Source organism: Streptococcus sp. HMSC078H03, assembly GCF_001808655.1.
Taxonomy (GTDB): Bacteria; Bacillota; Bacilli; order Lactobacillales; family Streptococcaceae; genus Streptococcus; species Streptococcus salivarius_G.
In genome coordinates this window covers 1-49325 of sequence record NZ_KV794085.1, presented here as the reverse complement: position 1 = coordinate 49325, position 49325 = coordinate 1, and the positions used below count along the sequence as shown (strand labels likewise).

Here is a 49325-nt window from a genome sequence, read left to right as displayed (position 1 = left end):
GTCACCCACTACAGTTGACAAAGAGCCATTATTTAAGAGTAACTGAAGCTCCAGCTTCTTCAAGTTTAGCTTTGATTTCTTCAGCTTCAGCTGCAGCAACACCTTCTTTAATAACTGATGGTGCACCGTCAACGATAGCTTTAGCTTCTTTAAGACCTTCGCCTGTGATTTCACGTACAACTTTGATAACGCCAACTTTTTTGTCGCCTGCAGATGTCAATTCAACGTCGAATGAATCTTTAGCAGCACCAGCGTCAGCAGCACCAGCTGCAGCAGCAGCTACAGGAGCAGCAGCAGTTACGCCAAACTCTTCTTCGATAGCTTTTACAAGGTCGTTCAATTCAAGGATTGAAGCTTCTTTAATTTCAGCAATAATGTTTTCAATGTTCAATGCCATTGTGATTTCCTCCAAATGTGTTTTTTAATATAGTGTTTTAAACGTAGCTTAGGCTACGAGTTGTGAAGATGGGCTTACGCAGCACCGTCTTCTTTGCTTTCTGCAACCGCTTTGACAGCGTATGCAACGTTGCGCACTGGCGCTTGAAGTACAGAAAGGAGCATAGAAAGCATACCTTCTTTGTTTGGAAGTGATGCAAGAGCGTTGATTTCTTCGACTGAAGTGAACGCACCGTCAACAACACCACCTTTGATTTCAAGAGCTTCTGCGTCTTTAGCAAATTCGCTAATAACTTTTGCTGGTGCGATAACATCTTCGTTTGAGAATGCTACTGCAGATGGACCAACGAAGAGTCCTTTAAGGTCTTCAAGACCTGCTTCTTCAGCTGCACGAGTCAAGATTGAGTTTTTGATAACTTTAAATTCAACGCCTGATTCACGAAGATTACGACGAAGAACTGTATCTTGGTCAACTGTAAGTCCACGAGAGTCAACAACAACGATAGATGCTGCAGCTTTCATTTTCTCAGCGACAATCGCAACCTGTTCAGCTTTCTTAGCAATAATAGCTTCACTCATTAGTAGTTTTACCTCCGTTTTTATTTTTGGGCTAGGCACAAAAAAATCGTACCTAAACCTAGACACGAAAGTACAATACGTTACAAAAAAATAGTTACGTTTTGTGCCTCGGTTGGATGTTTATGAGTTTAACTCCCCAACTGTCTTAGGTCAGTTTTTTCAAACCTCATTTATAATATCATGACCTAAATCAGACGTCAAGAAAAAAATGTAATTTTTTTTTATTTTTTTCGCTATCTTTTTTTGAAAAGCATAAAACCTCTCAAAATCAAAAGATTTCAAGAGGTGATGTCTAATCATATCTAAGTGCTTCGATAGGATCGAGTTTCGAAGCTTTATTAGCTGGTAGGAGACCAAAGATAATCCCCACTGCTGCTGAGAAAGCAATGCTTCCCATGGCTACGCCAAGAGAGACCGTCGCTTTAAGATCCATGGCATTCCCAATTGGTCCAACGACTAGGGCCGCAAAGCCTAGCCCGATCAAACCTCCCAGGATGGTCAAAACCATGGACTCAATAAGAAACTGAGTCAAGATTTTACGACGTGTGGCACCTAAAGCCTTACGAAGACCAATCTCTCGTGTCCGCTCAGTTACCGAAACCAACATGATGTTCATAACACCGATTCCGCCAACTAAGAGTGAAATGCCAGCAATAGCTCCGACAACGGTGGTAATGGTTCCAAAGATTGTGTTGACCTGATCTAAGGCCGAACTCATATCAGCTGCCTTGTACTCCCCGTTATCATCTTGGGCCAACTGGGTCAAGCGTTTAGCAGCATCCTTAGCAATACTGCTACTATTTTTCACATCGGTCACATGGAAAAAAATCTGACCAATAGCATCAGTGTTATTTTCTGCTGCTAACTGGGTATTGGCCACAAGAGCTGTTCCAATTTCACCATAGGCACCGATTGCTGTGTCTTTATTCTTATAAACACCAATCACACGATAATCATTTTTCCCAATAGTAACCACTTGGTTAAGGGCATCCTCATTCGTCTCAAAGAGTTTTTTAGCCACCATCTGATCAATGACAATAACTCGCGAAAAGTTTTTGTAGTCATTGTCTTGCAAGGAACGTCCTGTCAACATCTCTAACTTTTTAGCTTTAAAGTAGCCCTGGCTGGCACCTGTGATATTAACATTCTTCACAGTCTTTTTCTGGAGGGAGATAGTGGAGGTAAGGTTGTTGGTCACAAAATAACTATCGATACCAGGCGTCTGCTTTGCTACTTGCTCCAACCAAACTTCTTTAACCCGTTTGGTCGGTTGTGACAAGTCCGCATAGGCAGGATCTAGCTCCTCACCCTTGGCTTCATAGTAGACTTGGACCGTATCCTTGTCACCTGTCACACTATCGGTAACACTCTGACGCATCCCATTTCCTAGACCCATAATGAGTACGACAGCAGCAACACCAATGATAATCCCCAACATAGTCAGGAAGGACCGCATCTTGTGAGAACGAATAGAACTAAGAGCAAATTTCCAATTTTCCATTCTTACCTCCTAGTCTATCCGAACGCTGTCCGTTGTGTCTTGGGTGATTTCCCCATCACGGATGACAATCTTACGTCGGGCATAATCCGCAATCTCGGGTTCATGGGTAACCATGACAATGGTCTTCCCTTCTCGGTTTAGCTGAGTTAAGAGATCCATAATCTGGGTTCCTGTCTTGGTATCAAGCGCACCCGTAGGTTCATCCGCCAAAATGATTGCCGGATCGTTAGACAATGCACGCGCAATAGCCACCCTCTGCTTCTGTCCACCAGACAGCTCTGACGGCAAATGATGGCTACGTTCTGACAAGCCGACTTTTACCAAGAATTGTTGTGCCCTTTGCTTACGTTCACGTGGCGATTTCCCCGCATAAATCAAGGGAAGCTCTACGTTCTTTTGGGCACTTAACTTTGGCAAGAGAAAAAACTGCTGAAAGATAAAGCCAATCTGGTCATTTCTTACCTTGGCCAGGCGGTTTTCAGAGAGATCAGCCACATCCTCCCCCTCGAGTTGATAGGAACCTGTAGTTGGTTGATCAAGAAGTCCAATAATATTCATGAGAGTTGATTTACCTGAACCAGAAGGGCCCATGATTGCCACGAAGTCACCTTCATCAACTGATAAGTCAATCCCCTTAAGGACCTGCAAGGACTCTTGGCCATTTTTGAAAGACTTGGTGATCCCCTTTAAAACCATAAGAGCTGGCTTAGTCACTAGACTTCACCTCTTCTCCACTAGTGTCTTTTGATTTTTTGCTATCGGCATCCGTCACATCCTTCAGGGTCTCGCCATCCTTAAAGGATTTTTCAGCCTTAGTAATAACCTTTTGACCTTCTTTAAGTCCTGAGGCAATTTCTTGTTGCTTAGCATCTGCATTACCAAGTTTGACCTTGACTTGCTTGATTTTTTGACTCTCGTCATCGTAAACCCAGACGTAGTTGTCAGAGCCTTTCTTGGTCACAGCAGTTACTGGAACTAACAGGGAATCATCATCTTTGGTTACTTCAAGAGATACATTGAAACCTTGTTTGAGCTTGCCGATTGGACTGGTCAGTTGAACCTTGTATTCATACTGGGAACCTGTCTGTCCTGAATTGCTAGATGTACCTGCTGACTGACTGGCATTTTGCTTAGGATAATTGGAAACGTAGCTGACTTTCCCCGTCCAAGTTTTATCTGGGTATACTTTGGAAGTAATTTTGACCTTTTGACCTACTGAAATATTTGGAATGTCATATTCTGTTAAGGTTCCTTGAATTTCGAATTGTCCCTCACTTGTCACATGAACTAGGGTCTGGCTCTCTTTGGAAGCAGGGTCCACAGAGTCAGCAACTTCTACAACTGTCCCATTAACGTCTGAAACAATGACCGTTTGGTTGAGGACGTCTTGTGCCTTTTCTAACTCTGAGGCTGCGTTAGCAACGGCATCATTATAATCTTGCAAGGTTTGGTAATTACTTGCCTCGGTTTGCTGACGCTGTTGAGGGCTAACGGTAGTCGTCGAATCATCCTCATCCGAATCACTACTTGTTTGTGCCGAAGCCGCAGGAGCCGTCCCATACTGTTGGAAATAATTACGGTCACGAACTGCCTTATTATAGGCACGGCTAGCCGTATCATAGGCTGCTTGGGCAGAGGTACTGTCGTATTGGACCAGTTGCTGACCAACGCTAACTTCCTCACCAACAGAAACTGTCACAGCGGCATTTCGTCCAATGGTATTGTCAAAATAAACGTACTGTTCCGACTGAGCCTTCACCATGCCAGTCAGAAGGGTGGACGAGGCCAGTTGCCCCTTGGTTACCTTACTTGCTGTGGGGGACTCGGAGGCCTTATCATCTTTGCCACCACCTGCAAAAAGGTTAAAACCTAGGACCAAAAGGACAAGGAAGCCAATTCCTCCAATGATCCAAACTCTTTTTTTATTTTTAAATAACTTTGGACTGATTTTCTTTCGCATAAGTCTCTCTTTTCTTTTGTATCATATGGATAAAACAATTGTAATACTTTTAACTTTCAGTGTCAATGGCCTTCGCTGACATCCATGACACCATAATGCAGCTTTTGATTGGGTCGAACCTGGCGTTCAAACCCAAGTTCTTCAAAAACGGTATCTCGAAAATGTGCCTTGATGATAATTTTTCCCCGCGCAACACGTTTAGCTTCTTTTAGCCATTCTTCTGTCAGACGGCTACCATTGGCCAGAGGCTTGATAGCCTCTAGATTTTCCGATTCCTTGATAATCTCTGAAAACATAGGATCGGCATAGATGATATCAAAGGTATTGTCAGCTTGAGCCTTCAAAAAAGACAAGCTATCGCTCTTAATAGCTTTAATAGAACGCATGGCCTTTTCAAGCTGCTTATCATCTGTCTGATAAGAGGCAAGACCACGAGAAACCACCTGAAAAATCACATCTTGACTCTCAAGGGCAGTCACCTGATTTCCTGCTGCTACCATCACTAGGCTATCAGAAGCCAGACCCATGGTCGTGTCAAGAATAGTCTTGGGAGACTTACCTAAAAGACTGACTAAAGCGTCATGGGGAGCCTTAATCCTGAGAGCAGCCGTATCTGGATGGAAGGTCAACTCACTAGCATCCGAATTGATAAAAGACAGTCTGTCTTTATATAGGAGATAGAAAGGTCCAAAGCGCTCTAAACATTTTGCCAAGGACAACTTGCGACGAGGCTGGTAGTCAGCTCCTAACTCGTGAGCTAGTTCTTGGGCACGCGCAATCAAGGTCTCGTTTTCCCGTAAAGATGTCGTAATAATCATGTTTCTAGTATAGCAAAATCTTAGGAAACAAAACCATCGTCTTAGCTTTCATTTTTAACTTTCTAGCTTACATTAGTGTAAGAAAAATCCTCAGCAAGGCTGAGATTCAGAGCATAATTAAACTATTTTTAAATATGAAATAGATTTTGCGAACCTAGTCAGCTTAGACCGAGACCTTTGGCAGTGATGAAAACGCCTGAAGCAATTAGTCTCAGGCGTTCGGAAGTTTTGAGACGTTCGGCTCAAAACTTAATCATGGAACTACGAAGAAGATCGCTGACGTCCATCATCACTCAAGAAAAGTCTCAAAAGAAAACTGTGTCTTCAATAAAAAAAGTCCCAGCAAGGCTGAGACTCTGTTTTAAAATTAGATAGCTTCTGTTGTAAAGCTACGGCTTTCAAGCACACGCACCATGGCATCTGCTGTATCAAGCGCTGTGAAAAGTGGGATTCCCGCTTCAATAGCAGAGCTACGAATTGCTGCTCCATCTTCGTCATAAGTACGTTTGTTACCAACCGTATTGATAATAGCTTGCGCTTTACCTGTACGAACAAGGGCTGGAATGTCGTTGTCGTCATTTTCACCTAATTTGTTAACAAGCGTTGCGTGAACTCCATGTTCATTCAAGAACTTAGCTGTTCCTTCAGTGGCGTAGATACCGTAACCGATAGCATCGAAACGACGAGCCAAATCAAGGGCTTCTTCTTTCGTATCATCATGAATAGTAAAGATGACATTACCAAAGGTTGGCAAATGGAGATAAGAAGCTTCAAAGGCTTTATAGAGCGCTTTTTCAAGAGTCGCATCTGTACCCATAACTTCACCAGTTGATTTCATTTCAGGTCCAAGGAGGCTATCTACCTTAGCCAATTTTGTGAATGAGAAGACTGGTGCTTTGACATGGACATGGTTGCTTTCTGGGTAAAGACCATCTTTGTAACCTTGCTCAGCCAATGATTTACCAAGAATCAAGTTTGTAGCAACTTGTGCCATTGGGATATCAGTCACTTTAGACAAGAATGGTACCGTACGGCTGGCACGTGGGTTAACCTCGATAACATAGACAGTTTCGTCCTTAATAACGAACTGAATGTTCATCATACCAATACAGTTAAGACCGATAGCCAAGCGTTTAGTATAATCAGCGATAGTCTCTTGGATTTTCTTAGAGAGAGTTTGTGGTGGGTAAACCGCCATTGAGTCCCCTGAGTGAACCCCTGCACGTTCGATGTGTTCCATAATACCTGGAATCAAGACATCCTTACCATCAGAGATGGCATCCACTTCACACTCACGTCCAATGATATAGCTATCAACAAGGACTGGGTGGTCTGGACTTGCCTTAACGGCTGTACGCATGTAAGAACGAAGGTCATCTTCATTTTCAACGATTTCCATGGCACGTCCACCCAAAACGTATGACGGACGAACAAGAACTGGGAAGCCAATCTTACGAGCTGCTTCAACCGCTTCTTCTTCATTTGTCGCTGTTTGTCCTGGTGGTTGTGGAATGTCCAAATCTTTAAGGGCTTGTTCAAAGAGGTCACGGTCTTCGGCACGGTCAAGGTCAGCAACCTGTGTACCCAAGATTTTCACACCAGCTTTAGACAATGGCTCTGCCAAGTTGATGGCTGTTTGGCCACCAAACTGAACCACAACACCCTTAGGTTGTTCCAATTCGATAACGTTCATCACGTCTTCGAAGGTCAATGGTTCGAAGTAAAGTTTATCTGAAACTGAGAAGTCTGTTGAAACCGTCTCAGGGTTAGAGTTCATGATGATGGCTTCGTAACCTGCAGCCTGGATAGCTTTCACAGAGTGAACTGTCGCATAGTCGAACTCAACCCCTTGTCCGATACGGATAGGTCCTGAACCAAGAACGATGACAGATTCTTTATCAGATTTGATTGATTCATTTTCCCACTCGTAAGTTGAGTAGAAATATGGTGTTGATGACTCGAACTCAGCCGCACAGGTATCAACCATCTTGTAAACAGGAACAATATTATTTTCCAAACGTGTCGCACGAACTTGGTCAGCTGTTTGATTCCAAAGATCAGCAATCTTACGGTCAGAGAAACCGTTACGTTTAGCTTCTTTCAAAACTTCAACATCGCCTACGTGAGTAGCCAATTCTTGTTCCAATTCGAAGATGTGGAGCAATTTATCAAGGAAGAAGATATCAATCTTAGTCAACTCTGACAATTCTTCAATAGTGTATCCACGACGGATGGCTTCAGAAAGGTAGAAGAGACGGTCGTCTTGAGCTTTGACAATCTTTTCAACCAAGGCGTCGTCTGTGACGTCCGCAAGCTCAGACATTTCATTGTGGTAAACACCGATTTCAAGTGAACGGCAGGCTTTAAGAAGTGACTCTTCGATGTTACGACCGATAGCCATAACTTCACCTGTTGCTTTCATCTGAGTACCAAGACGACGTTCACCGTGTTCAAATTTATCAAATGGGAAACGTGGAATCTTAGCAACCACATAGTCAAGAGCTGGTTCAAACATGGCATAAGTTGTACCAGTGACTGGGTTAATCATTTCATCAAGTGTCAAACCAACAGCGATCTTGGCTGCCAATTTGGCGATTGGGTAACCAGTTGCTTTTGAGGCAAGGGCTGATGAACGTGATACACGAGGGTTTACTTCGATAACATAGTACTTGAAGCTATTAGGGTCAAGAGCCAACTGTACGTTACAGCCACCCTCAATTTTAAGGGCACGAATAATCTTCAAGCTGGCATCACGAAGCATTTGGTTTTCAATATCTGACAAGGTTTGCGTTGGGGCAAATACAATTGAGTCCCCTGTGTGGATACCAACTGGGTCAAAGTTTTCCATGTTACATACCACAAGAGCATTGTCTGCGGCATCACGCATAACTTCGTATTCGATTTCCTTGAAACCAGCGATAGAACGCTCAATCAAACATTGTGTTACTGGTGACAATTTCAAGCCATTTTCAGCGATTTCACGAAGTTCTTCTTCGTTGGCACACATACCACCACCAGTACCACCAAGGGTAAAGGCAGGACGCACGATAACTGGGTAGCCAATTTCTGTCGCAAAAGCAACTGCTTCTTCAACCGTATTAACGATCTCTGATTCTGGAATTGGTTGTTCCAAATCTTCCATCAATTGTTTGAAGAGGTCACGGTCTTCGGCTTGGTCAATCGCAGACAATTTTGTTCCCAAAAGCTCTACTCCAAGCTCATCAAGAATGCCAGCTTTTGACAATTCCATTGCCATGTTCAAACCAGTTTGTCCACCAAGTGTTGGCAAGAGGGCATCAGGACGCTCTTTACGAAGAATACGTGTGACAAACTCAAGCGTAATTGGTTCAATGTAAACCTTGTCTGCGATTTCTTTATCAGTCATGATAGTCGCAGGGTTAGAGTTAACAAGAACAACACTGTAGCCTTCTTCTTTCAAGGCCAAGCAGGCTTGCGTACCAGCGTAGTCAAACTCAGCAGCCTGACCAATGATGATAGGACCAGACCCGATAACCATAATTTTTTTAATATCAGAACGTTTAGGCATAATTTATGATACAAAGCCCGTTAAGGACCCAGTGAAAATAGGAAACGTGACAACGACGCCTAAGCGTCTAGTCACCGTTTATCTTTTTCACACAGTCCTTAGGGCGTGTTCACTTCCGTGAACCTGTATCTTCTCCTTTCTATTTGACAACTCTCTGGTTGTCATTAAATAAGGTAGTAGACTGGGGCGAACAAGAGTCACACCCCACTATAGTCACTAGACAGTTGCAATTAACGACGTGCTTTTTCAGCTTGGAAAGCATCAATCAATTCCAAGAACTCATCGAAGAGATAGCTAGCATCGTGTGGACCAGGTGCTGCATCTGGGTGGAATTGCACTGAGAATGCAGGGAAGTCACGGTGACGAACACCTTCAACTGACTTATCGTTAATTTCTTCGTGTGTTACCATAAGGCAATCTGGAAGTGTCTCACGGTCAATGGCATAACCATGGTTTTGGCTGGTGAAGTCAACACGACCAGTCGCAATTTCACGAACCGCATGGTTAAATCCACGGTGACCAAACTTCATCTTGTAGGCCTTGGCACCATTAGCCAAACTAAACAACTGGTGACCCATACAAATACCAAAAATTGGAATTTTGCCTTGAATGCCACGAATCATATCAAGTGCATACGGTACATCTTCAGGGTTCCCTGGACCGTTTGACAACATCACACCATCTGGATTAAGATGGAGAATTTCTTCAGCAGTGATATCATGTGGCACAACAGTCACGTTACAGTCACGTTTTGAAAACTCACGCAAGATAGAGTGCTTGAGACCAAAGTCAACCAAAACGATATTTTTACCAACACCTGGTGCTGGGTAGGCTGTCTTAGTTGATACCTGCTCAATATTGTTGGTTGGCAAAACAGTCGCACGCAATTGATCTTGCAAGTGCTCGATACTGTCACCAGGATTAGCCAAAGTCGCTTTCATGGTACCGTGTTGACGGATAATCTTAGTCAAGGCACGTGTATCAATACCAGAGATACCGGGGATGTTTTTTGCTTTCAAAAACTCATCCAAGGTCATTTGGTTACGCCAGTTGCTAGCACGACGGCTAGCCTCTGACACAACAACACCCTTGGTCGTTGGCTTAATTGACTCATAGTCGTCACGGTTAACGCCGTAGTTACCAACAAGTGGATAAGTAAAAGTCAAAATTTGACCATTGTAAGATTGGTCTGTGATAGATTCTTGATAACCTGTCATACCAGTATTAAAGACGATTTCACCCGTCACATCCACATCAGCACCGAAGGCCTGACCTTCAAAAATAGTGCCGTCTTCCAAAATAAGTAAACGTTTTGCCATTATAGTAAATTGTTCCTTTCACTAAGATACAAAGGGCGTTAAACATCTGAATGAAAATCAAATCTAACAAAGAAGCTCTAACCTCTAGGAAGATTTGTCTCTTTTCAAAGATTTAGCCCATGTTCTTTTTCGTCTGATTCTCTCAGGAATCGGTTAACGTAGTTTACGCTTTGCCATTTAAAATAGCTTCAATAATTGCCATACGGACAAAGACCCCGTTTTGCATCTGAGCAACGATACGAGCCTTAGGCGCCTCAACCAGGCTATCAGCAATCTCCACATCACGATTAACCGGAGCAGGATGCATGATAATCGCCTGATCAGCTAACTTGGCATAACGTTCTTCAGTCAAACCATAGAGAGCATGGTAGTCTTCTTTTGAAAACCCTTTATCGTCCCCATGACGTTCGTGCTGAACACGAAGCAACATGAGCACATCCAAGTCCTCAATGACGTCGTCAATAGCCACATGCTGACCATAAACATCGAACTCATTCGAGTACCACTCTGCAGGACCAGCAAAATAAAGCTGAGCACCCAAACGCTTGAGAATCTGCATATTGGACTTAGCGACACGCGAATGCGTAATATCACCTGCAATACAAATCTTAAGATTTTCAAAGGTTCCGAACTCTTCGTAAATGGTCATCAAGTCAAGCAAACACTGACTTGGGTGTTGCCCTGAACCATCACCACCATTGACAATAGAGGTCTGAATAGTTCTACTATCAATCAACTGCTTGTAATAATCGACTTCCGAGTGGCGGACCACACAGATGTCAACGCCCAAAGCAGACATGGTTAAGATCGTATCATAGAGGGTCTCACCCTTGTTCACCGAGCTAGTTCCAGCATCGAACTCAATCACATCCAGGCCAAGTTTTTTCTCAGCCACTTCGAAGGACTTGTGTGTTCGTGTTGAATTTTCAAAAAAGAGATTGGCAGCGAAATACTGTCGATCCAGCTGGAAATCAGCTCTGCCATTTTTAAAATCTCCACCTCGACGAATCAGGCCCAAGACCTCTTCATTCGTGAGGGTTTCCATTGTCACCAAATGTTTCAGTGACACTTTCCCATCTGCAATCGCCATAGTTTTTCCTTTTAAATTGATTGACTAATCTTTGCTACCTTTTTTAGGATCTGGCAAGATTTGATAGAGCAGAATACCAAGAATGGTTGAACTTGCCACACCCGTGATTTGAAGACCACCAAGGTCAATCATCAAACCACCGATACCAGATACCAAGATAACACTAGCAATCAAGAGATTCTTTTTATTATCAAAATCAATCTTATGTTCAACTAAAATTTTCAAACCGCTAGCAGCGATAACCCCAAAGAGGGCAATAGACAAACCTCCCAATACAGGAGTTGGAATAGAATGCAAGAGTGCTGATAGCTTCCCAATAAAGCTCATCAAGACCGCAATCACTGCTGCGCCCGCAATAACGTAAACTGAGTAGACCTTACTGAGGGCCATAACCCCAATATTTTCACCATAAGAAGTTACCGGAGGAGCTCCAAAGAATCCAGCGATAATCTGTGCCAAACCATCACCAGTAAGGGTGCGGTCAAGTCCTGGATCTTTGAAGTAATCACGCTCAGTCAAACTGTTTAGAACCATGACGTGACCAAAGTGTTCAGTCATCGTCACAAAGGCAATCGGAGCCATGGTCAAAATCGCACTTGGGTAGAGCTTAAAGCTATAATCCACAAATGGAATGTCAAAGTTTGGAACTTGAATCCAATGTGCCGCAGCTACCTCTGAGAAATTGATAAAACTATGTCCTGTCAGCAAACCAAGAACCGCTGAGAAAATATAGCCCACAACTAAACCAAGCAAAATAGGGATGACACCGATAATCTTCTTGCCATACATGTTAAAGAGGATAACCGCAAAGAGGGTCACCATCGAAATCAAGAGAGCATAGATACTATAGCTTTTATTTAAAGTTGTTGCATCATTGACTGCATTAGCCGCAAGGTTCAAACCAATCACCATGATAATAGGGCCAACCACAATTGGTGGAAGGACCTTATCAATCCAGTCTTTACCCGCATACTTAACAATCAGAGCCACAAGCAAGTAAACCAAACCACCTGCCATGGCACCTTGAGCCACTGCCGCAATGCCATCAGTCTTCATAAGTGTCTGCATAGCCGCAATATAGGCAAAACTAGACCCCATGTAAGCTGGAATTTTGTACTTGGTCACCGTCAAGTGGGCTAAAGTTCCCAAACCAGATGAGAAAAGAGCAATAGCGGGATCAATCCCAACCAAAATCGGCACAAGCACCGTCGCACCAAACATAGCAAACAAGTGCTGGAATGACAAACCAACCAATAAACCAGGTTTTGGCATATCATTCACATCATATTTTACGTTATTCACGATATCAAAGGACTCCTTAAAATTAAGATACAAAGGGCGTATAAAGAGCAAAGTAAAATTAGGAAATCTGACGCCGAAGCTTTAGCTTCTAGGAAGATTTATCTATTTCACACAGCTCTTAGCCCGTGTTCAATTAATAAGATACAAAGGGACGTTTTGGCTTAGCCAAACATTTCTGTAGAAAAATAGGAAGTCGACAACGCACTCCAAAGAGTGCTAGGAGACTTATCTTTTTTCCTAAGAAATGAGTCCCGTGTTCGATTAAGTAAGATACAAAAGGCGTTTCACCCTATCCGTCAGTCAAATCAGCTTGGATCAATAATGTTGACGCTATCTTTACCATCAACTTCTGCGACCAAAACTTCGATTTCTTCTGACTCACTAGTTGGGATATTTTTACCAACATAGTCCGCACGGATTGGCAATTCTCGGTGACCACGGTCAACCAAAACAGCCAAACCAACACGTGCCGGACGCCCATGGCTAACGATATTATCAATAGCTGCACGAATCGTACGACCTGTGTAGAGCACATCATCCACAAGGATAACATCTGTACCATCAATTTCAATAGGGAAAACAGATGTATCTTGCTCAGCCTTAACATCATCACGGAAAGCCTTAGTGTCAAGCTCAATCAATGGCACATCAAGGTTTTCCAACTGTTTCAAGCGCTCTTGGATGCGCTGGGCAATATAGACACCACGTGTCTTAATACCAGCCAAGACAATCTTGTCGAGATTTTTGTTACGTTCAATAATCTCATAAGTGATACGTGTAATGGCACGTTTCATGGTTACGTCATCGACGATCTCTTTTTTCTTCATAAAAAGAACCTTTCTAAATACAAAAAAATCCCCTCGAAAACAAGGAGATACACAAAAATATGAGTACAGTTCACCCGTACACTTCTCATGGCTCCTTGCCTGCCTCTCTGGACAGTGATTAAAGGACTTATTTAATTAGGTAAATTATAGCAAATTTCAGACTCTTTTACAAGAAAAAAACGGACGCCCCTCCCAAGAAAGACTATCCGTTTAATAACTGTTACGCTTCTCTCAACTTCTCCAAGGTTTCCTTGAAAATAGCAGGTTCTTCCGCTGTAAATTCGACCAATTCTCCAGTCGTAGGATGTGTGAAACCAAGGGTCTTAGCATGTAGAAATTGTCCGTGGCCCTTGAGGGTCTTGCGTGGCCCATAAAGAGGGTCTCCTGCCACCGGATGACCTATATAAGCCATGTGCACACGAATCTGGTGCGTGCGACCTGTTTCCAGCTGCAACTCTACCAAGGTATAGTTGCCAAAACGTTCAAGAACAGTAAATCGTGTTACTGCAGGTTTCCCTTTCGCTGTAACTGCCTGCTTCTTGCGGTCCTTGTCCGAACGCCCAATCGGAGCCTCAATCACACCTCGATCGTTAGGCAAATTGCCATGCACAATAGCCACATACTTGCGAAGGGACTTCTTATCCTTAAGCTCAGCCGCCAAAGCATTGTGAGCCTTATCATTCTTAGCAATCATAAGGAGACCAGACGTGTCCTTGTCGATACGGTGGACAATCCCTGGACGAACCACACCATTGATAGACGAAAGGTCCTTGACATGATACATTAGGGCATTGACCAAGGTACCAGATGTGTGACCAGCTGATGGATGGACAACCATGCCTTGAGGTTTGTTGACCACTGCCACATCCGCATCTTCATAGATAATATCCAAAGGAATATCTTCGGCCTTGTACTCCAAGACCTCTTCTTCTGGCAATTCATAGGTGATGACATCACCCTCTTTAACCGCATACTTGGCCTTTGCCGACTTACCATTAACCAAGACCGTTCCAGCCTTAATCGCTTCATTGGCCTGACTACGTGACAATTCTGTCAAATCTGCCAAAGCCTTGTCCAGACGGTTTCCCGCCTCTTTAATGATGACTTCCATTTTCCTCTTTCCATAAGATTAAAATCAAGAGCAGTACGCCCACCGTTAGATAGGAGTCTGCCACATTAAATATTGCAAAATCAATAAAATCAAGCTGAACCATATCAACCACGTAACCCAAGTGCAGACGGTCGATGAAGTTGCCAATACCACCTGAGATAATCAAAACCAAAGATAGTACCAGCCAAAGACTCTTCTGGTAATTCTTAACCAGATAAACCATAGCCGCACCAATCACTAGAACTGTCAAAATCACAAAGAAATATTTCTGATTCTGTAAAATCGAAAAGGCAGCACCACGGTTTTGCAGATAGGTCAAGCTGAAAAGTCCAGGAATCGCCTTGATAACTTGGTTAAGGGCAATATTTGCCACAACCCAATGCTTAACCCACTGATCCAAACCAATCAAAGCCAGAATAGCCAAAGGAATCGCAACCTTACGCATAAATCCTCCTATGGTTTGTAAGTATCAAAGTAGTCAAACATAACATTGACAAACTTGAGAGCACAAGATGACAAGTTAATCCCTTTACGACGGACATAAACCATCTTGTTATCCAAATTATCCTCAAGCGGAATCACCGTAATCCCGTTCACACTTTGTGCATCCAAGAAACCAGATCCCGTCGCATAGGCATCCGTACGTTCCAAGATACCGTTCAAGGTCGCACGGTCTGTCACGTTAAACATCAGAGACGAATCTGACGTATCCACAAAGTTTTCAGAATAGTAAAGATACTCGTCCTTCTCCTGAGTGAAACGCACTGTAGGCAAGGCCGCCAAGTCCTCCATGACAAGACTTTCTTTTTTAGCCAGAGGATGGCCCTTACGGAGATAAATATGCGTTTTAAACGGAATCAAATCAATAGCCTCAAGCCCAAGCTTGTCCATATTTTGATGGATTCCCTTGCTATTTTGACGATTCAAATAGATAATCCCAATCTCACTGTGCCCCTTGGCTACCTCATCCAAAATCTGAATGGTCGTAGACTCAAAGATACGGAAATCCTTGTAATCAGGGTAACGCTCTGAAAAAGTCGTGATCAAAGGTGGCAAAAAGTCATAGTGCTGACTGGCAATTGAAAACTGATTGCCCTTTTCAGAAGCATTGAGATAGCGATTTTCAAAACTATCAAAACTGCGTACCACCTCAAGCGCACGCTCGTAAAAAGTCATGCCCTGACTGGTCAAGACAGCCCCCGTCGTTGTACGAGTGAAAATTTGGAAATTCAGCTCCTGCTCCAAATCCTTGATAGCCACCGAAAGGCTAGGCTGACTCACAAAGAGCTTGCTGGCTGCCTCACGGAAGGTTCCGCTGTTGGCAATGGCTACGACATAACGTAGTTGTTGTATGTTCATGTGTGACACTTCTTTCTTGAAAAATCAATCACTCCTATTATACCAGATTTTATCCTCTTTTGTTGATACTAAAAAGCCCAGGCAACCCTGAGCTTGAATTAATTAAAAAGTAGTCTTATTCGTCTGATTTGTCTGTCAAGAAGTACTCGTTTTCACGTTTATCATAGTCAAAGGTCAAACGAACAGCATCTACCTTACCACTTTCTGGATTATAATCACGGTAGCTAAGACTCACTGACTGAGTGAGATCGCCTTGTTCAGTTTGTGTCATTTCATGATAAGTGAAGCTAGCCTCTGGGTGTTTTTCAACAACCTCAGAAAGTCGTGTCCCCTTGAGCAAATCAGCTTGTGTACCTACAGACAACTTTTCATAGTCATCTTTTGTCCAGTTGCTATGATAGTCATCGACTTCTTTGACCTTATCATAGTCGAAGGTTGCTGAGGCAGATTTCAAAACATAGACACCGTCTTTTTGCTCGAAAGTCAAACGAACATAGTTGTTTCCATCTGTGTTTTCTTTTCTATAGGTAAGATCTAACAAATCTGGTTTATCTTCCTCGTAAGCATCACTATACTCGGCATCAGTCGCCTTACCGTGAGCATCCAAGACCTCGTCCAATGTCAAAGTACCAACCTTCAACTCCTTAAACTGATCCTCAGTCCAGTCAAACTTATAATTCTCATCGATGTACAGATAAGCTCTATCGTGACCGTCACTTTGGAACTGCTCAGCATGGTTCATGACAAATTTCACTGCTTGATAGCCTGCTCCAGCAAGCGAAGTCATGAAGAAGATGATTGACATGACTAGGGCAATAATAGAAAGTGCCTTGCGTGTCGACTTCAGACTCAAAACCAAAGTCACAATAGCTAGAATGATAAGGAAGAAAGCAAGGAAAGTAAAGATAAAACCAATAGGAAGCGTCCAAGACAAAACGACAAATAGAATCCCCAAAACTAGGATAATAATTGGTAAAGCAATATTAACAAAAGCATTGTTCTTGGTTACTTTTGGTTTGTAATAAGGGTTTTCCAAAGGTATCTGACTTGTCTTTGGTGCTTCTTTTTCTTGCTCTTTCTCCATATTCAACTCAGGCATTGGCTTAGGAGCTTCCTCCTCTAATGCCACCTGAGCCTCGTCTGGTTGCGTATCTGCCACTGAGTCAGCTGTCACCTCTTCAGTAGCTTCAGAGTTATCCACCTGCTGAGCCTCAACCTGCTCAGACACTTGGACACTTGGTTCCTCCGAAGCAATGACAAAGCCCTCTTTCTTAGCTTCCATAAACTCCTCAGGACTTGGTTTACGTCCATTGACGTCCTCAAAGTGACGCACCCATTCTTCTCTAGTTGCCATAGCTGACTCCTTTATCTCTTTTTCTTTATTTTATCATACTTTAATCTCGTCTTATGAAAATAAGGTCGGATATAAGAGAGAATTTTTTGAGACTGCCTGAGGTGCTTAAGTGACAAGCCATCTCATGAAAATGGATGGAAGAAGAAAAGAAACTGCACCCAAAAGTTAGATTTTCTCTATCACACTTTTTGGGGGCAGTTCACATTATGGTTTATTTATTACTCATCAGAAAACATCAATTCATCTATCTTTTCTCTATCTTCAGCAATACCCTTATATGACTCGATTGTATTACTAAGGAATTCCATACTTACCTCGTAATCTCCTTCATATAAATATATTTGAGCACCTAATGTTTCAAGACTTTCTAGGAGGGTCCTCATTTTTATCAATTCCTCTAAATCTAGATAATTACATTCTAATAAAACTTCTCCCTTTTGAATCCTATTTTTTATCTCACTAATTGGTATAGTCATAAAGTTTCTTACCAATTTACAAGCTTCAAAAATATTATTTGACATTTTTACTTTTGAGTAGATTACTGACATAACTTCATCCTTTAGAAATCTTGCACATATATACAGTCTAGTATTAGTAAGACTAGTTTTTTATATTTAAATGTATAGCTATGTATCTAGTCTTTTTTAATCTCCAAACTAAGCTTATAAAAACTATAAAGGCTATAAGCAATTGCAATGATTCCCAAGAAACCAAAGTATACATTATCCTTTAAACTCTTCAGATAAATGCCAATTATTATAAAGAGAAAGGTATTGATCAAAATGACTAATCTTTTATTTTCTATCTTGCCTATTTTAAGTACCAATAGTCTAATGATAAGTATCGATGGAGAGAATAAAACGGCAATGATTGTAAGTAAAATATTTTTTCTGCTAATTAAATTAGCTTTAATGCCTTTTTGAGATTCTTTTTCAATATTCATCTCTTTAAATAATAGTTCCAGTGAAACATTATCAGGTTCACTTTTTCCTAATTCCCATTTAGAAATCGTCTGACGAGTAACAAATACTTTATCTGCAAGTTCTTGCTGAGTCATACCTGTTTTAGTTCTATATTCTTTAATCAACGTAGCAATGTCCATTTTAATACCCCTAGCTTATTTCTATTCTTCGATAAAAGGCTCTATCAACAAAATTGCTATTAATATTATATAGAGAGGAAGTTTATAAATAAAGTAAGTAGCAACGAGTAATAGAAACAATAACATTCTCGTAACCCACGGATATTTGTTTGATAAACTGACCAATAAATTAACTAAAGGTTTCAGTATCAACCCCATTAATCCAAAAGCAAGCACCCATATAAAATTAGTTTTGTTTTTCTTAATAAATTGTAACATTAAGAATACCTCCTCAGATTTGTTACTTTAAATTTATCAAGACCCATGACTAAAAGCACGCAACGAATAGTAAAATATGCGCAACTCCTTTAAAAACTAGGGTGCAACGCCCCATTTCATTATGCAACGAGGAGAATATTACCTCTTAAAAGTGCGAAATGGCAGTACATTAGAATCTAAAGACAGTGGTGTGATGATAGAGAAGAAATAAATAACAATTGAAGTAATAAACAAGCCAATAAATCGTTTCCAGCTCCCTTTTTGATTGAACTTGTCTACGGTCTCCTTAGTAACAAGAGACTGGCTTTGCTCGAATGTATAATTTAAGAATTTCAATAGTTTTCTCCTTTTATCAAGAAAAAACAGGAAGGTTTCCCCTCCTGTTCCCTAATTAATCCTCATCTGGACCTGATTTATAAGTAAGGTAGAATGTATCACCATCTTCTTTGGTTTCAAATGACAAGTAAACACTCTTAAGTTTGCCATCTTCAGCCTTATAATCACTATAAGAAATAGTCATTTTTTTTGTGAATTCACCTTGACGAGATGTTGAAATCGTGTATTCTGCACTTGAAGCTTTAGGGTGATCCTTAACGACATCTTCAAGTTTCGTACCATTTGATGGATCAGCGTAATCTCCCTTATTGAGAGCATCAAACTGTTCTTTTGTCCAGTCAGATTTATAAGACTTATCAACTTCTACCTTATCTTGAGGGAATCTACCTGAAGCATATGACAAAATAAATGTACCGTCATATTGTTTCTTAAAAGTTAGGTAAACACTTTCGCCATAGTCTTTACCAGAGTAATTCAACTGCAACTCATCACCTGACATTTGTGCATCAGAAGCCTTGCCGTATGTTTTAACGATTGATTTAACAGTGTCTTTACCTGCTTTCAACTTCTTGAACTTAGATTCATTCCAGTCAAATTTAGCATTTTTGTCAATGTAATCGTTGACGTCAGTGCTATCACCTTTTGAATCAGATTTAGAGTCAGATTTTGAATCGCTGTCATCATTTTTCTTGTCAGCATCATCGTCTTTATCAGCAACTTTTGATGTCTTGCTTGAGCTTGTGTTATCACTAGCGTTTTGAGAGATTTGGAAAATCAAACCACCAATAGACACAAAGAGCATGAGACCAGCAACACCTGTTGCAATGATTGAAAGCAATTTCTTGCTTGATTTAAGGCTAAAGACAAGCGAAACAACTGCTACCGCAACTGCGAGGACTGTCAAGATGATGAAGAGCCAAGCAGGACCTACAAACCATGCCAAAACTGCAAAGATTACTGAAAGTGCAATCGCAACGATTGGCAAGATAAGATTGAAAAGAGGTTTATCTGCTGAGCCAGCTGCTGCTGGATTAGGAACTGTTCCAAATCCTTGAGCTGAAGAGATAGGTGCCTTTTCAAACATGCTTGAATCAAATTGTGGTGTTGGTTGTTGAACAGGTGCTTCTGAGAAAGCTTCTGCACCAAATGGTGATTCACTGCTTGCTTGTTCTGCGACGGCATCTTCAGCTGTTTCAGCCACATCTGCGATGTCATCTTGTTCTGTGACTTCTTCAGTAGCAACTGGTTCTGGAGCTACTTCTTCAGCGACAGGTTCATTAGCTAGTGCTTCAACAGATGCTGCTTGAGCAGCCAAAGCACTTGTATCAAAGTCAGCTGCTTTAGCATCCAAAAATTCTTGGGGGCTAGGCTTACGCCCGTGTACCGACTCAAAGAGTTCAGCCCATTCTGCTTTAGTTGACATAAAAATCTCCTTTTTTCAAGAAATCCAAACAAGAGGTCCCTTCAGCTTAGCGAAGTTTTCTATAGTTAGGATTTAGACACCTATCTCTGATAAGAGCAAGTAGCATGCGTCCTTTCAAAAGTCAGCTCTCACTTTTTAGCCTGAGGCAACCTTTTTCCTATATCTAGTCCCATTGTTCATTTTCTTGTTGATAATCCCATTCTACCATAATTAAAGACCTCTGTTAACCGTTTCCCAAAAGGTTTTTTTCTGCTACAATAGTAGGTATAATGCACCAAAGGAGTTATATATGAAAAACATTAAAAAGTACATTCCATTAATTATTGTACTTGTTATCGCAGGACTAGGTTTTGCCTTTCGTGAGAACATCGCACGCGCTGTTCGTGGAGATGCTTATGTTGATAATAAGATATTCACTAAACAATTAGAAAAAGCCCAAAAATCTGGAAAAGATGCCTTTCCACAGTTGTCAGACAAGGTTGGTAAGGACGAAGCTGAAGTTATCCTCCACACTTCAAAGGGTAATATCACAGTCAAGCTCTTCCCTACACTTGCTCCTAAGGCTTCTGAAAACTTCTTGAAGCATGCTAAGGACAAATACTATGATGGGCTTACCTTCCACCGTGTCATCAAGGACTTCATGATTCAAAGTGGTGACCCTAAGGGTGACGGTACTGGTGGAGAATCTATCTGGAAGAAAGGTTTCGCTGTTGAGCCTACACCATTCCTCTACAACATCCGTGGCGCACTTGCCATGGCCAATACTGGTGCTAAGAATTCAAACGGCAGCCAATTCTACATTGTTCAAAACAAGGACGATCAAAGCAAGCAACTAGGAAATGCCGGCTATCCAAAACCTATCATTGACGCCTACAAAAAAGGCGGTTACCCAGCTGGTGATACCAAATATACTGTCTTTGGACAAGTCATCAAAGGCATGGATGTTGTTGATACCATCGCTAACCTTGAAGTCGATGACAACAGCAAACCAAAAGAAAATGTAACGGTTAATTCCGTTGAAGTCGTTAAAGACTACAAATTCAAATAAACAAAAATCCGAGAAGTTGATTCTCGGATTTCTTTTTTATTTAACAGCTGTGAGGAGATAGTCACCGGTGTTAACACGAGCTTCTTTAGTCGTTAAGACATCATTAAAGTCAGCTGTATTGGTCACAATAACTGGCGTGATGACTGGTAATTTTGCCTCTCGGATAGTTGCTAGGTCAAATTCGATAAGTTTTTGTCCTGCTTCTACAACTTCACCTGCTTCCACATAGGTCTTGAATCCTTTACCAGCAAGAGAAACAGTGTCCATACCAATATGAATGAGAAGCTCTGCACCATTTTCAGTTGTCAAACCAATCGCATGACCAGTAGGGAAGACTAAATTAACGGTTGCCTTAGCTGGTGCGACAACTACCCCATCAGTAGGGTCAATAGCGATACCTTTACCCATAGCTCCTGAGGCAAAGACTTGGTCAGGAACTTGGTCAAGTGGGACAACATTCCCGATAAGTGGGCTCGCAATAATTTCTTGTTGAATTTCTTTAGGAGCAGGTGCAGCTTCTTCAGCTTTTTCCTCAACCTTAGCTGCTCCACCACCGTATAGATTTGGCACTCGTACAAAGAGTTGGATGAGGAAGGCAAGAACACCACCCACAATGGCAATAATAATGGCAAAGATAACTTTAGAAAGGTTACCGTCAGGCCCAATAAGGCTTGGGAAGACAAATACACCCAGACCACCTATTGAATACGTCTTAATATCTAGGGCCATCATGGCAGCCCCCATAAGTCCTGAAACACCACATGAAATGTAGAATGGCGTTTTCATTGGAAGGGTTACCCCATAGATAGCAGGTTCTGTAACCCCAAAAATAGATGAAATGAAGGCTGGCATAGAGATGGTACGGACTTTTTCTTCTTTTGTCTTAAGCATGATAGCCCCCAATACACCTGTTTGCGTGAAACATGGAAGGATAGCTGCCGAAAGAATAGTAGAACTTCCGTTTGTTGCCACATCTAAGATAGCAAGGGGAACAAGTGCCCAGTGCATTCCGAACATAACCAAGACTTGCCACGAGATACCAAGTACAAGACCAAAGACAATCGGACTAAAGTTCATGATTGCTTGGAAAAGACTTGTCAATCCATCAGAGAAAGTGTTGGCAATTGGTCCCACCACCAAGAATGTTAATGGAACAGTAATGAGCAATGTAAAGAAAGGTACTACAAAGACTTTAATGACATCAGGAGTAATCTTGGTAAAGAATTTTTGAATGTATGAAGCCACCCAAATTGCCAAGATAGAAGGCATTACAGTTGAGAGGTAACCCCCTGCAGGAAGCGTAAACGGAATAACCCCTAGAACATGACCTTGACCAGCCTTTTGAAGAGCTGTCACTAGCGTAGCAATATCAGGATAAACAAGTGCTCCTGCAATCGCAATAGCTGTAAACTCATTAACCTTGAAACGACGAGCAGAAGTCAAGGCAATCAAGATTGGCAAGAACTGGAAGAAACCATCCCCCGCCGCATTAAGGATGACATACATAGGGCTTGTTGCAGCTGACAGGCCACATGCTGCCATGACAGCGACTATTCCTTTGATAATCCCGGCTGCAGCCAAAGGCCCAAGGAAAGGTTGGAAAATACTTGAGACTAGGGATACAAAGCGGTCAAAAAGATTACCTTTAGGCGCATCCCCTTCATCAATATCAAGACTACCACCTGCTGAAAGACCGCCAACTTGGAGAACCTCCGCATAAACATCAGGGACATGGTTACCGATAACCACCTGATATTGACCACCTGCCTTAACAACAGTAACAACACCGTCACGGTTCTTAAGGTAGTCATCATCTGCTTTAGACTCATCTTTCAAATCAAAACGCAAACGTGTCACACAGTGTTTTAAGCTATTGACATTTTCCTTACCACCAACGTGTTTGAGAATGTCCTCAGCTAATTCAGTATATTTAGCCATAAGGGCTCCTTTCTTGTCTAGGATTCTAGTTTTCTTTGAGGCTTTTTCAACGAAAAAAACCTAAATAAATACCAAGAACCAATTGGGATAAGCATACACTACTCCCATTAGTTTTTCGTATTTATCTAGGTTTTGCCTGCTGACCAGTAACAATCCTTTTGCTATGGTTCTATCTTATCAGAGTCCAAACACTTTTGCAAGCCCTTACAAAAATATTTTTTTGTTTTTGAAAGTAAAATCTTGACCAAGATTATAAGTCATGATAAACTATTGTTAGTTTATAAACTAACAGAAAGAGAGTTACACGATGAAAACAAGAGCAATTATTGAATTTAAAGACACATACGCTAGCATGGAATGCCACGAGCTTGGTTACCAAACCAAGGAAACTGCCTTGGCTATTATTTCACCTACTGGACACATTCTATCAAGTACACCGCTTTTCAGGAAGGCTTACGGTTCAAACACTGCTCACATCGACCAGCTTCCTTTCAATATAGATGATCTCAATATCACCGCAAGAGGTCTCAGTAAAAAAGCTAAAGCCAACTTGGAAGATTGGATTGCCCATACTATCATTCTTCCAATGGACTATGATAAGTACTTTACTAAGCATCAAGAACTTTTGCATCTCTTAGCAGAGTCACCAATCGTCGAGTCTGTCCAAGCTTTAACTTATAAGACAGTGAAGATTCATTTTTCCGAAGCCCTCAATGATGAGCATATTCGCCAACTACAAGGTTTTATTCTTGCTCAGGCAGGAATCTATAGCTATATTGGGACATCTACAGTTTCAGACCGAAACGCCTACCAGGCTCTTGAATGGGCCAAACTTGATGTTAATGGTCGTTCACACAACGATCATAAGCCTGCTATTTTCCATCGTAGCAAGGGCCTCTTAGGTGGTTTCTTTCACCACGGAAACCAAGAAAGTATTGCATAACTAATAACTGGGACACCTTGTGTCCTTTTTTTGCAATAAAAAACTCACCATAAAGGTGAGCTAAATTGATTTATTTGCTGTGTTTCCAGTTACTATAGATACTAAATACCACAATCCAGATGGCTGCCCCAATAGCTCCGACAACTGTTGACTTTTGCAAGAAGAGACAAACAAAGACAAAGATGAAGAAAAGGATAGTCAATGGATTAAGAATCTTATAGGCTGGCATAAGGAATCCATCTTCCATGAACTCTAGAGATTTACGGTACTTGAGATGAGCAAGCATGGTCAAGATATAGATGGCAATGTAGACCCCTGATGATGATGCGGTAATCAAAGCAAAGGCATCAGATACACCAGGCAAGACATTGATGAAGGCTGAAACACATACTACAATGGCTGAAACGATGATGGCACGTGAAGGAATACCATTACGTGACAAAGTATCTAGCTTCAAAGCTTTCATGACTTTACTATTTGGTGTTTCCTTAGCAATTTGGAAAAGGTGACGACCTGTTGAGTAAAGCGTTGAGTTCAATGATGAAGCCGCTGCTGTCAAGACAACAAAGTTAATGAAGGCTGCTGCCCACTTGATACCAGCCATTTGGAAGACCGTTACGAATGGTGATTCATTAACTGGAAGTTTTTGCCATGGGAAGATAGCCATGAGGGCAATGAGGGCACCCACATAGAAGATGACAATACGAATCGGAATCTCCTTGATTGCCTTTGGTAAGACCTTACGTGGATTTGCTGTCTCGGAAGTTGTAATCCCTACAAATTCGATGGCTTGATAAGCAAAGAAGACCATTTGGAAGGTCATAACAAAGCTTACCCAACCTTTAGGGAACATCTGGAAGCCGTGTGTAATATTGGCAAGGCTAGCATGTCCAGCAGGGGTTTCAAAGTTGGTTGCTACCATAAAGATGCCTGTTGCGATAAGAGCAAGAATGGTGATAATCTTGATCATCCCAAACCAAAACTCAACTTCCCCGAAAATCTTAACCGCAATCAGGTTAACCGAACTCAAGATAATCAGGAAGATAATCTGAATCTGCCAAGCAGGCCAACTTGGGAACCAATATTGCACATAGGTCGAGACGGCCGTAATTTCTGCCATTCCAAGGAAAATCAGTGATACCCAGTAAGACCAACCCGAGAAGAATCCCCAGCCCTTACCAAGGTATTTGGTAATAAAGTTGATAAAGGTGTGCTGGTCAGGATCCATATAGAGCATCTCACCGATCGCTCGCATCATAAGATACATGAAGATACCAGTTAGTATATATACTAAGATGATTGAAGGTCCTGTTAGGGAAAGGGAACGCCCCGCCCCAAGGAAGAGACCTGTACCGATCGTACCAGCGATGGCAATCAGCTGGACGTGACGGTTTTGAAGACCACGCACCATCCCATTCTCAGTCTGGTTGTCGTCGTCTTTATGATGTTGCTTTTGCGACATTTTTTTCACTCCAATTCTATTAAGCAAGACTCATTGAGTCCTACCATTTTTAACATAACTTATATTTTACCATTTTTTGCATAATCGGTCAAAAATTTATACAGAATATTCAGAATTTTACACTTCAAAACAAGGGCTTGGAAAGCTCCAAACCCTTGTTAATGGTTATTATGATTCCGGATCATCGAGGCTACGGCCATGCAAACCTTTTTCACGTTGTACTTGACGTAGTTTTTCAGGTGTCACATCGTTACCTTCTTCGTCAACCACTTTAATTCCTTCGATATGGTGACGAACTGAGCGACGGTAACCTTCAATGTATTCTTCACGAAGTTTTGCTTGCTCCACTTCTTCTTCTGGGGTCAAACCTTCGGTTTTTTTCTTTTTAGCAAGCTCATTGATACGAGCGATTTTTTCAGGTGTCATAATAAAACCTACTTTCTACCTGTTACTAGGTCATTATTTTGTGTTCAATTGGTTGAAGGCTGCAACAGCGTTGGCTTTAGCTACAAGACCTGCAAGAAGGGCCAAACGGTTGTTTTTAACTGCCTCATCTTCTGCCATAACCATAGTATTGTCAAAGAAAGCATCAATGACTGGGCTAAGAGCAAAGAGTTGAGCCAATTTGTCGCTAGCTGAACCAGTCAATTCTAGCTCTTCAATCGCTTTAGCAAGAGCTTTTTCTTGATCATTTTCAAAGAGACTGGCATCGACTGCTACTGAAGCATCTGCTTTTTCTGCCAAATTGAAGGCACGAGAGAGTGATTCAACAGCTGCTTTGTAACCATCAGCCTTAGCAGCTTCTGAGAGGGCGTCAGCTGCTTCAAGCATATCAGCCACGACAAAGTTTGAACCAGCAAGAACGGCTTCTTTGATATCTTTTGAAGTGCGTCCCATCATCTTGTCCACACGCGCTTTGATGAAGTTGATGACTTCTGCTTGATTGTCATATGAAAGGCTATCAAATGAAAGTCCGTAGAGGCTGTCAATCAACTCATCCATAGGGATGTGCCAACCAAAGGCATCCAAGATACGAACAATCCCTTGTGTTGCACGACGAAGCGCATAAGGGTCATTTGAACCTGATGGAATCAAGCCAACTGAGAAGAATGAAAGGAGGGTATCCAATTTATCTGCAAGCGCAAGGATAGCACCAACCTTAGTCTCTGGAAGGGCACCATCTGCTGAATCAGGAAGGTAGTGCTCACGGATAGCTGTCGCTACCGCAGCATCTTCACCAGCGAGAAGGGCGTATTTTTCACCCATGATTCCTTGCAATTCATCGAACTCTCCGACCATACCAGTCAAGAGGTCAAATTTGTAGATTTCAGCTGCACGAGCTACTGCTGCCGTTTCTTCTGCAGTCAAACCAGCTTGCTCAGCTAGTGACGCTGCAATGACACCAGCGCGCGCCATGTGTTCTGAAAGAGAACCAATTTTTTCATGGAAGGTTACGTTCGCCAATTTAGCAACGAGGTCTTCAATCTTAAGTTTTTGGTCTTCACGCCAGAAGAATTCACCATCTTCAAGACGTGCAACCAATACTTTTTCATTTCCTCGGATAACATTTTCCAAGTGCTCAGCGTTACCATTACGGACTGAGATGAAGTTTGGTTTAAGTTTACCATCAAGGTCACGTACAACAAAGTAACGTTGGTGCGTTTCCATTGAGGTCACCAAGACTTCTTCTGGAACATCCAAATACTTAGTATCAAAACTTCCCATGAAGGCAGTTGGGTATTCGACCAAGTTCAAGACTTCATTCAAAAGTCCTTCTTCGATTTGAACTTGAACACCTTGTTCTGCTTCGATGGCTTTGATTTGCTCACGAATCATGTTTTCACGTTCTTTGCTATCCGCAATCACGTAAACGGTACGAAGGTCTTCTTCATAAGAATCCGCATTAGTAATTTCCACTTCATGTCCAAGGAAACGGTGTCCACGACTCACACGACCTGACTTGATATCCAAGAAATCAAGGTCGAGCGCTTCGTCACCCAAAAGAACTGTCAAGGTATGAACTGGGCGAATGTATTCAAATGTATTGTTAGCCCAGTGCATGCTGACAGGGAAGGTCAATGAAGCAAGCACTTCTGGAACGCCAGCCAAAACTTCTTTAGCTGGTTTTCCAGCTTCGTGTTTAGTGACATAAACGTACTCTTCACCTTTGACTTCACGGAATTCGATATCATCAACAGTCAAACCTTTCCCACGGACGAATCCTTGAGCTGCTTTTGAGAAGTTTCCATCTGCATCCAAGGCGATTTTCTTAGAAGGTCCTTTAAAATCTTCAGTCAAATCCGATTGTTGGTCAGCTAAACCAATCACACGGACTGCCAAACGACGTGGTGTTGAGAAGGTTTGAATGCTTTCGTATGAAAGACGGTTGTCATCTAAGAAGGCTGCCATTTTCTCACCGAGTTGTTTTTCACTTGGTGTGACAACGTAGGCTGGCAACTCTTCAAGTCCAAGTTCTACTAATAAGTTTTTTGTCATGTTTTTTCCTTTACAAAATTCTTCTTTTTGATAGGCATCTTAGGTACTGGGGACGTTGCTAACTAACTTTGTGAGGCTGTAGGGAAATCTTCTGTCTTCTCCACATCGATTTCCAACAGTCTCATCAAAGTGGATTTAACCAACTGATTCTTGAACCTAACGTTTCAAAAATCCCCATATACCAGTACGGCGATGCCTATCCCTTTAGCAAGTCTTCGACTTGCCTCTGGGTAGCCATGTGGGCTCACTTTGTTTGCCCATTTTCCATTCTTGTAACTCTTTTTTATTCTTCCTCTTCTGCTAGGAGTTTTGCGCGTGTGGCTTCGTCGAGAAGTGGGTAACCAAGTTTCTTACGTTCTGCGACGAAGGTTTTGGCTACGACACGGGCCAAGTTACGGATGCGGGCAATGTAGCCGGCACGTTCTGTAACAGAAACAGCACCACGAGCGTCAAGCAAGTTGAAGGTGTGTGAACATTTCAAAACGTAATCATAGGCAGGGTGAACAAGGCCCAATTCCAAAGCACGTCCTGCTTCTTTTTCAAATTTTTCGAAGTTTTCAAGAAGCATATCTTGGTCAGAAACTTCAAAGCTGTATTTTGAGTGTTCATATTCTGGTTGAAGGAAGATTTCTCCGTATTTAACGCCTGGAGCCCACTCGATGTCATAAACTGAGTCTACCTCTTGGATGTAAGAAGCCAAACGTTCCAATCCGTAAGTGACCTCAGAAGTTACCGGGCCAGTTGCCAATCCACCAACTTGTTGGAAGTAGGTGAACTGAGTGATTTCCATACCGTCGAGCCAAACTTCCCAACCAAGACCAGCTGAACCAGTTGATGGATTTTCCCAGTTATCTTCAACGAAACGAATATCGTGTTCCAAAGGATTGATACCCAATTTTTCCAATGACTCAAGGTAGAGTTCTTGGATGTTTGATGGTGATGGTTTCATAACAACTTGGAATTGGTGGTGTTGGTAAAGACGGTTTGGGTTTTCCCCGTAACGACCATCCGCTGGACGACGAGATGGCTCTACATAAGCCGCATTCCATGGCTCAGGACCAATGGCACGAAGGAAAGTGTAAGGACTCATGGTTCCCGCACCTTTTTCATTATCATAAGCCTGCATGAGCATACAACCCTGGTCATTCCAGTATTGTTGCAAAGTAAGGATAATTTCCTGGAAAGTCAATTTTTTGGACATGTTTTACTCCTTTTTCTATAATTTCTTGCGACACGAGTCTACCTCGTCGATCGTACGAGGCAAGACGAGTTAGTACTGCGTCTAGCTCAGGCACCCTAGTGCTGAGCGTGGGGCAGTCCGACTATAAGGAGGTATCTGCCACTGACGCAGTGAAAGGTTAATTTCTTAGGCATTGATACTCCTTAATTTAATATTAAATCCGTGACTTAGAATACAAAAAGAACCGTGTCTCTGCTCCTAAGTCAAACGACCTAGGGGCGTCAGAAACGCGGTTCCACCCTAATTTATTACTTCATTTTATCTGTTTGTCTTCAGCTATTTGCTGAGAGAAAGCGCCACTTGCCTACTTTGCTCTACTTGGCTTCCACTGTCCCAAGCTCGCTAGAAAAACGCCATAAGCCCTTCTTTCTTGTCAGTATTATAGCAGAAATAGAGAAACTTGTAAAATAAAATTCTAATCCTTCTTACTAATCCCCATTTCCTGACGAACATGTACATGGGAGTCTTCATGGAGAATATCATTATCAAGAATTGAGGCTTCTCGAAGTTCTTCAGCCTTTTTCTTGTCCCGATGGGTCAAGTCTTGATTGGGATCATAAGCCTTCTCAACGATAGACAAGAGATGATTTCGAATTTCCTTTTCCTTACGAATCTTAGCTTTTTTGCGGTAGCTAGCCACAACTAGCACTACCAACATCAGCATTCCCAAATAACCGATAATAGGATACATAACCGCTACCAGTTGACGGAAGCCTATGAAGGAAATAGCAAAACCAGCAAGAGCAAATGCAGCCACGAAGAACTTGAAGCGTTTCTCACTACCTGCTGAAAAGCGTTTACCAAGGGCATAGTAGAGACTAAAGACGGTATTAAAAATCAAGCCAAAAATTACTAAAGCGTAAAGCGTTGCAAAGATAGGATTCACTTCCTTAGCGATAGCCAACATAGGAACATCCGAGCTAGCAATTTCATCACTGTTAGCAAAGAGGATTAAGGTTGTGACAAAGAAAATCACACCAACCATAAATCCTCCCCAGGCTCCGCTCTTTTCAGCTTCATTGATTTTGAGAATAGAGCCACCCATGACAAAGGCCATGGCTATGGCTGACATGACACAAACGGCAAAATAATTAACCACAGACAGCCAAATACTTGGGAAGGGAGATTGAATGGTTTGCGACACCTTATCCATCTCAGCAAAATCCCAGTGACGCCCTAAAACATTGGTCACGAATATCATGGCAATCATAACCAAAATCATAGGGGTAAAAACTCCAATAACACCAATGATTTTTTTGAAATCTAGGAAACTCACAAAGATTGTCAGAGCTGTACACAGGAAGGCACCTACCCAAATCGGAAAGCCGAACTGTTGGTTTAGGTTAGCCCCTGCCCCCGCTGTCATAACAAAGCCAAACAGGAAACAAGTGATAATCAAAGCGATATCCAAAATACGGTAGATAACAGGGTGACTGATTTCTGCCAGGACTACTGAGTGATCGTCTGAGCGGTAATAACTTCCCAGAGCAATCATGAGTCGCCCAAAGCCAACATGCAAAACTCCTAGAACTATGACACCTATCAGTCCCCAGGCTCCAAAACTAACAAAATACTGTAAGAGGTCCTGTCCTGAAGATACCCCTGCACCAATCATTACACCGACATAGGCCAGGGCAATGCTCCAAATACGTTTTGACATATTCCCTCCTGTAAAATACAAAGTATTTCTATTTTACACTACACTAACACCTTTGTAAAAATCAATAAAAAACAGCACCTTCATAAGAAAGTGCTACTCATACTCTTATTTTTCCCAACCTTTTCGTCCATCAACAAAGGTTGCTTGTAATTCCAAGGAGTCATCTAATACAATAAAATCAGCTGGTAAACCTGCTTTTAGGCTTCCGCAAGTATTTTCAAGTCCAACCGATTTAGCTGGAACACTAGTTGCCATTTGTAAGGCTTGAGCAACTGTCACAAGTCCCCAATCAACCACATGTTTGACACCGTCTTTAAGTTGTAAGATAGATCCAGCTAGATTACCACCTTCTTTGAGGCGGGCGGTACCATTTTCAACAATAACAGGAAGTTCGCCTAACATATAGTCGCCGTCCGGACAGCCCCCCGCTGACATACAGTCTGTAATTAGGGCAACTCCTTGAGGTGTCTTTTGCTTGATAAGAACCTTACAAGCTGCAGGGACCACGTGATGACCATCTGCAATCAGTTCACCAATCGTTTCTGGACTATCGAAGGCTGCCCCAACCATACCTGGCTCACGGTGGGTAAAACCACGCATCCCGTTGTAGACGTGAACCCAAACGGACGCCCCAGCTTCCACTGCTGCCATGGCTTCTTCATATGTGGCATTGGAATGACCTAGAGCAATCGTTACGCCTTGCTTGGTTGCTTCTTGGATAAATTCAGCTACTCCCTCACGTTCAGGAGCAAGAGCCAATTTAATCAGTTTTCCTTGAGCTGCCTCCTGCCATTCCTTCAGTTGTTCCACACTTGGATTGCCCATGTATTTAGGATTTTGAGCTCCCTTGTAGGTTTCAGTGAAATAAGGTCCTTCAAAGAAGAGCCCTTGAATTTTAGCACCTGTCTCCTTACCAACCGTACTAGCTGTTGTTTGGCAAATAGCCTTCAACTCTTCAAATGGCGCTGTTAAAGCTGTCGGTAAGAAGGAGGTCACACCTGCTGAAAGCAAGGCTTGACTCATGCCTATAAGACTTTCCTCAGAATTATCCATGACATCATAACCCGCAAATCCATGAATGTGAGTATCTACAAGACCCGGAGAAATCTGATAATCACTGTAATCTAGCACCTCTGCACCTTCTGGTACATTTTCCGTCCAGTCACCAAAACGGCTATCCTCAACCGCTAGGTAGCCACCTTCCTTAATTTTATGTTCAAAATAAAAACGCTTGGCTGAAATATAATAGGTCATAGGACCACCTCTCATCATTTTTCTATGTTTTTAATACGCTTTCATTATAACAAAAAAGCCGAGAAATTTTCTCGACTTGCTCTATTAAATCACACCTTCTGTAACCTTTTCAACAAGGTTAATCGCATGGTCTGCGATACGTGTGTAATGTGAGAGGTAATCAACATAGTTGATACCTGCTTGCGCAGTACACTCACCATTGTTAAGACGTTTGGTATGTATTTTACGCAATTGTTTTTCAAGTTTTTCCAACTCTTCATGGCGAAGGATGACTTGACCTGCAAGTACCTTATCGTCATCTACAACAACACGAATACTATCAAGGGCGATACGGTGAGTACGGTTGTAAACATCCGCAAGCTCAGCCTTGGCAGTATCAGAAAATTCAATTCCCTTATTATGAATGTGTTGTGAAAGGTTTGCACTTGCAACTGCAAGGTCACCAATACGCTCCAAGTCACGAACAGAGTCAAGCACACTTGCCAACACTTCATTTTCAGAAACGCTTAGAGATTCGTTAGAGATGTCAATCAAATAAGTTGTCAACTCTTCGTCAATACTATTAACTGCTGTTTCATACTTCTCAACCTTATCGAAGTATTTTTCATCTCCCTTAGCAAAGAAAGCATAGGAAGCTTCCAAAGACTGGATGGCGTACGATGCCAAGTGCACCAATTCTTTCTTAGCATTACCAAGGGCGATAGCTGGTGCTTGTGTGATAAGCAAACGGTCCAAGTAGAGTGCTTCGTACTTGTTAATCTCATCTTCACCAGGAATAATCTTAGTCACAAGGTAAGCCAAGAGTCCGATGAATGGGAATTGAACAATAGTATTTGCGATGTTAAAAGTACCGTGAGCAAAGGCGATAGTCATCTCAGGTGTCAAACCAAGCACAGACTTAAACCATTGAATCAAGGCTGTGAATGGTACCAAGAGAATCAAACACAAGACCGTCCCGATGACGTTGAACAGTACGTGAGCCCCTGCCACACGTTTAGCTGCAATGTTTGAACCAAGAGCAGCTAGAACCGCTGTGATAGTCGTCCCGATATTATCCCCAAAGAGGATTGGAAGGGCACCTTGCAGATCAAGCAAACCACCTGAGTAGAGACTCTGAAGAATACCGATGGTCGCTGCTGACGACTGAATCAACATGGTCAAGCCAGCACCGATGATAACCCCCATGACTGGGCGATCACCCAAGGTTGCCAAGTAGTCCTTAAAGGCTGTAACTGACTTCAAAGGCTCAACCGCATCTCCCATAAGGTTAAGGGCAAAGAAAATTCCCCCTACACCAAACAAGATACGTCCTAGGTTATTGAGCTTCTTATTGCTTGTAAAGAAGAGAAGCGCAGCCCCCAGGAAAATCACTGGAAGGGCATAATCACCTAGCTTGAAACCAATCATGAAGGAAGTTACGGTTGTACCGATATTTGCCCCCATGACAATACCAATAGCCTGACGAAGACTTAAAAGCCCTGCCGAAACCAGACCGACGACAATAACGGTAACCCCTGAACTCGACTGAATCAAGGCCGTCATGACAATACCAATCAAAACCCCTAAAAACGGGTTGCTGGTATACTTATCGATGTAAAAACGCAACTTATCTCCGGCTGCTTGTTGAAGACCATCTCCCATGTACTTGATACTAAAGAGGAAAAGCCCCAAACCACCGAGGAAAGAAAACGCAATATCTTGCCAATTTACTGACACATTTTTGTCCTCATTATTTAAATTTTTTCGGTAAAACCGACCTTTCTATTGTATCGATTTATCAGAGAATAGACAAGACTTTTTCCACAAAATAATAGAAAGATCAGAAGAAAATCTGACCTTTCTAGATATCTCAATTAATCCACTTGAACATAACGGCGAACACCACTATAACTGATGTAAGAAATCCAACTATGACCATCTTGAGTAACCTTCATATCAAAGTTAATCTGATCACCTGCTTCTAAGTAAAATTCAACTGGAGCCGTATCACTAGGAGTATTCTTGACAGCCGTACGTTTGGTAAGCTTGTAGCTGCCAGATTCTGCAATACCACTATCAATTGGAAGTTGATTGTCAGTAACTGTCACGTCTTTAGGTAGCGTCATATTATCTGATTCTTTTAAGTAGACCTTTGTTCCTCCAGTACTGGTTACTTGAATGGTATCTTGTTCGTAGCTTGGACCAGAAATAGCTGCTTTTTTAGAGACAAAGCTAATATCTCCAACGATACCAGAGGTGTCCCCCCTATCTCTTGAGAGGGTGGCATCATACTTACCTGAGCCCTCTTGATAATTATCTTTCGGGTGCACATAATTGTGAACTGTCGCTTGGCCTTGTGCAGTTATATCTCCTACTAGGCTAGTATTGTTAAAGACCAGACGACTGCCATCACTAGACTTCCAAGTTCCGGCAATACTATCAAACCGACCACGCGCTACCGCACTCACATCCATATCCACAGTGGTCACTTGCGTATCCGTTTTAGCTTGAGCTTGACTGCTTGAAGTTTGACTATCACTTGAGCTCTTCGGAGCTTGAGATTGACTCGCTGAAGACTTAGGAGCCTGGGACTGGCTGCTTGAGGAAGCTGATGAACTCTTTGAAGATGACGACTGAGCCTGACTGCTACTCGAACTTGGGGCAGAAGCCTTTTGACTACTTTGCGCGCTTGAAGATTCCGTCTTTGAACCCGAAGATTCCTTGACCTTAGCACTAGACTTGCTAGTCTTACCGCTATCTTTACTAGATGATTTAGCCTTACTTGATGAGGTCACCTGGCTGCTCTTAGGCGTCTTATCTGCTGAACTGGATTCCTTATGGCTGGAACAGGCCGTCAGCAAAGCCATTGAGGAAAGGGTAACCATTGAAAGCACGATTGCTTGGGAAAATTTGTTTTTCATAATCATTTCCTCATTTCTAGTCTATCACATAAAGTAAAGATAGGACCTATGTCACAAGGAAACACAGGGTTCTCTCTACTTTTAAGGGAACAATCTTATCTACACTTTTATTATATCATTTTCTAATGTAAACGCTAACATATTAGCGCTGTAAATCCTAAAAAAGAGATGAAAATATCTTGAATCCTTGTGATATAATGGAGACAAAATTTGAAAGTTATACCATGACAATCTATCTTCTAGCACAAGTATTCTCAGCCATAGGTGCCCTATGTGTCGCCATATCCTCTTTTGCAAAATCAAAAAATAACATGCTCGTCTGGCAAATTACCGACTATATTTTTACTGCTATTGCCAACCTACTTCTAGGGGGCTATACGGGTGCTTTAACCATTAGTATTTCCATCATTCGTAATAGCTTGATGGTCAAAAAGAAGATGACCAAAACTATCTTGACCATCCTCATCATTATTCAAATCATCGTCGGAACCTATCTCAATCAACTGGGGATTATTGGTTATTTACCTATAATTTCCTCCGTCTCCTATAGCCTAGCGATTGCTACCACACCAAACCTTCAGTGGCTTCGCTGGGTCATTATTGAAAATATGTTACTCTGGCTCATTTACGATTTGACCATTCAGGCTTACCCAGCTGCCGTCACTGACGTCACTATCACACTTACTACTCTCATTGCCATTATCAGAAATCGAAAAACCTTTAGCAAACAATAAAGCTAAAGGTCTTTTTCTTATAGAGCCCAAGTACGAATGGCGTGTGCCACACCTGCCTCGTCATTTGTCAAAGTCACATACTTACACAAAGCCTTAATGTCGTCACTCGCATTACCCATGGCAACGCTTTGACCGACGAATTGAAGCATTTCAAGGTCATTAGCAGCATCACCTAGAGCCATGATTTGATCTGGGTTAATGTCAAGTTTTTCCGCCAAATGCTTAAGTCCACTGGCCTTAGTTGCCCCTTGCGGCATAATTTCAAAGATATAGTCTTGACTACGAACTGTGCTATAGCTCTGATCAAGTCGATCTTGCACAGTATTTTGGAAGGCGTCCAAAGGTTCAGAATCTGCCATATACATGGCTTGGAAAATCACTTGCCCTTCCGCAAAGATACCTTCCAAACTCCTAGCTTTCGCTTCTGTGAAGACAGTGCCAGCATCATATGCTACAAGCTCAGGTACCTCATCGCCCACAACATAGTAAGTCTTTTCTCCAGTCAAGGTTAGGGCCACCTCTGGGAAGTCTTCGCAAGCCTGCAAGAGTTCTTCCATTTCAGGGCGAGATAAACTTTCAGATTGCAGCAAGGTCCAATTTTTAGTTTCATAAGTAGAGCAACCATTGTTCATGATAATGTACTCTTCTTCACTAAGCCCCAATTTCTCAAAATGAGGAAGAATCCCCGAACGTGGGCGACCTGTACAAAGGACAATTTTGATACCTGCCGCAGCTGCTTCTTGAATAGCCTTAATATTCTCTTCAGGAATCTCTTTTTGGCTATTTAAGAGTGTCCCGTCCATATCAATTGCTATGAGTTTCACTTGGTTCTGATTCATTTTACTCTCCTTTAGCTCTAATAAGTGTCATAAATGGTTAACTGGTATTGTTCAATGATGCTGTTTAATTTTTCTCCATAAGTTGTATCCGTAGCGTAGACCCCTGTTAGGGCAGCTGTGGCATCCTTATAATTCTTAGTCTTGGAACGGTGTACCCCTACATAGTAGCTGCCCTCAAGGAAATCCACATAGTCCTGTAAAGAATTTTCCACAGAACCATAAGAACGAAAAGCTGCATCAATATAGTAAGGATTGCCCTTACCATCATCCTCCCAGGTTGGTAGGGTTACACTTTGACCATTGTAGTCCCCCTTAATCCCAAAGAAGTTATAGGACGGCTTCTGACTCAAAGTAGATTGTCCAGAGTCAGATTCCAAGATGGCCTGAGCAATCATGACAGATGCATAAAGATCGTTTCTAGCCGCCAAATAGCGGGACGTCTCGCCAATCTCTGCAATAAAAGCAACCGTCGTCTCATCCGTAGATGTCATGTTCTTTTCCATGGTCAACCTTGGAAAATTCAAACTAGCAAGGAGTCCCAACAAGGCAAATAGGCCAATAAAAATCAGACTCCACTTCTGGAAAAATTTAGGAAAGAGCAAGAAAGACTTCTTTTTCTTTTTAGTTTTCTTAGGTCTAGCTTTCGACTTGCTTTTCTTTTTTCCTTTTGCCAATTGGTCACCCCCTCAATCATACTAACTTCTCTAAGTATATCAAAATTCACTAAAAAAGACCCAAACCAACCGGTTTAAGCCTTCATTATATTAAATGGCGTCTCCACCACGTTCACCAGTACGAATACGGATAACATCATCAATAGGAACGATAAAAATCTTCCCATCACCAACTTCTCCTGTCGCTACGGCACTACGAATAGCATCAACAACTTCGTCAACTGCCATATCTTTGACTACAATTTCAACCTTAACCTTAGCTAATAAGGTAGGAACAATGCGCTGTCCACGAACAAACTCTGCAAAGCCACGTTGATTACCATAACCTAGGACTTGACTTACAGTCATTCCCTTGGCCAGACCACTACCAGTCAAGGCATTTTTCAAATCTTCTAATTTATCCGAACGAATAATCGCTTCTACTTTTTTCATCTGTATTCTCCTACGAATCTAAGCCCATAAAGGTTGGATAGGCTGTTTCCTTGTGTTCACAGTCATCAAGACCAATAGCTTCATCACGGTCACTAACACGTAAAGGCATATAATGAGCAATTACTTTAATAATACCATAGGTCACAAGAGCAGACCAAATAGCTGTAAAGATAATAGCCAAAAATGTCACAATAAACAGATTCGCCTTTCCATAGATCAAGCCAATATTAGTCTTATCTAGGGCTAAATCTGGTGTCGTAAAAATCGCAGTGGCAAAACCACCAAAGATACCTCCAACACCATGGCAACCAAAAGCATCCAAAGCATCATCATAGGCAAAACGTTTCTTCAAGACTGAAATAGCATAGAAACAAATCGGACTAACCATAAGACCAATTAGAATAGCACTCCAAATTGAAACAAAACCAGCTCCAGGTGTGATTGCAACTAGACCTGCTACCAAACCGGTTGAACCACCAACCAAGGATGGATGTCCTGTGACATGTTTTTCAATTGCCAACCATGAAAACATGGCTGCAGCAGCTGACACATGAGTGGTTACTAGAGCGTGAACTGCCAAACCATTAGCAGCCAAGGCCGATCCTGCATTAAAGCCAAACCAACCAAACCATAAGAGACCCGCTCCCAATAGGACAAATGGAACATTATGAGGACGGTGTTCAAAAATACCAAAATCACGCCGTTTTCCAACCACGATTGCCAAAACTAAGGCCGATACACCCGAAGTAATATGAACCACATCACCACCTGCAAAGTCAATCGTCCCCCATTTTGCAAGGAGCCCTTCATCCCAAACCATATGTGCAAATGGATAATAGACAAAAAGTAACCAAAAAATAACAAAAATGGCTAAAGGTGTAAAGCGCATCCGTCCTACCACTGAACCCGTCAATATCGCCACACAGATAATCGAAAACATCATCTGAAAAGCAGCAAACAGCATATCAGAAATGGTTAAACCACGGCTTGAGGCCGTTTCAGACACACCATTTAAAAAAAGGTGACTGAAATTACCAAAGAAATTCCCATGACCGCCAAAAGAAAGCGAGTAGCCAGCAACAATCCACAAGAGAGAAGCTATAGCTAAGGGAAGAACAGACATCATCATGGTATTGATAACATTCTTACGACGTCCAAGCCCACCATAGAAGAAGGCCAAGGCCGGTGTCATCAAACAAACCATGGCAGAACAAATCAATATAAAGGCACTGCTACCTGTATCCATGAAACCACTCCAATGCGTAAATTATTTTATGTCAGATAATATAACACAAAATCATGAGGCATACAAGTTTATTTACGGAATTTTTCGATAATTCTTTCTTTTCTAACATCTTGTGTTGCCACAAAAAAAGAGCCTCTTAAACCCCATGAAAAAGGTTATAAAGCTCTTGTCTATTCATTTTTCGCTCTTTAGCAACGGTTTTTATAGCCTGATTAGGTTTCATTCCAGAGGCAATTAAAGCTTCTACAGCCTCTACCGGGGTAACATTTGATGTTAGATTTTCTTCCTTATCATTTTCAGAAGCTCCAGCCACAATCAGTAAACATTCACCCTTGAGAGGATTACTAGCAATATAATCTAAAACTTCTGAAATAGATCCTCGTTGGTACTCTTCATAAAGCTTGGTCAATTCTCGAACTAAAGTTACTTGACGGTTGCCATAGACCTCATGCATATTTTCAAGAGTATCCGCCACACGGTAAGGTGACTCGTAAAAAATCTGTGTCTCAGGATAAGACAGTTTTTCCTTGAAGAAATCAATCTGCTGTCCTTTTTTACGGGGTAGGAAGCCATAAAAAATATGAGGTTGGGGTGCTAAACCACTGGCAATCAAGGCTGTAATACCAGCCGATGCTCCCGGTAAGGCCACCACTGGAATATCCTCAGCAATGGCAGCTTTGACCAAATCCTGCCCAGGATCCGAAATAGAAGGCATCCCCGCATCAGAAACCTGAGCCAAAGAAAGACCTGACTTCAAGCGCTCCAGTAAATCTGGAATTTTCTCATAAGCATTGTGCTCATGAAAAGAATACTGCTTCGTTTCAATCTCAAAATGCTTGAGCAAGAGACCCGTATTGCGCGTGTCCTCCGCACAAATAAGATCCACCTCTTTCAGGATTTGCACACTACGAAAAGTCATATCCTGCAAATTCCCAATAGGTGTGGGAACCAGATAGAGGGTACCGTAGCTAGATTGCCCCTTAAAACTCTTTTGAACCTGCATGTTTAGTCTCCGTACAACAATTCTGCACAGAAGCCACAAGCTTCATTATTATCACGACGTTGGCCATAAAAATCTGGACAAATATGGAATCCATCATCATAAATAGCCTCGAGGTTCACCTTACCATGAGACATTTTAGTCCCTGTCTCCTCTTGAACCACTTGACTCAAGTGCTCACGCAACTTGTCGTTTTCCAACTTGAGGGCCGTATTTTCATCAAGAATCCCTGAGAAGTTCGCCTTAATTGCTTCCACTTCTGCCAACATCGACATCAAATTTTGTGATAATTCCTCGAATTTATCATACAATTCACGCTTTTCCATTTAGCTGAACTTCCTCCACTCCATAAGTTAGGGGCGCACGCCCTTTTTCAAATACAACCTTAATGGTCCCTGCAATTACATCAATGGCAACGACCTGACCTGTGCCATCCTTGGTTTCAATGTCATCACCCAAGTCAGGATAACTAGCCTTGCTATCTCGGTAAAAGTCATCTTCATAACTGAGACAACACATAAGTCGACCACAGACCCCATTCATCTTACCAGAATTCAAAGATAAACTCTGATTTTTAGCCATCTTAATCGATACTGGTGGGAATTCACCCAAAAAACTAGAACAACAAAGTGCCCGGCCACAAGGTCCTAAGCCACCATAAATCTTTGATTCCTCACGACTTGAAATTTGGCGCAACTCAATACGTGTCTTAAAGTAAGAAGCCAGATCTTTGAGCAATTGACGAAAATCTACCCGTTTTTCAGCAACAAAACTGATTAGTACATAAGAGCAATTTAGCGGAAAGACAATATCAACGACCTTCATTTCTAGCTGATTTTGAGCAATTAAATCAGCTACTACTCCCATACTCTTTTCAGCCTTCAAAAGATTTTCATCATATCTAGCAAAATCTTTCTCTCCTGCCAATCCTTCAACCCGATTCAAATCCGCAGGCAAACTAACCTCAGGAAAATCAGTGTTTTCCATGACAACCTGGGCTAGGCGCTTATCTTTTTTCTCCAAAACGACTACAAAGTCATCTTTGGCATAATTTTTATCAGGAACAACATATTCTACTGCTCCAGTTTCCTCAAATTTTATTCCAATGACTTCTGTCATGATAATACCATATACTCCATCGCATTTTGAAAGCTGACATTAGCTAGCCACATTTTTCGTGCCTCATAAACTAAGTCTAACCATCGTCTTGCTTGTGGATTTTGTATATCCTTCCCCAATTGATAAGTTAAAAAAGCCCAGACCATCTCTTGTTCCGACTTTTCACTACACTGGACAGCCAGTTTTGCAACATCCAAATAAAGCAGGTCCTGATTAGATAGCAGGGACTGTGTGAAACGCTCTACTGTATTAATCAGATCAAGAATCCTATTATCTTTAGCTAAATCTAAAGCCTGAACATCATCTTTCGCAAAGTCCGCCAACACTTTGGCTTGTGTCAGCAACAAACCTTCCTTCTGCAACAATTCTTCCAGATAAGCCCGATTCTTAGGAAAATAAAAGAGTTGAGCTCGACTTTTAATCGTCGGTAACATCCGACTATCATCAGCTGTCAAAAGAAAAATATAAATCTGACTTTGAGGTTCTTCAATAAACTTTAATAGACTATTGGCAGCATTGACATGCATCTTATCTGCATCACGAATGATAAACACCTGAGCCTGCCCCTCAAAACTCGATTGACTAAACTCTCTGGTCAACTGACGAATCGTGTCCGTCTTAATAATCTGTCCTTGTGGCTCTACTAATTTAACATCAGAAAAGTCCCCCTGTGCAATCAAGCGACAAGGACGACAATGACCACAAGGTAGACCATTCTCAGGAGTCACACAAAATCGACTCTGTGCTAGCCAAATAGCCATGTCGAGACTTCCAAAATCACCCGAAAACAAATAAGCATGACTCAAACGATTTTCCCTGATAATTTGTGAAAACTCTTCAAATAGTTTGCTTTGACTTTCAGCTAACTTCATCTTGCTCCTTATAAATAGCCTTTAATTACTTTCCAAGCGTCCTCTACAACATCTTCAAAAGCCTGTGAGGCATCGATTAGCTTGATACGTTCTGGTTCAGCCTGTGCCAAATCTAAATAACCTTGACGTACACGCTGATGCAAGTCAAGCTTCTCTAAATCCAACCGATTGACTTCACGTTCACCGCTGGCTGCAATGCGGGCCAAACCAGTCTCAGAATCCACATCAAACAATAGGGTCACATCAGGTTTATAACCATCAGTCGCATAGGCATTTAACCAGGCAATCTCATCCTGATTCAAGCCACGGCCAGTACCTTGATAAGCAACTGATGAATCAATAAAACGATCCATGATGACCATATTGCCTTTTTCAAGCTCTGGCAAAACCTTCTCAACCAGATGTTGACGGCGAGCCGCAATATAGAGCAAGAGCTCTGTCTTAGCATCCATAGCCGTATTATCTACATCCAGAATAACCTCACGGATTTGCTCTGCAATAGCTACTCCGCCTGGTTCACGTGTCGTCACGACTTTAGCTGGATAGGCTTCTCTAAGACGTGGCAAAAGCACCTCCAAAACTGTAGTCTTTCCAGCACCGTCTGGCCCTTCAATTGAGATTAATAACCCTTTTGACATGATACTTCCTTCTGATTTTTTTCATCTTCTATTTTATCAAATTTTAGCTTAAATGAACAATCTAGGACAAAAGAAAACAGAGGTTTCTAAAAACCCCTTTTTCTATCTGAATACTTCTGACCATGCCGATTGCAGGTTTCGAACCTGTGACCTACGCGTTACGAGTGCGTTGCTCTACCAACTGAGCTAAATCGGCTGACACAGTCATTCTAGCACTATGTCCTAAAAAGTCAAGTTCTGTATGAAATTTACAAAAAAGAACTTGGACGAACCAAGCTCTTTCTTTTCTTACAATGATTTGTAAAGTTGACTTGCATTTTCAACAGTGAAACCATATTCTTTAAAGATACGGTCACCAGGTGCTGAGGCACCCCACGTATCAATAGTAAGTGTCTTACCTGCAAGACCAACGTATTTGCCCCAACCAAAGCTAGTTCCAGCTTCGATAGCCAAACGTTTTGTCACAGCTGTTGGAAGGACTTCTTCTTTATATGCAGCTTCTTGTTCATCAAAGAGGTTTTGTGATGGCATTGAAACAACACGAACATGCACACCTTCAGCTTCAAGAGCAGCCTGCGTATCAAGAGCCAATTTTACTTCAGAACCAGTTGCAATGATGATACCATCAAGATCACCTTTTGCTTCTGAGATGATGTAAGCTCCTTTATTGACACCAGTTTCAGCATTTTCAGCAGTACCATCAAGGACTGGCAAGTTTTGACGTGTCAAGACTAGCATTGTTGGACGTTCAGTCTCAGCCAAGGCACGTTTCCATGCAGCATTAGTTTCATTACCATCTGCAGGACGGATAACGTTAAGGTTAGGCATTGAACGCACACTTGCCAATTGTTCGATTGGTTCGTGAGTAGGTCCATCTTCACCAACTGCTACTGAGTCGTGTGTCATAACATAAGTTACTGGCAAGTTTTGAAGAGCTGCCATACGTACTGCTGGAAGCAAGTAGTTTGAGAAGACGAAGAAGGTACCACCATAAACACGAGTACCACCATGAAGAGCAATACCATTCATCGCTGCAGCCATAGCAAACTCACGCACACCAAACCAAATATTACGTCCAGCATAGTTGTCTGCTTGGAAATCAGACTCAGCCTTAACCATAGTATTGTTAGAAGCTGAAAGGTCTGCTGAACCTCCCCAGAATGAAGGAACTTGTTCAGAAATCTGTTGGATAGCTTGTTGACTTGATACACGGCTAGCTACTGCTGAACCCAATTCATGAGCATTCAAGTTAACGTGTACAGGTTCATTTGCAAAGGCAGCCTTGTATTCAGCAGCCAATTCTGGGTAAGCAGTTTCATATTCTGCAAATGTAGTTTGCCAAGCATTTTCAGCAGCTTCACCACGGAATTTAATACCAGCTTCAAAACGACGAGTAACTTCATCTGGAACTGTAAATGCCGGTGCATCATAACCGTAAACACCTTTTGCGTGATCAATGCCATCTTGACCGATTGGAGCACCGTGGACAGCTGATGTTCCTTGTCCTTCAGCTCCATAACCGATAATAGTTTTTACTTCGATGATAGATGGTTTATCTATCTCTGCTTTAGCTTCTTCAATAGCTTTAGCAATAGCTTCCAAATCATTACCATCTTTGACAAGAATGTGTTGCCAACCATAAGCTTCAAACTTAGCCTTAACATCTTCTGTGAAAGCCATTGAAGTTGGTCCATCAAGTGAGATATCATTTGAATCGTAAAGAAGTACCAACTTACCAAGTTTAAGGTGACCAGCAAGACTGGCAGCTTCTTGCGAAACACCTTCCATCAAACAACCATCGCCATGGAGAGCATAAGTATAATGGTCAACAATATCAAAACCAGGTTTGTTAAATTTAGCTGCCAAGTGTGCTTCAGCCATTGCCATACCTACAGCATTAGCAATCCCTTGACCAAGAGGACCTGATGTTGCTTCAACACCATCAGTATGGTTAACTTCAGGGTGACCTGGAGTCTTAGAGCCCCATTGACGGAAATTCTTCAAGTCGTCCATTGTCACATCATAGCCAGAAAGGTGCAATAGACTATAAAGCAAGGCAGAACCATGACCAGCAGAAAGAACAAAACGGTCACGGTTTGTCCAGTTACGGCTAGTCTTTGGATTGACATTCATCACATGGTTCCAAAGCACATAAGCCATTGGCGCTGCACCCATAGGAAGACCTGGGTGCCCAGAATTCGCGGCTTGAATTGCCTCGATCGAAAGCGAACGAATAGTGCTGACCGCCATTTGGTCAATTGCATCAAAAGTCATGATTCTAACTCTCCTTTTTTGGAAAAAAATGCGAAGCATACAGACTATTAGCGTCTGAGCTCTAGTTATACTATTTTAATTATAGCATATTATCTATCTCTTTGGGCAATCCAATTCTATTTGTGAGCCCCTAAACCTATAAAATACAGGACCTAAAGCGTTCGTTTTTACAAACCAATAGCATTTATCTTATCCCAAGCAATTATTAAATCTATTCATCAAAAAAAGCCGAGGGAAACCCCGACTTTATGTAAAATTATTTAACGAAGTCAAGCAATGCCAAGAAGCTTTCAGCTTCAAGTGATGCACCACCTACAAGAGCTCCGTCAACGTCTGGACAAGCCATGTATTCAGCAACGTTTTCAGGTTTAACTGATCCACCGTATTGAACACGTACTTTGTCAGCAACTTCTTGACCAAAGTCAGCAGCTACAACGTCACGAACAACTTTACACATTTTTTGTGCGTCGTCTTGTGAAGCTGATTTACCAGTACCGATAGCCCAGATTGGTTCGTATGCGATTACTGTTGAAGCTACTTGTTCTGCAGTCAATCCAGCAAGAGCAGCTGAAACTTGAGCTCCTACGAATTCTGCTGCTTTACCAGCTTCGTAAGTTTCAAGTGATTCACCACAACAGATGATTGGAAGCATACCGTTAGCAAAGATTGCTTTTGCTTTTTTGTTGATGTCTTCATCAGTTTCGTGGAAGTAGTCACGACGTTCTGAGTGACCGATAACAACGTAGTCAGTACCGATTTCTTTCAAAACTTGTGGGCTAGTTTCACCAGTGAAGGCACCAGCATTTTCAAAGTAAGTGTTTTGTGCAGCAACTTTAAGGTTTGAACCTTTAGCAGCGGCAAGTACAGCTGTCAAGTCAACTGCAGGAGCTGCGATACCAGCTTCAACAAGATCTGATGAAGGAAGTTTTGATGCTACAGCTTCAACGAATGCTTTTGCTTCTTCTGGATTTTTGTTCATTTTCCAGTTACCAGCGATAAATGGTTTACGTGACATTTCACATACCTCTTCTTTTATTTATTTACTCGTTTATTTTATCACAAATCCCTTACTATTACTAGGATTTTAGGAAAATTCCGAAAACTCGACTTCCTTTATGACTTTTTATCACTATCAAAACTTAGCTTAAGCACCTTAAACAGTTTAAAAGTATAGAATCATAAGTATTTTTAAACACCAAAAAGAGCCGAGTAAACTCGACTCTCTCAATTATTGTCTGACGAATAATTGTATTGGGAACTTAATATTAATTAAGCTTCGATTTCAGATACGATACCTGAACCAACAGTACGTCCACCTTCACGGATAGAGAATGTTGTACCTTGTTCAACGGCGATTGGGTGGATCAACTCAACGTCGATAGTCACGTTATCACCAGGCATAACCATTTCAGTACCTGCAGGAAGTTCGATTGAACCTGTTACGTCAGTTGTACGGAAGTAGAACTGTGGACGGTAGTTGTTGAAGAATGGAGTGTGACGTCCACCTTCTTCTTTAGAAAGGATGTAAACTTCACCTTTGAATTTAGTGTGTGGGTTGATTGAACCAGGTGCAGCCAATACTTGACCACGTTCGATTTCATCACGTTGGATACCACGAAGAAGGACACCGACGTTATCTCCGGCAATACCTTCGTCAAGTTGTTTACGGAACATTTCAACACCAGTAACAACTGCTTTTTGGATTTCTTCTTTAAGACCAACGATTTCAACTTCGTCATTGACACGAACAACACCACGGTCGATACGTCCTGAAGCAACAGTACCACGACCAGTGATTGAGAATACGTCTTCGACTGGAAGCAACAATGGTTTGTCAGTGTCACGTTCTGGTTCTGGAATGTATTCGTCAACAGTGTTCATCAAGTCCATGATGATGTCTTCGTATTTAGAATCACCTTCAAGAGCTTTAAGAGCTGAACCTTGGATAACTGGAATGTCATCACCTGGGAAATCGTATTCTGAAAGAAGGTCACGGATTTCCATTTCAACCAATTCAAGCAATTCTTCATCGTCAACCAAGTCAACTTTGTTCATGAAGACGATAAGGTGTTTAACACCAACCTGACGTGAAAGAAGGATGTGCTCACGAGTTTGTGGCATTGGTCCGTCAGTAGATGCTACTACAAGGATAGCACCGTCCATTTGAGCGGCACCAGTGATCATGTTTTTAACGTAGTCCGCGTGTCCTGGCGCGTCGATGTGAGCGTAGTGACGTTTTTCAGTTTCATACTCAACGTGTGCAGTGTTGATTGTGATACCGCGTTCACGTTCTTCTGGAGCAGCGTCGATTGAAGCGTAGTCTTTTGGTGTGTTAACTGCGCTAGGAAGACGACGAGCCAATACAGTTGTGATTGCAGCTGTCAAAGTAGTTTTACCGTGGTCAACGTGTCCGATTGTACCAATGTTAACGTGTGGTTTACTACGATCGTATTTTTCTTTTGCCATTTAGGAAAAGCCTCCAATAAAATATATTTTATAGATAGACAGTAGGCAATACAGTCTAACTTTACTCTACTATTCTATCAAAATGTCATAGAATTGCAAGTATTTTATATAGTTTTCAGTTTTTCTTTAGAGTAATTACAAATATTCCTTTCAATAATTCTATTTCTACTGCTCCTATTAGCTTTCACTATCTTCATACTACCGCCTAACACCATCTAACGAAAAAAGAAGCCGTATTAACGACTTCTTCTTAAAGGTACGATTTTTTCATCTTGATTTTCCAATTCTTGAGTCTGAGATAACTCATCCTCAATCGCTTGAACAATATTATCACGCTTTTCGTTAGCAGCGATGTTCAAGACAAAGGCTATCCCAACTGAAGTCACTAAAAGAGAGTTACCTCCTTGCGAAAGGAAGGGGAAGGTAACCCCTGTTGATGGAATTAGCCCTGAGATTCCTCCGATGTTAACGAAGACCTGCATTAGCATTAAGGCACCTACACCCAATGCCATCATAGAGTTAAAAGGATTTCGTGCCTTGACTCCCACAATCATAATACGAAGAATGAGGAAAAAGAGGAGGGCCAGAATCAAGCCAGCTCCGATAAGACCTAACTCTTCAATTGCAATTGAAAACACAAAGTCTGTTGTAGCTTCTGGGAGATAACCAGTTTTTTCAATCGAATTTCCAAGTCCAAGACCGAACCAGCCCCCATTACTCATAGCATAGTATGAATGAGATAGCTGAAGACCAGATCCTGTCAAATCCTTGAACGGATTAAAATATGCTGCGAAACGCTTGGCAACATAACCGAAGATAGGTACCTTAGCCATGGTTTGAACCCCAACTAAGGCAATTAAACCAAGGAAGGCTGACGAAATCCCTACAATGCCTGCAAATAAGGCCGTGAACCAACGGTAGCCAACACCAGAAATTGAAAACATCACTACTGTAGTCAACACAATGATAGCCGCATTCCCCAAGTCAGGTTGGATAGCAACCAAACCGATCATACCAAGCAAATAGACACGCCAGTCATTAAGTTCCTTACCATTCCTAGGAATCCATCTATTCTTCGTCAAGGCTTGGTAGTCATAACGTTCTATAGCAGACTGTTTTTTTGAAAAAGTGTGTGCCAAAAACCAGACAACAATGATCTTAAGGTACTCAGCTGGTTGGAAAGACAAGGGACCAAGCACAATCCAACCATTGGCACCATTGATTTCCCTGGTGAAAAATTTGGCAATGACCAAAAGTAAAATCTCAAAGGCAATAACAACACCCAAAAGCTTATCTTTCCTGAGAAAGTTCAACTTCAGTCGGTAGATGAAAAAAATAGAGAACAAGGATACCAACCAAAAGGCTCCTTGGTTTATAACAGATGCGAAGGGATTGGCTCCCAAGGCTACTAAACGAGCACTTGTTGTTGAATACACTACTATTAAACCAACTATGGATAAGATTAAATAAGGTATCAAGATGGTGTAATCTAAAAGATGCTTCTTTTCAATTTTCATATCTTTAAAAAACTCATACTTTCTATTACGTTACTCTACATTTTCTCTTAAAATATAAAGCTAACAGCTTATATTATAACACTTTGATACCTTAAACTAAAGTAAAAGCTAAATTAACCGTTTTCAGGACTGGAAATCTGATTTTTTATCTTACCTTCAGATAGGTTTTACAATGAGCTTTCTTTGATAACTTTGCTACTTCTCATGTTTTCTTTTACGACAAATAAAAAACGGGACCAAAGTCTCGTTTTTTGGGATCTATAATTTCTGTAGTGGGTAAAACTACTGTAG

The 49325-nt window shown here is 41.8% G+C and carries 44 protein-coding genes, 1 tRNA gene and 1 other annotated feature; of the genes, 3 read left to right on the top strand and 42 right to left on the bottom strand.

Features of this window, described 5'->3' with window-relative positions; translation table 11 throughout:
- Positions 1-28: 28 nt before the first annotated feature.
- The 19 genes from rplL to HMPREF2607_RS02560 form a co-directional block, all read right to left on the bottom strand.
- Complete coding sequence (gene rplL / locus HMPREF2607_RS02650; RefSeq protein ID WP_004183006.1) at positions 29-397, bottom strand: 50S ribosomal protein L7/L12; 369 nt, start codon at positions 395-397, stop codon at positions 29-31.
- Between the two features lie 74 nt (positions 398-471).
- Positions 472-975: a 50S ribosomal protein L10 gene (rplJ, locus tag HMPREF2607_RS02645; protein WP_004183007.1), complete on the bottom strand. Its 504-nt coding sequence runs from the start codon at positions 973-975 to the stop codon at positions 472-474.
- A 31-nt stretch (positions 976-1006) separates the two neighbouring features.
- Positions 1007-1143, bottom strand: a sequence feature (ribosomal protein L10 leader region).
- 124 nt (positions 1144-1267) lie between these two features.
- On the bottom strand, positions 1268-2476 hold the full coding sequence (locus tag HMPREF2607_RS02640) for an ABC transporter permease (RefSeq protein ID WP_070475666.1): 1209 nt from the start codon (positions 2474-2476) through the stop codon (positions 1268-1270).
- A gap of 9 nt (positions 2477-2485) precedes the next feature.
- The gene (locus HMPREF2607_RS02635) at positions 2486-3172 is read right to left on the bottom strand and encodes an ABC transporter ATP-binding protein (protein ID WP_398581689.1); all 687 of its coding nucleotides are present in this window, start codon (positions 3170-3172) and stop codon (positions 2486-2488) included.
- 10 nt (positions 3173-3182) lie between these two features.
- On the bottom strand, positions 3183-4436 hold the full coding sequence (locus HMPREF2607_RS02630) for an efflux RND transporter periplasmic adaptor subunit (RefSeq protein WP_070475661.1): 1254 nt from the start codon (positions 4434-4436) through the stop codon (positions 3183-3185).
- 62 nt (positions 4437-4498) lie between these two features.
- Positions 4499-5254 (bottom strand): class I SAM-dependent methyltransferase, encoded by a 756-nt coding sequence (locus HMPREF2607_RS02625; protein WP_070475658.1) that lies wholly within the window; start codon positions 5252-5254, stop codon positions 4499-4501.
- 367 nt (positions 5255-5621) lie between these two features.
- Positions 5622-8801: a carbamoyl-phosphate synthase large subunit gene (gene carB / locus HMPREF2607_RS02620; protein WP_048790464.1), complete on the bottom strand. Its 3180-nt coding sequence runs from the start codon at positions 8799-8801 to the stop codon at positions 5622-5624.
- A 230-nt stretch (positions 8802-9031) separates the two neighbouring features.
- Positions 9032-10120 carry a carbamoyl phosphate synthase small subunit gene (locus tag HMPREF2607_RS02615; protein WP_002890257.1) on the bottom strand — a complete coding sequence of 363 codons (1089 nt, stop codon included), beginning with the start codon at positions 10118-10120 and terminating at the stop codon, positions 9032-9034.
- 163 nt (positions 10121-10283) lie between these two features.
- Positions 10284-11210 carry an aspartate carbamoyltransferase catalytic subunit gene (locus tag HMPREF2607_RS02610; RefSeq protein WP_002890256.1) on the bottom strand — a complete coding sequence of 309 codons (927 nt, stop codon included), beginning with the start codon at positions 11208-11210 and terminating at the stop codon, positions 10284-10286.
- 24 nt (positions 11211-11234) lie between these two features.
- On the bottom strand, positions 11235-12512 hold the full coding sequence (locus tag HMPREF2607_RS02605; RefSeq protein ID WP_070475653.1) for a uracil-xanthine permease family protein: 1278 nt from the start codon (positions 12510-12512) through the stop codon (positions 11235-11237).
- 305 nt (positions 12513-12817) lie between these two features.
- Complete coding sequence (pyrR, locus tag HMPREF2607_RS02600; RefSeq protein ID WP_002886175.1) at positions 12818-13339, bottom strand: bifunctional pyr operon transcriptional regulator/uracil phosphoribosyltransferase PyrR; 522 nt, start codon at positions 13337-13339, stop codon at positions 12818-12820.
- Between the two features lie 220 nt (positions 13340-13559).
- Complete coding sequence (locus tag HMPREF2607_RS02595; protein ID WP_002886027.1) at positions 13560-14450, bottom strand: RluA family pseudouridine synthase; 891 nt, start codon at positions 14448-14450, stop codon at positions 13560-13562.
- Positions 14434-14895, bottom strand: a complete 462-nt coding sequence (lspA, locus tag HMPREF2607_RS02590; RefSeq protein ID WP_045771929.1) for a signal peptidase II — start codon at positions 14893-14895, stop codon at positions 14434-14436. Before lspA ends, HMPREF2607_RS02595 begins: the two co-directional genes overlap by 17 nt.
- Before the next feature lie 8 nt (positions 14896-14903).
- On the bottom strand, positions 14904-15809 hold the full coding sequence (locus HMPREF2607_RS02585; RefSeq protein ID WP_002886225.1) for a LysR family transcriptional regulator: 906 nt from the start codon (positions 15807-15809) through the stop codon (positions 14904-14906).
- A gap of 115 nt (positions 15810-15924) precedes the next feature.
- Complete coding sequence (locus HMPREF2607_RS02580) at positions 15925-17163, bottom strand: CD20-like domain-containing protein (RefSeq protein ID WP_070475650.1); 1239 nt, start codon at positions 17161-17163, stop codon at positions 15925-15927.
- 218 nt (positions 17164-17381) lie between these two features.
- Positions 17382-17711: a hypothetical protein gene (locus tag HMPREF2607_RS02575; protein ID WP_048790465.1), complete on the bottom strand. Its 330-nt coding sequence runs from the start codon at positions 17709-17711 to the stop codon at positions 17382-17384.
- An 86-nt stretch (positions 17712-17797) separates the two neighbouring features.
- Entirely contained in the window at positions 17798-18265 is a 468-nt protein-coding gene (locus HMPREF2607_RS02570) for a helix-turn-helix transcriptional regulator (RefSeq protein WP_037599662.1), read from the bottom strand.
- Positions 18266-18286: 21 nt separating this feature from the next.
- Positions 18287-18523 carry a hypothetical protein gene (locus tag HMPREF2607_RS02565; RefSeq protein WP_037599660.1) on the bottom strand — a complete coding sequence of 79 codons (237 nt, stop codon included), beginning with the start codon at positions 18521-18523 and terminating at the stop codon, positions 18287-18289.
- Positions 18524-18914: 391 nt separating this feature from the next.
- Positions 18915-20282 (bottom strand): hypothetical protein, encoded by a 1368-nt coding sequence (locus tag HMPREF2607_RS02560; protein ID WP_070475647.1) that lies wholly within the window; start codon positions 20280-20282, stop codon positions 18915-18917.
- Positions 20283-20571: 289 nt separating this feature from the next.
- Here HMPREF2607_RS02560 and HMPREF2607_RS02555 point away from each other — a divergent pair, with 289 nt between their 5' ends.
- Positions 20572-21330 (top strand): peptidylprolyl isomerase, encoded by a 759-nt coding sequence (locus HMPREF2607_RS02555; protein ID WP_070475644.1) that lies wholly within the window; start codon positions 20572-20574, stop codon positions 21328-21330.
- A gap of 36 nt (positions 21331-21366) precedes the next feature.
- Here the strand turns inward: HMPREF2607_RS02555 and HMPREF2607_RS02550 are convergent, their stop codons facing one another.
- The gene (locus HMPREF2607_RS02550; protein ID WP_070475640.1) at positions 21367-23268 is read right to left on the bottom strand and encodes a beta-glucoside-specific PTS transporter subunit IIABC; all 1902 of its coding nucleotides are present in this window, start codon (positions 23266-23268) and stop codon (positions 21367-21369) included.
- A gap of 307 nt (positions 23269-23575) precedes the next feature.
- On the opposite strand from HMPREF2607_RS02550, the gene HMPREF2607_RS02545 reads away from it, so the two are divergent.
- Positions 23576-24211 (top strand): nucleotidyltransferase, encoded by a 636-nt coding sequence (locus tag HMPREF2607_RS02545; protein ID WP_070475637.1) that lies wholly within the window; start codon positions 23576-23578, stop codon positions 24209-24211.
- Between the two features lie 70 nt (positions 24212-24281).
- Here the strand turns inward: HMPREF2607_RS02545 and HMPREF2607_RS02540 are convergent, their stop codons facing one another.
- The 8 genes from HMPREF2607_RS02540 to HMPREF2607_RS02505 all read right to left on the bottom strand — a co-directional run bounded on the left by HMPREF2607_RS02540 (position 24282) and on the right by HMPREF2607_RS02505 (position 35223).
- On the bottom strand, positions 24282-25673 hold the full coding sequence (locus HMPREF2607_RS02540; protein WP_070475634.1) for an amino acid permease: 1392 nt from the start codon (positions 25671-25673) through the stop codon (positions 24282-24284).
- 168 nt (positions 25674-25841) lie between these two features.
- A complete protein-coding gene (locus HMPREF2607_RS02535) occupies positions 25842-26099 on the bottom strand; it encodes a DUF896 family protein (RefSeq protein WP_002886085.1) in 258 nt (85 codons plus the stop codon).
- 33 nt (positions 26100-26132) lie between these two features.
- The gene (gene glyS, locus HMPREF2607_RS02530) at positions 26133-28169 is read right to left on the bottom strand and encodes a glycine--tRNA ligase subunit beta (RefSeq protein WP_014634025.1); all 2037 of its coding nucleotides are present in this window, start codon (positions 28167-28169) and stop codon (positions 26133-26135) included.
- Positions 28170-28452: 283 nt separating this feature from the next.
- Positions 28453-29370: a glycine--tRNA ligase subunit alpha gene (gene glyQ, locus HMPREF2607_RS02525; protein WP_002886077.1), complete on the bottom strand. Its 918-nt coding sequence runs from the start codon at positions 29368-29370 to the stop codon at positions 28453-28455.
- 454 nt (positions 29371-29824) lie between these two features.
- The gene (locus HMPREF2607_RS02520; RefSeq protein ID WP_021147114.1) at positions 29825-31069 is read right to left on the bottom strand and encodes a YkvI family membrane protein; all 1245 of its coding nucleotides are present in this window, start codon (positions 31067-31069) and stop codon (positions 29825-29827) included.
- A 105-nt stretch (positions 31070-31174) separates the two neighbouring features.
- Positions 31175-32323, bottom strand: coding sequence for an N-acetylglucosamine-6-phosphate deacetylase (gene nagA, locus HMPREF2607_RS02515; RefSeq protein ID WP_070475674.1), 1149 nt, complete (start codon positions 32321-32323; stop codon positions 31175-31177).
- An 84-nt stretch (positions 32324-32407) separates the two neighbouring features.
- Complete coding sequence (locus HMPREF2607_RS02510; protein WP_002890237.1) at positions 32408-34039, bottom strand: Na/Pi cotransporter family protein; 1632 nt, start codon at positions 34037-34039, stop codon at positions 32408-32410.
- 137 nt (positions 34040-34176) lie between these two features.
- Positions 34177-35223, bottom strand: a complete 1047-nt coding sequence (locus HMPREF2607_RS02505; protein ID WP_070475631.1) for an SH3 domain-containing protein — start codon at positions 35221-35223, stop codon at positions 34177-34179.
- A 224-nt stretch (positions 35224-35447) separates the two neighbouring features.
- Between HMPREF2607_RS02505 and HMPREF2607_RS02500 the strand changes: the two genes are divergently transcribed.
- The gene (locus HMPREF2607_RS02500) at positions 35448-35957 is read left to right on the top strand and encodes a YgjV family protein (RefSeq protein ID WP_070475669.1); all 510 of its coding nucleotides are present in this window, start codon (positions 35448-35450) and stop codon (positions 35955-35957) included.
- A gap of 17 nt (positions 35958-35974) precedes the next feature.
- Here the strand turns inward: HMPREF2607_RS02500 and HMPREF2607_RS02495 are convergent, their stop codons facing one another.
- The 14 genes from HMPREF2607_RS02495 to ftsW all read right to left on the bottom strand — a co-directional run bounded on the left by HMPREF2607_RS02495 (position 35975) and on the right by ftsW (position 49034).
- The gene (locus HMPREF2607_RS02495; protein ID WP_070475628.1) at positions 35975-36796 is read right to left on the bottom strand and encodes a Cof-type HAD-IIB family hydrolase; all 822 of its coding nucleotides are present in this window, start codon (positions 36794-36796) and stop codon (positions 35975-35977) included.
- Between the two features lie 17 nt (positions 36797-36813).
- Positions 36814-37470, bottom strand: a complete 657-nt coding sequence (locus tag HMPREF2607_RS02490) for a glucosaminidase domain-containing protein (protein WP_070475625.1) — start codon at positions 37468-37470, stop codon at positions 36814-36816.
- Positions 37471-37560: 90 nt separating this feature from the next.
- Positions 37561-37902, bottom strand: a complete 342-nt coding sequence (locus HMPREF2607_RS02485; RefSeq protein ID WP_002886165.1) for a P-II family nitrogen regulator — start codon at positions 37900-37902, stop codon at positions 37561-37563.
- Between the two features lie 10 nt (positions 37903-37912).
- On the bottom strand, positions 37913-39148 hold the full coding sequence (locus HMPREF2607_RS02480) for an ammonium transporter (RefSeq protein WP_070475622.1): 1236 nt from the start codon (positions 39146-39148) through the stop codon (positions 37913-37915).
- A 136-nt stretch (positions 39149-39284) separates the two neighbouring features.
- Positions 39285-40151 carry a 16S rRNA (cytidine(1402)-2'-O)-methyltransferase gene (gene rsmI, locus HMPREF2607_RS02475; protein ID WP_021144575.1) on the bottom strand — a complete coding sequence of 289 codons (867 nt, stop codon included), beginning with the start codon at positions 40149-40151 and terminating at the stop codon, positions 39285-39287.
- Positions 40152-40153: 2 nt separating this feature from the next.
- Entirely contained in the window at positions 40154-40474 is a 321-nt protein-coding gene (gene yabA / locus HMPREF2607_RS02470; protein ID WP_002887582.1) for a DNA replication initiation control protein YabA, read from the bottom strand.
- On the bottom strand, positions 40461-41267 hold the full coding sequence (ricT, locus tag HMPREF2607_RS02465; protein WP_037599638.1) for a regulatory iron-sulfur-containing complex subunit RicT: 807 nt from the start codon (positions 41265-41267) through the stop codon (positions 40461-40463). Before ricT ends, yabA begins: the two co-directional genes overlap by 14 nt.
- Positions 41264-42139, bottom strand: coding sequence for a DNA polymerase III subunit delta' (locus HMPREF2607_RS02460; protein ID WP_060972514.1), 876 nt, complete (start codon positions 42137-42139; stop codon positions 41264-41266). The genes ricT and HMPREF2607_RS02460 overlap by 4 nt, the downstream gene beginning before the upstream one ends.
- 8 nt (positions 42140-42147) lie before the next feature.
- Positions 42148-42777: a dTMP kinase gene (gene tmk, locus HMPREF2607_RS02455; protein ID WP_070475619.1), complete on the bottom strand. Its 630-nt coding sequence runs from the start codon at positions 42775-42777 to the stop codon at positions 42148-42150.
- A 123-nt stretch (positions 42778-42900) separates the two neighbouring features.
- Positions 42901-42973, bottom strand: a tRNA-Thr gene (locus HMPREF2607_RS02450).
- 92 nt (positions 42974-43065) lie between these two features.
- Positions 43066-45051 (bottom strand): transketolase, encoded by a 1986-nt coding sequence (tkt, locus tag HMPREF2607_RS02445; protein ID WP_070475615.1) that lies wholly within the window; start codon positions 45049-45051, stop codon positions 43066-43068.
- Between the two features lie 256 nt (positions 45052-45307).
- Positions 45308-46066: a triose-phosphate isomerase gene (gene tpiA / locus HMPREF2607_RS02440; RefSeq protein ID WP_002890214.1), complete on the bottom strand. Its 759-nt coding sequence runs from the start codon at positions 46064-46066 to the stop codon at positions 45308-45310.
- Positions 46067-46320: 254 nt separating this feature from the next.
- Positions 46321-47517 carry an elongation factor Tu gene (gene tuf / locus HMPREF2607_RS02435; RefSeq protein WP_002890213.1) on the bottom strand — a complete coding sequence of 399 codons (1197 nt, stop codon included), beginning with the start codon at positions 47515-47517 and terminating at the stop codon, positions 46321-46323.
- 236 nt (positions 47518-47753) lie between these two features.
- Positions 47754-49034, bottom strand: a complete 1281-nt coding sequence (gene ftsW / locus HMPREF2607_RS02430; RefSeq protein WP_070475612.1) for a cell division peptidoglycan polymerase FtsW — start codon at positions 49032-49034, stop codon at positions 47754-47756.
- Positions 49035-49325: the final 291 nt, after the last annotated feature.

Excerpts from the sequence above, each read along its gene's own strand:
- rplL (WP_004183006.1), bottom strand. The coding sequence starts at position 397 with ATGGCATTGAACATTGAAAACATTATTGCTGAAATTAAAGAAGCTTCA.
- rplJ (WP_004183007.1), bottom strand. The coding sequence starts at position 975 with ATGAGTGAAGCTATTATTGCTAAGAAAGCTGAACAGGTTGCGATTGTC.
- HMPREF2607_RS02640 (WP_070475666.1), bottom strand. The coding sequence starts at position 2,476 with ATGGAAAATTGGAAATTTGCTCTTAGTTCTATTCGTTCTCACAAGATG.
- HMPREF2607_RS02635 (WP_398581689.1), bottom strand. The coding sequence starts at position 3,172 with ATGGTTTTAAAGGGGATCACCAAGTCTTTCAAAAATGGCCAAGAGTCC.
- HMPREF2607_RS02630 (WP_070475661.1), bottom strand. The coding sequence starts at position 4,436 with ATGCGAAAGAAAATCAGTCCAAAGTTATTTAAAAATAAAAAAAGAGTT.
- HMPREF2607_RS02625 (WP_070475658.1), bottom strand. The coding sequence starts at position 5,254 with ATGATTATTACGACATCTTTACGGGAAAACGAGACCTTGATTGCGCGT.
- carB (WP_048790464.1), bottom strand. The coding sequence starts at position 8,801 with ATGCCTAAACGTTCTGATATTAAAAAAATTATGGTTATCGGGTCTGGT.
- HMPREF2607_RS02615 (WP_002890257.1), bottom strand. The coding sequence starts at position 10,120 with ATGGCAAAACGTTTACTTATTTTGGAAGACGGCACTATTTTTGAAGGT.
- HMPREF2607_RS02610 (WP_002890256.1), bottom strand. The coding sequence starts at position 11,210 with ATGGCGATTGCAGATGGGAAAGTGTCACTGAAACATTTGGTGACAATG.
- pyrR (WP_002886175.1), bottom strand. The coding sequence starts at position 13,339 with ATGAAGAAAAAAGAGATCGTCGATGACGTAACCATGAAACGTGCCATT.
- HMPREF2607_RS02595 (WP_002886027.1), bottom strand. The coding sequence starts at position 14,450 with ATGGAAGTCATCATTAAAGAGGCGGGAAACCGTCTGGACAAGGCTTTG.
- lspA (WP_045771929.1), bottom strand. The coding sequence starts at position 14,895 with ATGCGTAAGGTTGCGATTCCTTTGGCTATTCTGGCTTTGATTGGTTTG.
- HMPREF2607_RS02585 (WP_002886225.1), bottom strand. The coding sequence starts at position 15,809 with ATGAACATACAACAACTACGTTATGTCGTAGCCATTGCCAACAGCGGA.
- HMPREF2607_RS02580 (WP_070475650.1), bottom strand. The coding sequence starts at position 17,163 with ATGGCAACTAGAGAAGAATGGGTGCGTCACTTTGAGGACGTCAATGGA.
- HMPREF2607_RS02575 (WP_048790465.1), bottom strand. The coding sequence starts at position 17,711 with ATGTCAGTAATCTACTCAAAAGTAAAAATGTCAAATAATATTTTTGAA.
- HMPREF2607_RS02570 (WP_037599662.1), bottom strand. The coding sequence starts at position 18,265 with ATGGACATTGCTACGTTGATTAAAGAATATAGAACTAAAACAGGTATG.
- HMPREF2607_RS02565 (WP_037599660.1), bottom strand. The coding sequence starts at position 18,523 with ATGTTACAATTTATTAAGAAAAACAAAACTAATTTTATATGGGTGCTT.
- HMPREF2607_RS02560 (WP_070475647.1), bottom strand. The coding sequence starts at position 20,282 with ATGTCAACTAAAGCAGAATGGGCTGAACTCTTTGAGTCGGTACACGGG.
- HMPREF2607_RS02555 (WP_070475644.1), top strand. The coding sequence starts at position 20,572 with ATGAAAAACATTAAAAAGTACATTCCATTAATTATTGTACTTGTTATC.
- HMPREF2607_RS02550 (WP_070475640.1), bottom strand. The coding sequence starts at position 23,268 with ATGGCTAAATATACTGAATTAGCTGAGGACATTCTCAAACACGTTGGT.
- HMPREF2607_RS02545 (WP_070475637.1), top strand. The coding sequence starts at position 23,576 with ATGAAAACAAGAGCAATTATTGAATTTAAAGACACATACGCTAGCATG.
- HMPREF2607_RS02540 (WP_070475634.1), bottom strand. The coding sequence starts at position 25,673 with ATGTCGCAAAAGCAACATCATAAAGACGACGACAACCAGACTGAGAAT.
- HMPREF2607_RS02535 (WP_002886085.1), bottom strand. The coding sequence starts at position 26,099 with ATGACACCTGAAAAAATCGCTCGTATCAATGAGCTTGCTAAAAAGAAA.
- glyS (WP_014634025.1), bottom strand. The coding sequence starts at position 28,169 with ATGACAAAAAACTTATTAGTAGAACTTGGACTTGAAGAGTTGCCAGCC.
- glyQ (WP_002886077.1), bottom strand. The coding sequence starts at position 29,370 with ATGTCCAAAAAATTGACTTTCCAGGAAATTATCCTTACTTTGCAACAA.
- HMPREF2607_RS02520 (WP_021147114.1), bottom strand. The coding sequence starts at position 31,069 with ATGTCAAAACGTATTTGGAGCATTGCCCTGGCCTATGTCGGTGTAATG.
- nagA (WP_070475674.1), bottom strand. The coding sequence starts at position 32,323 with ATGACCTATTATATTTCAGCCAAGCGTTTTTATTTTGAACATAAAATT.
- HMPREF2607_RS02505 (WP_070475631.1), bottom strand. The coding sequence starts at position 35,223 with ATGAAAAACAAATTTTCCCAAGCAATCGTGCTTTCAATGGTTACCCTT.
- HMPREF2607_RS02500 (WP_070475669.1), top strand. The coding sequence starts at position 35,448 with ATGACAATCTATCTTCTAGCACAAGTATTCTCAGCCATAGGTGCCCTA.
- HMPREF2607_RS02495 (WP_070475628.1), bottom strand. The coding sequence starts at position 36,796 with ATGAATCAGAACCAAGTGAAACTCATAGCAATTGATATGGACGGGACA.
- HMPREF2607_RS02485 (WP_002886165.1), bottom strand. The coding sequence starts at position 37,902 with ATGAAAAAAGTAGAAGCGATTATTCGTTCGGATAAATTAGAAGATTTG.
- HMPREF2607_RS02480 (WP_070475622.1), bottom strand. The coding sequence starts at position 39,148 with ATGGATACAGGTAGCAGTGCCTTTATATTGATTTGTTCTGCCATGGTT.
- rsmI (WP_021144575.1), bottom strand. The coding sequence starts at position 40,151 with ATGCAGGTTCAAAAGAGTTTTAAGGGGCAATCTAGCTACGGTACCCTC.
- yabA (WP_002887582.1), bottom strand. The coding sequence starts at position 40,474 with ATGGAAAAGCGTGAATTGTATGATAAATTCGAGGAATTATCACAAAAT.
- ricT (WP_037599638.1), bottom strand. The coding sequence starts at position 41,267 with ATGACAGAAGTCATTGGAATAAAATTTGAGGAAACTGGAGCAGTAGAA.
- HMPREF2607_RS02460 (WP_060972514.1), bottom strand. The coding sequence starts at position 42,139 with ATGAAGTTAGCTGAAAGTCAAAGCAAACTATTTGAAGAGTTTTCACAA.
- tmk (WP_070475619.1), bottom strand. The coding sequence starts at position 42,777 with ATGTCAAAAGGGTTATTAATCTCAATTGAAGGGCCAGACGGTGCTGGA.
- tkt (WP_070475615.1), bottom strand. The coding sequence starts at position 45,051 with ATGACTTTTGATGCAATTGACCAAATGGCGGTCAGCACTATTCGTTCG.
- tpiA (WP_002890214.1), bottom strand. The coding sequence starts at position 46,066 with ATGTCACGTAAACCATTTATCGCTGGTAACTGGAAAATGAACAAAAAT.
- tuf (WP_002890213.1), bottom strand. The coding sequence starts at position 47,517 with ATGGCAAAAGAAAAATACGATCGTAGTAAACCACACGTTAACATTGGT.
- ftsW (WP_070475612.1), bottom strand. The coding sequence starts at position 49,034 with ATGAAAATTGAAAAGAAGCATCTTTTAGATTACACCATCTTGATACCT.